Source organism: Pectobacterium peruviense (assembly GCF_002847345.1).
Classification (GTDB): domain Bacteria; phylum Pseudomonadota; class Gammaproteobacteria; order Enterobacterales; family Enterobacteriaceae; genus Pectobacterium; species Pectobacterium peruviense.
The window spans coordinates 1-57,671 of sequence record NZ_LXFV01000034.1; the positions used below are offsets into that span (position 1 = coordinate 1).

The window sequence follows — 57,671 nt, forward strand, 5'->3', positions numbered from 1 at the left end:
AAATCAGTAAATGAAAAAAACAAAAAAGCGCTGGACGTTTTTTCCGTCACAGCGCTTTTTTATACTCAGCGAAGCAGAGAGAATTAAAGCAGTGCAGCGGCATGCGCACGAATGGCACGCAGCATCGCCTCAAGTCCCTGAGAGCGGGATGGCGTCAGGTGTTGATTCAACGCCAGCGATTCAAAGAACGGTCGCACATCCAGCGCAACAATCTCCTGCGCTGTCAGCCCCTGATACAGGCTGAAAACTACCGCGATCAGGCCTTTCACAATGGCAGCATCGCTGTCTCCGTGCAAAGCGATAACGCCCTGCTCGTCAGGCTGTGTCACAATCCACACCTGGCTCTGGCACCCCGAAATCAGGTTATCGGGATTACGCCACTCATCAGGCAGTGGATCAAGACGCTCCCCTAACTCGATGACATACAGATATTTTTCTTCCCAGTCATTACAGCGCGCAAAATTGCGCGCCAGCTTCTGCGGTTCTGGCAGACTCGCCATGGTTTCCTCCCCGAACAGATTCGCGCGCGGCGCTTAACTGCCCAGCAATCGATGGATACGTTGCAATCCGGCAACCAGCCGGTCAATTTCTTCGCGCGTAGTATAAACGGCCAGCGAGGCGCGGCACATACTGGGAACACCATAGTGTTCCATCAGCGGCATCGCGCAATGGTGGCCGGTGCGAATCGCAATACCATATCGATCGAGGAAACTTCCCACATCATAGGCGTGGTGCTGCCCAAGGTTAAACGCAATAACGCCGTGCCGTTCGGCAGGACCGTACAAGGTCAAATCCGGCACTTGCGTTAGCGCCTCCAGCGCGTACTGCATCAGCGAAGATTCATAACGCTGAATCTCTTCACGCCCCAGTGCCGTCACATAATCCAGTGCGGCACCTAAGCCCATAATGCCGCCCGTGTTAGGCGATCCAGCTTCAAAGCGCCACGGTGAATCTGCATAGGTGGTACCCGTACGCAGGCTAACCTGACGGATCATCGCCCCGCCGCCTTCCCACGGTGGCATAGCCTGAAGCAGGTCACGTTTGCCATACAGCACACCAATGCCTGAAGGGCCGTAGATCTTATGTCCTGAAAAGACAAAGAAATCGCAATCCAGATCCTGTACATCGACAGGCTGATGCATAATCGACTGCGCACCATCGACCAACACAACAGCACCTGCCGCTTTTGCCTGTGCAATCATCGCTTTCACTGGGTTCAGCGTGCCCAACACATTGGATATCTGCGTCACCGCCAGCAGACGAGTGCGTTCATCCAACAGCGCGGGAAGCTGTGCCACATCCAGCGAACCATCTTCAGCCAGCGGCAATACGCGAACTTCAACGCCACGCGCTTCTGCCAGCATCTGCCAGGGAACAATATTAGCGTGGTGCTCCATCTCGGTGATAATCAGATTATCGCCCGGCTGGATGAAGGTGCGGCCATAGCTGTTAGCCACCAGATTGATGGCCTCCGTCGTACCACGTACAAAGACAATCTCTTCCACTGAGGCGGCATTGATAAAGGACGCCACCTTTTCGCGTACGGCTTCCATCGAGCTGGTCGCCTGCGCGCTCAGCGTATGAATGCCGCGATGCACAGCGGCGTATTCATGGCGATAGAATTCGGCTTCACGCTCAATAACCGACTGCGGCTTTTGCGCACTCGCGGCGCTATCAAGATAGGCTAACGGCTGGCCGTTAACCTCGCTTGCCAGCAGCGGGAAATCGGCACGAACCCGTTCAATAGGATAACTCATCATACCGCCTTGCCGGCATTCGCCAACGCGTTAGGCAAACGCTGCGCGATACGTTCCAGAACCGCATCTCGCAGAGACTCGTTTTCAATCGCTTCTGTGACTTCCGCTGCGAAGGCGAAGATGATCATCTGTTGCGCATCCTGCTGCGTAATACCGCGAGAACGCAGATAGAACAGCTGTTCTTCGTCCATACGGCCAATGGTCGCGCCGTGGCTGCATTTCACGTCATCCGCATAGATTTCCAACTGCGGCTTGGTGTCTACCTCGGCCAGTCGACCCAGCAGCAGGTTGTTGTTGGTCATCTGTCCGTCGGTTTTCAGCGCATGTGGCGCAACCTTGATCATGCCGTTAAATACCGCTCGGGCGCGATCGTTGACGATGACTTTATGTAACTGACGACTTTCGCCGTTGCCCTGATTGTGTTCAAGATACGTTCGCGTATCACACACTTCGCTGCCGACAGGCAAAATCAGGCTGTTCATGGACAGATTCGTCCCTTCGCCGTTCAACTGAGCACTGGTGTGGTGACGCGTCAGCCCTGCTCCCAGCAGGAAGCTATGGCTGCGAACCCGAGCATCGCGTGCCAGAACCAGATCGTTGTGCGCGAAGTGGTAGCTCGCCGCCGCTTCAAACGCCAGCTTATAGTGGCTAACCTGGCTATTTTCCGCTGCATTCACCGTCAGGCGTGCACCGGTAAAGTGCGCATGCTCGTCCAGACTGACGTAGTGCTCGATAATTTCCGCACTCGCGCCGCGCTCAACGTTCAGATGATGACGATGGTGAACCGTATTCAACGCCGCAGCCTGGCTGCTGCTGATGTGCAGCAAGTAAAGCGGTTTTTCCGCTTGCTGCCCGGCAGCCAGACGAATCAACGTGCTCGTACTCGCCAGACTTTCGGTCAGATGCAGGAACACTTCTGACTGAATCGCCGCAGGCAGCACGCCATGCGCATGAGACGCCTGTACGTTAACCTGATACGGTCCCCAGGCGCTGTCGCTCAGTTCTGCGTTGAATACGCCATCGACAAACACCAGACGCCAGCTATCCACCGCAAGTGCCAGTGCATCCACCGCAGCACGATCGATAGAGGGTGCCTGCGGTGCGACAAATTCATTACTCAGCAAGCCATCCAGAGGCGTGTATTTCCAGTGTTCATGCTTACGATGCGGTAAGCCAAGACGCACCACGTCCTGCCAGTGTTGGTTTGCGTCTTCAGAACGACGCGACGCATCGCGTTCAAACAGGCCATGCCATTGTTGCAGCGCCTGCTCTTGTTTCTGTGCGATGCTGGTTTTACCCGCCACGTTATCGCTCGTCACATTATTGCTCGTCGGTAAGCCAGCCATAGCCTTGCTCCTCCAACTGTTTAACCAGCGAGAAATCACCGGATTTCACAATGCGCCCTTGATACAGAACGTGTACGTGATCCGGTTTGATGTAATCAAGAATACGCTGGTAGTGCGTGACGATGATGAAAGAACGTTTGCCGTCACGCAGAGAATTCACGCCGTTAGAGACGATTTTCAGTGCGTCAATGTCCAAACCAGAGTCAGTCTCATCCAGAATGCACAGATCCGGCTCCAGCGCCGCCATTTGCAGAATATCGTTACGCTTCTTCTCGCCGCCGGAGAAGCCCACGTTGACCGAGCGGGTCAACAAATCTTCCGGCATATTCAGCAGTTTGATCTTTTCTTCGATAAAGTCGGCGAAGTCAAAGCGATCCAGCGGTTCCTGCTCGCGGTATTTACGCACTGCGTTAACGGAGGTCTGTAGGAAGAACTGGTTGCTCACGCCAGGGATCTCTACCGGATACTGAAACGCCATGAAGACGCCTTCACCTGCGCGATCTTCTGGAGACAGCTCCAGCAAATCTTTTCCTTTGAAGCTCACCGATCCGTCGGTGACTTCATATTCTTCGCGTCCAGCCAGCGTCGCGGAGAGCGTACTTTTTCCTGAGCCATTCGGGCCCATAATCGCGTGAACTTCACCCGGCTTAATAGTGAGATTAAGCCCTTTGATGATCTCTTTGCCTTCTACGCTGACTTTTAAATTTTCGATGCTTAACATGCTTATTCCTTCCAACGCTCAATATGGCGAGCGCTTAATGAATTCCGGGACCGATGATTCTCATTATTCGTCTGTGAAAATCCCGGTAACCGCCGAATTAACCCACGCTGTGTTCCAGGCTAATCGCCAGTAACTTTTGTGCTTCTACCGCGAATTCCAACGGCAATTCAGAGAAGACGTCCTTACAGAATCCGTTCACGATCATCGAAATAGCGTCATCTTCGCTGATACCGCGTTGCAGACAGTAGAACAACTGATCATCGCCGATTTTCGAGGTCGTCGCTTCATGCTCCAACTGCGCAGTATTGTTGCGCACTTCCACGTACGGGAAGGTGTGCGCGCCGCACTCGCTGCCGATTAGCATGGAGTCACATTGGGTAAAGTTACGGGCGTTGGTCGCGCTCGGCATAATCTTCACCAAACCACGGTAGGTGTTCTCGCTACGCCCAGCAGAAATCCCTTTGGAGATGATGGTCGAACGGGTGTTTTTGCCGATGTGAATCATCTTGGTGCCGGTATCGGCCTGCTGACGACCGTTGGTCAAGGCAACAGAGAAGAATTCACCCACGGAATAGTCACCGCGCAGAATGACGCTTGGGTATTTCCAGGTGATTGCTGAACCGGTTTCCGATTGCGTCCATGACATTTTTGAATGATCACCCGCACACAGCGCGCGCTTGGTTACGAAGTTCAGAATGCCACCTTCTGTGTCATCTTTACCGGAGAACCAGTTCTGCACCGTGGAATATTTCACTTCGGCATTCTTATTGATGATCACTTCCACCACTGCGGCGTGCAGTTGGTAGGTGTCACGAACAGGTGCGGAGCAGCCCTCAATGTAGCTGACGTAGCTGTCGTCATCGGCGATCAGAATCGTACGCTCGAACTGACCGGTTTTTGCCGCATTGATACGGAAATACGTCGATAGTTCCATCGGGCAGCGCACGCCTTTCGGGATGTAGACAAACGTGCCGTCGGAAGCGACCGCCGAGTTCAGCGCCGCAAAGAAGTTGTCGTTCGCCGGTACAACGGTACCGAGATACTGACGCACCAGATCGGGATGTTCCTGAATCGCCTCGCTGAATGAACAGAAGATAATGCCTTTTTCAGCCAGCTCATGCCGATACGTGGTCGCAACAGATACCGAGTCAAAAATAGCATCGACCGCAACTTTCTGGCCTTCACGGACGGGAACGCCCAGCTGATTAAAGGCATTTTCTACTTCGCTGGTCAGGTAATTATTCACGTCCGTAATCCCGGATTGCTGCTTGGCACCGGGCTCAGAGCCACAGCTGTCGTCGCAGTTACCGCAGGAAGGCGCGGAATAATAGCTATAGTCCTGATAGTCGAGTTTCTCGTAATGGGCTTTCAGCCAATGCGGCTCTTCCATCTCCAGCCACGCTTTATAGGCGTTAAGACGGAATTCCAGCATCCACTCAGGTTCATTACGCTTCGCCGAGATCGCCCGTACGACATCTTCGTTGATGCCGTGCGCCAGCTCATCGGTTTCCAATTGCGTGAAGAAACCTTCTTTATAGCGTCCATCACCCATCCAGATCTGGACATCATCAGGTACATCTACCGTGCTACGTGCCATAATTTTTCATCACTTAAATGCCAAAGCTTTCGCCACATCCACAAGCATGCTGCGCTCTGGGATTATTAAACTTGAATATCTGATTCAGCCCTTCACGGACGAAATCAAGTTCTGTGCCGTCAATGAAAGGCATCGCTTTCAGTGGGACATACAGTTTTGCGCCATCACGTTCGAATACCAGATCGTCGGTTTCAAACTCCTGCACCAAATCCAGCACATAGCCAAACCCAGCACAGCCTGATTGTTTAACGCCAAGCCGCAGTCCTTGCACCGCTTCATCCTGCGTCATCAGATTCTTAATCTGCTTCACGGCGCTATCAGTTAGCGTCAGTCCTTGCCAGACATTTTCATCCAGTGAAAACGTCCCTACATTTTCCGCTTGCATATGGAATACCTCATTGCGTGTGGTACCAGTTTTAGGCTGGTTTCCCCTAATGTTAGTGATAATGAAACTAGCTTCAACCTCTTGTTTTGCAGGGCTATTCGTAACATTTGATTTTTTAGCCTGCCAAGAGTGCTATTTTACATGCCTTAAACGCCCCAGATAACACAGAAAGAAACAACCCAAACCATTGATAACAAATGAATTATTATCATTCCCGCTATCACTTTAGGTCAGATAAAAATCATCATCTCGTTATCATTATTATAACATTTATCGGTGATACCTATTTATAAAACAGGGAAGGTATATGAAGATTTATGTGATTTCCGATCGTAATTTTAACGTTAAAGCACGTTTTGCCCATTGATCATGGCCTTTTTTATTAATATGATAATGATTATCATTTAATATTCAGGATCGATAACCATGCTTTCCGTGAATGCCTGGCTGCACCACCAGATTGACGAATATAAATTTCAGATTCGCGATGCCACTGTTGATTTCTATATGGCGGAAGCTCGCCTGAACCGTCCGGGAAGTAATATTGATCATTTACGTCGCTTTCATAACGCCTGCATGAACATGGTTGAACTGTGTCTGAAAAATGGCGATGACGACAGTTATCTGCACGCACTGGTCAAGTTGCACAATCGGTTGATTAAAGAGATCAATAATGAAGGGCGTTGCCACCTCTTTCGAGTGCAAAGCTACTACTTTGCCCGTAACACGCTGAAGTCGATTTGCCATCAGTTAAGCATGCAAGGCTCATGGGATAAAGCGACCGCGTTTCAGACGGACTTCGTTAAGCGTGTGCCTTTTCTACCCTAAAAATTATCGATTTATCCTAAAGAACTATCCATTTATCTAAAAAACAACCGAACCAGACCCGCCAGCAGTCTGGTTCAGCGTTTCATGCTTACGGCGTAATCACCGACGTCGTCAGACGCGAAATGCAGCACAGGCGATTCTGATTATCAAAAATCTCAATCTGCCACACCTGACTGCGGCGACCAACGTGAAGCGCACGGCATACTCCCCGAACCTCACCTTCACGCACAGCACGTAGGTGATTAGCATTGATTTCCAGCCCCACCACCTGCTGATCGCCCTCAGAACACAGATAGCCAGCGACAGAGCCCAGCGATTCCGCCAGCACGACCGAAGCACCACCGTGCAGTAAGCCAAACGGCTGGCGCGTGCGTGAATCCACTGGCATCACCGCTTCCAGATAATCCTCCGCAAGGCAGGTATAACGAATACCGACATGACCAACCATACACGCTTGACTCTGTTGATTAAGCTGATCAAGCGTAACCTGTCGTTTCCATAGCATCAGAGAATCTCCAGTAGGGCCTGTAGCGGGTGGCGTAATGCACTGCCTTCCATCCGTTTTACTTGGCTACGGCACGAATAGCCAGTGGTCAGGCAGCGTTTCTGCGGCAACTTCTGCAATACCTGTTGCCAGGATAGCGCATAGATTCCCTGCGAGTTGGCGAGATTTTTGGTTTCATGACCGTAGGTTCCCGCCATGCCGCAACACCCAACGCTGACATTTTCCAGTTTTGCGCCAAAGCGCGCGAATATATCAGCCCACTGCTTAGTGCTGATTGGCAGCGCGGTCGTTTCCGTACAGTGGCCGAGCAAATACCAGGACTCGCCAGTAGCAGGCTGAGGCGTGCTGTCTGCCAATGCTGTCACCAGCCATTCATGCACCAATTGCACCTGGAAATCACCACGCTTCTCACCCAGAATTTCACGGTATTCATCGCGGTAGCAAAGCACCAGTGCTGGATCGACACCCACCATCGGCATCCCCAGCTTGGCAACGCGATTCAGGAAATCTGCCGTCTTCGATGCCGTTTTGGCAAAGCGCTGTAAGAAGCCTTTAATGTGCTGTGCCTTTCCGTTTGGCGAGAACGGCAATAGCACCGGTTTCAGGTTCAGTTTTTCGATCAGATGAACGAAATCCGCCACCACCTGCGCATCGTAATAGCTGGTAAACGGATCCTGCACGATTAACACGTACTGCTGACGCGCCTGCTCCGATAGCTGTTCCAGCTGTTCAAGCGTGGTGTTGACTCCGCTATGCCCGGCAAACTGCTGACGAAGCGACGGCGATGACAGCAAAGGCAAATCGACCATGCCAATCTGGCTACGGCTCAGGTTATTCAGCAACGGCATTTTCAGGAAGAAATTAAACGTCTTCGGGCTGCGCGCCATTAGCGGTGCATAGCTTTCGACACCCGCCACCAGATAGTCACGAACCGGACGCAGATAGCGCGTGTGATAAAGCTGTAGGAAACGGGAACGGAAACCGGGCACGTCGATCTTGATCGGGCACTGCGTTGAACAGGCTTTACACGCCAGACAGCCTGACATCGCCTCTTTAACTTCATGCGAGAAGTCATAATCGCCTTGCTTCGCCTGCCAGGTGTTACGAGTTTTCTGGATAAAGGCGCGCAGACTCAACTTCTGCTGCGGTAAAGCGTTTTCCAATGCAACGGGATCGACACCCTGCTCCGCCAGCAGGCGCAACCATTCACGTACCAACGTTGCACGACCTTTCGGGGAGTGAATCCGATTTCCGCTGATTTTCATCGACGGACACATTGGGCTACGCGCATCAAAGTTGAAGCACAATCCGTTGCCGTTACATTCCATCGCTCCACGGAATGCGGTGCGAACCGTCAGCGGGATCGTACGGTCGAATGTGCCGCGCTTGACCGCATCGACTTTCATCATCGGTGCGTCGACATCCAGCGGCGCACAAATCTTCCCAGGATTAAGTCGGTTATCAGGGTCAAACGCCGCCTTGATGCGACGCAGCTCAGCATACAGTTCCGGCCCAAAGAATTCGGGACTGTATTCGGCGCGGAAGCCTTTACCGTGTTCGCCCCACAGCAGGCCACCGTATTTGGCGGTCAGCGCGACAATCTGATCGGAAAGCTGTTTCATCAGCATTTCCTGTTGCGGGTCGCACATGTCCAACGCCGGGCGAACGTGCAGTACCCCGGCATCCACATGGCCGAACATGCCATATGTCAGATTGTGGCTGTCCAGCAGCGCGCGGAACTCCTCAATGTAATCGGCTAGATGCTGAGGCGGCACGCAGGTATCTTCCGCAAACGGGATAGGCTTGGCCTGTCCTTTGCTATTGCCCAGTAGCCCGACAGCTTTCTTGCGCATAGCGTAAATACGTTCGATGCCGGACAGGTCGTTACAGGTTTGATAACCAATCACCCCGCCTTCTCCGGTAGCTAGCAGTGTGTCCAGCCGCTGACATAGCGACTCCACCTGCCCGTTGATGAGCGCTTCATCATCACCGGCGAATTCAACGATATTCAGGCCAAGCATTTCCTGATTAGGCACATCGGTAATCAGCTCACTAACGGAATGCCAAACGATATCTTCCCGAGCAAGATTTAAGACTTTGGAATCCACCGTTTCGACGGATAACGCCTGCGCTTCCACCATAAATGGCGCATTGCGCAATGCTGAATTGAAGGAGTCGTACTTGATATTTACCAGACGACGGCTCTTCGGCAACGGCGTGATATCGAGTTTCGCTTCGGTGATAAAAGCCAGCGTGCCTTCAGCCCCAGTCAGAATGCGCGTCAGGTCAAAGGTACGCAGATCGTCACTGAACACGTGGTGCAGGTCATAACCGGTCAAAAAGCGGTTCAGTTTAGGGAATTTGTCGATAATCAACGCGCGCTGTTCACGACAGCGGTGCAGCACCGTGTGGTAAATACGGCCGACGGGAGAATCTTCTTCTGCCAGTTGTTCTGCCAGTTCTACCGGCATCGCCTGCGTATCCAGCATCTCGCCGCCTAGCAGCACCGCACGCAACCCCAGCACATGGTCTGAGGTTTTACCGTATACCAGCGAGCCTTGCCCTGATGCATCGGTATTGATCATGCCGCCCAGCGTCGCCCGGTTACTGGTCGACAGTTCAGGCGCGAAGAAATAGCCATGAGGCTTAAGATACTGGTTGAGCTGGTCTTTAATGACGCCAGCCTCGACGCGCACCCAACCCTGTTCAGGATTGATCTCGAGAATGCGGTTCATATAACGCGACATATCGACCACGATGCCGCGATTCAGCGCCTGTCCGTTCGTTCCTGTTCCACCACCGCGTGGGGTAAAGGTCAGCCCTGAAAATCGCGACTCACCCGCCAGCCGCGACAGGATCGCGACATCGGCAGTTGAACGGGGGAATACCACCGCATCCGGTAAGAGTTGATAGATGCTGTTATCCGTCGCCATCGTCAGACGATCGGCATAATTGGTCGCCGTATCGCCCGTGAATCCGTTTTTCTTTAATGCTTCCAGAAAATTAAGTACCGGCTGAACCAGCCCGGGAGATTGCGTGATCTGTGGGATCATTATTTTTTGACCCTGTCCGTACATGATGTGTTTGCCAATATGTCGTGATATGCCTGTGAAGAGGGGTATATAGCCTAATGTCGATCGCTTAAGGATCGAGATACCGGGGCTACCACGGGGTGAGGCATCCCTACGGGAACCTCATCACCGTGTTTCCCCTAAAGCCACGTTTAAGTGACGAGCATTGGTATATAGCCGCCCTTTCATCGGGGACATCACGTTTTATCACATTTCGCAATCGTGTGCGCTCCCAGAACGGCAAAAACATACAGCGTGTTGGCTAACCGCTGTTTCACCAACAAAATGTTCAACAGGCTGTCAAAACACCCTGAAATATCTCATGATGACTGGTGATGAGATCACTTCACCCAAACTACCTCACCTTCAGCCTTTTCTTTTGCTATTGAGGAACGATTCGTTGAGCAAATATTCTCAACCACCACGATTTGACCTGGCCAGAATCCTGTTCAGTCTGGTGTTTATTACCATCATGATTATTGCCTGTTTTTGGGTCGTGCAGCCTTTTATTCTGGGATTCGCCTGGGCATGTATGGTGGTCATTGCCACCTGGCCAATGTTGATTAAATTTCAGGCGCTATTATGGGGGCGACGTTCTCTGGCCGTGCTCGTCATGACGCTTCTGCTTATCCTGTTATTTATTGTGCCGATTGCCGTCCTCGTCAGTAGTGTGATCGATAACAGCTCTGCACTAATGAATTGGGGCGCCAGGCAGGAAAACTTTTCGCCGCCGACGCTGGAGTGGCTGACGTCAATTCCCTTAGTCGGGGATAAATTATTCAACAGTTGGCAGGCGCTATTACAAAGCGGCGGCAGCGGCCTGTTCGCCAAGGTACAGCCCTACTTTGGTAAAACCGCAACCTGGCTGGTGGCACAGGCTGCGCATGTCGGTCGCTTTCTGATGCACTGTTCGCTGATGCTTATCTTCAGTGCTCTGCTGTACTACAAAGGTGAAGCGGTTGCAAAAGCCGTGCGACATTTCGCTATACGGCTTGGGCAAGAGCGCGGCGATGCCGCCGTGATTCTGGCAGCGCAGTCAATTCGTGCCGTCGCACTGGGCGTGGTGGTAACGGCCATCGTGCAATCGGTGTTAGGTGGAATCGGTTTGGGGCTGTCTGGGATTCCCTACACCACACTACTAACCGTTCTGATGTTTCTGTGTTGTCTGGCGCAGTTGGGACCACTTCTGGTGCTTATTCCAGCCATTATTTGGCTGTATTGGACGGGCGATAATACCTGGGGCACCATCCTGCTAGTCTGGAGTTGCGTCGTTGGAACGATTGATAACGTGATTCGTCCGATGCTAATCAGAATGGGTGCCGATCTTCCTATGCTACTGATTCTTTCCGGCGTGATTGGCGGATTGCTGGCGTTTGGCATGATTGGGCTGTTTATTGGCCCAGTCGTCCTCGCCGTTTCTTATCGTCTGCTGTTTGCCTGGATGCGCGAAATCCCCGAACCGCAGAACATCATTTCCGTTAATACGACCAAAACACCGAATAAAGATTCATCGCAGTAATCCCCTTCTTTTCTTCCCGTGGGCGGTGCGCCGCTCACGTATTTCTCTCTTTCAGCATCGCGTCCTCCTCACTATCATTCCCTCATTTTTTCAATAGGTAAAAATAGCTAATGATTAACCCTCTATTCTTAGGGATTAGTCCTAAAAATTTTGGTATCATTTCTCTAATGCATCAATATTATTGACAATATAAAAACCCTGAGAGGCCAATCCTTAAAATATAATTAACTATTAGGATGATTCTTAATGACTGAATAGGGCATAATCCATAGGATTAATACCGGAGCTAGTATTAACCTACTGTTTGTCAATGAGGTTTCCTCCTCGTCAGAGTTAGTAACGAATTGCTGTGTGTAGTCTTTGCCCATCCCCTGAGATGGGCCTTTTTTTTCCTTTCATTTCTCTTCCATTCAATTACGCTGCATTCCTTTTTTGCTACTCTCCTGTCTGCCACCCTCGGTTCAGCTTTTTCAGGAGTTTTTCATGACGCCTCTCGCCGCGAAGAGATTACTACTCTGTGGCTTATTCAGCCTTCTGACAGCCTGTGATAACCCGACACCTACCGCACAGCGCCCTTTGTTGACCATTGAAGGCAAAACAATGGGGACGTTCTACAGCGTAAAAATTAGCGGCGACGTCACTGAAGATAAAACACAGTTGCAACGGGAAATTGATGCCCTGCTGGAGCAGGCCAATAACGATATTTCCACCTACCGTGACGATTCAGTGCTATCTCGCTTTAATCAGTATCGGGGAACAGATCCACAGCCTATCAGCAATGGCATGGCGGATATTATTCTGGCCGCACTGCGTATCGGTAAAGCCACTCACGGCGCGATGGATATTACCGTCGGCCCGTTGGTTAACCTCTGGGGATTCGGCCCACAGAAGCAGCCGACACGTATTCCCAGCCAAGAGCAGATCGATTTAGCACGGCAAAATGTCGGGCTACGCCACTTGAAACTGATCGGTGACGAAAAAGGAGAATGGATTCAGAAAGATCTCCCAGATTTGTACGTCGATCTTTCCACGCTGGGCGAAGGTTACGGCGCGGACATTCTCGCGCAGTTGATGACGCGTAAAGGGATAACCAATTATCTGGTTTCCGTCGGTGGTGCGATTTCTAGCCGTGGCATAAATGCCGAAGGAACGCCATGGCGTGTGGCGATTCAGAAACCCACCGATCAGGAAAATGCGGCACAGGCGGCGGTGAATTTGCAGGGTTACGCGATTAGCACGTCCGGCAGCTACCGAAATTATTTTGAGGAGAACAGCAAGCGCTATTCTCACGTTATCGACCCTGAGACGGGCAGACCGATTAATCATCAATTGGTTTCAGCCACTGTGATTGCGCCTACCGCGCTGGAAGCGGATGGCTGGGATACGGGTTTGATGGTGCTGGGAACGGAGAAAGCGTTGAAGCTGGCTGAGCAGCAAGGATTGGCGGTTTATCTGATTACCAAAACGGATAAGGGTTTTAGCGCGGTAATGACGCCACAATTTAAATCATTCCTGATTGCGGCACCGTGATAGATGCCAAGACTACTGGCAACCCATCGTGATAAGAACGAGATACACGGGCGACCACGGAGTGAGGCATCCCTGCAAATTGAGGGTTCCCCACACAAATCCGGGAAATAAATTTCTGTAACCACAGTGAAAATTTCGTGCGCACTAACTTCAGTCAATTTTTTCAACTGTCGCAGCATGCGCCCGACATGGGGCGGTTCAATCGCCACCGCCCCATGACCCCAGGCTTTTCGCGAAATCGTGTCGCTACGCGATACCTTCGGCGTTAGTGACCGCAACTCGGGCCGCCAGTGACGCGCTCCCAGCGCGGCACTGGCTTTCGCGGCGTCCTTGCCGCTCACCAGTCACTCCCACCTCAGCACGATTATTACGCGACTAAAAATTTTAAAAACAATACATTGATATCTAAAAATTCATCGCAGAACTAGTTGTGCTCAGCCAGATTCAGCCAGGTTTGCACCACGGTGTCTGGGTTGAGTGACAGGCTATCGATGCCCTGTTCCATCAGCCAGATCGCGAAATCTTCGTGATCTGATGGGCCCTGACCGCAAATACCGACGTATTTACCCTGTTTCTTCGCCGCTTTAATCGCCATCGATAGCAGCGCTTTTACCGCATCGTTGCGTTCATCAAACAGCGCCGATACCACGCCGGAGTCGCGATCCAGACCCAGAGCCAGCTGTGTCATGTCGTTTGAACCGATGGAGAAGCCATCAAAGTGTTGCAGGAATTCATCAGCCAACAGTGCGTTGGACGGAATCTCGCACATCATGATGATTTTCAGGCCGTCTTCGCCACGGCGCAGCCCCTGATTCGCCAGCTCAGCAATCACCGCTTCCGCTTGCGCCACGGTACGAACAAACGGGATCATAATTTCTACGTTCTTCAGCCCCATCACGTTGCGCACACGTTTAACCGCTTCACATTCCAGCGCGAAACAAGCTTTGAAGTCTGGTGATACGTAGCGACCTGCGCCACGGAAGCCCAGCATCGGGTTTTCTTCTTGCGGCTCATAGCGCTCGCCACCGACCAGATTGGCGTATTCGTTCGATTTAAAATCGGACAGACGGACGATGACGCGCTTCGGCGCGAATGCCGCTGCCAGCGTCGCAATCCCTTCCGTCAGGCGACCTACATAAAACTCGATCGGATCGTCGAAGCCCTGCATCAGCGTTTTAATCTCGCGCTGCAGTTCTGGGGTTTGTTGGTCGAATTCCAGCAACGCACGCGGGTGCACGCCAATCATGCGGTTGATGATGAATTCCAGACGTGCCAGACCGACGCCATCGTTCGGCAGGCAGGCAAAATCAAACGCACGATCAGGGTTGCCTACGTTCATCATGATTTTCAGCGGCAATGCGGGCATTTCGTCAATCTGTGAGCTCTTCACGGAGAAGTCGAGCAGATCCTGATACACATAGCCCGTGTCGCCTTCCGCACAGGACACGGTTACTTTCTGCCCCTTGCGCAAACGCTCGGTCGCATCGCCACAACCCACAACAGCCGGAATGCCCAGCTCGCGCGCGATAATCGCTGCGTGGCAGGTACGTCCGCCGCGATTGGTAACAATCGCAGCCGCTTTCTTCATGATCGGTTCCCAATCTGGGTCGGTCATGTCGGTCACCAGCACATCACCCGCGTTGATCAGGTGCATCTCGCTGATGTCCTGAATCACTTTCACTTCGCCCGCACCGATGCGGTGGCCGATCGCACGGCCTTCCACCAGCACCGTACCGCTGGCAGGTAGATGATAACGCTCCATAACCTGACCGTTGGAACGTACCGTTTCCGGACGTGCCTGCACGATATAGAGTTTGCCGGTGTGACCATCTTTCGCCCATTCGATGTCCATCGGGCGACCGTAGTGTTTCTCAATCAGCAGAGCCTGACGCGCCAGCGCCTGCACTTCGTCATCCGTCAGGCTAAAACGCGCTGTTTGTTCTGCCGGTACATCTTCAATCCGCACTTGCTTGCCATGTTCCTGGCTCGCGGCATACACCATACGGATTTTTTTCGATCCCATGTTACGACGCACAATTGCAGGCTTGTTGCTCTGCAAGGTCGGCTTGTGAACATAGAACTCATCTGGGTTCACCGCCCCCTGCACCACCATTTCGCCCAAACCGTAAGCCGAAGTAATGAACACCACCTGATCAAAACCGGATTCGGTATCAATGGTAAACATCACGCCCGCCGAGGCCAGATCGGAGCGCACCATACGCTGTACACCTGCCGACAGCGCCACGCCACGGTGGTCATACCCCTGATGCACGCGATAGGAGATAGCGCGATCGTTAAACAGCGATGCAAATACGTGCTTCACCGCGACCATTACCGCATCAATGCCTTGCACGTTCAGGAAGGTTTCCTGTTGGCCAGCAAAAGACGCATCCGGCATATCTTCCGCGGTAGCAGAAGAACGCACGGCAAACGAGGCCTCTTTTTCACCATCGGCCAGTTGCTGATAAGCATCACCGATCGCCTGCTCCAGTTCTGGCTGGAACGGCGTATCAATAATCCACTGGCGAATCTGCGCACCGGCGCGGGTCAATTGGCTCAGATCGTCAATATCGGTACGATCGAGCAGCTCATAAATGCGCTGGTTAATCCCGCTTTGATTAAGAAAATCATTAAACGCCTGCGCCGTTGTCGCAAAACCGTTGGGAACGGCTACACCTAAATCTGAAAGGTTGGTGATCATTTCACCCAGAGAGGCATTTTTGCCTCCCACCCTTTCAACGTCGTGCATACCGAGCTGGTTATACCAAAGGACATTACGCAAATCAGGGCCGTTATTGGACATCGAAAATAATCCTTTCTGCATACAATTAGGGTATGAAAGAGTTCGGTTGAGAATCGCCTCAACACAATCAGGTTAGCATAGCGTTTTGATGAACATGGACAGGTGAATCGATCAACCTATGAAAAAAAACTGATTTCATGGCGAATGATTGCTTAACGCAGTAAAAATCCAATATCGTAGAAGATTAGCATTCTTTATCATGAAGATAATGAAATAGCGTTTTAATAAAAGTATTATTTAAATGCATTTTTTGACGAGGTTAACGTGTTCGAGCGGTCGGAAATATCACAAGGGGGTTATGTGGAAAGAAGCGTGTTTTATGTCTCAGACGGTACGGCCATTACGGCAGAAGTATTGGGTCATGCGGTGCTGTCCCAGTTCCCCGTAAACACCGTTAGCTATACCTTACCTTTCGTCGAAAGTGAAGCCCGCGCCAAAGCCGTGTGTGAGCAAATCAATACGTTGTATCAGCAAACGGGCGTACGCCCGCTGGTGTTTTACTCCATCGTCACACCGACCGTTCGTAACATTATTATCAGCAGCGAAGGATTTTGCCAGGATATCGTACAGGCGTTAGTGGCGCCCTTGCAGGAAGAGTTGAACACGCCGCCGACGCCAATTGCTAACCGCACTCACGGTTTGACGGCCAATAACCTGAGTAAATACGACGCCCGTATCGCCGCTATCGACTACACGCTGGCACACGATGACGGTATTTCGCTGCGCAATCTCGATCAGGCTCAGGTTATTTTGCTGGGCGTATCACGCTGTGGCAAAACGCCGACCAGCCTGTATCTGGCAATGCAGTTTGGTATCCGCGCCGCTAACTATCCTTTCATCGCCGATGATATGGACAACCTGCGCCTGCCCGATGCGCTGAAACCCTTCCAGCACAAGCTATTCGGGCTCACCATTGATGCCGAACGACTGGCAGCAATTCGTGAAGAGCGCCGAGGCAATAGTCGCTATGCTTCCCTGCGCCAGTGCCGTATGGAACTTAACGAAGTCGAAGCGCTATTTCGCAAACATCAGATTAAATATCTCAATACCACTAATTATTCCGTTGAGGAAATCTCTGCCAAAATCATCGACATTCTCGGCATGAGCCGAAGAATGTACTAGTACATGATAGATTTTTTGTCCTAATACGGTTGTAATGTGTGTCATTTCGTTTATTGTGTGCACCATCACTTCCCGGCATTTCGCCGCTGCGAAGCAACCTTTTAGTTGAAAACACAGCTTGAAAACAGGGTCTGAAATACTTTCAGGTCAACGCTTTTTCGGTGATGACACGTTTTCAACTTGACCGTATTCAGAGACAAAACATGCTACAAACAGATGAACTGCGGAGCGCGCGCATCGAGAGTCTGGTTACGCCCCAAACGCTACTTTCCAGACTCCCGATTACCCCCGCCATTGCCGAAAATGTCACCTCGTCACGTAAAAAAATTGAAGCCATTCTTTCCGGCCACGATCCACGCTTACTCGTCGTGGTTGGACCCTGCTCGATTCATGATACCGATAGCGCCTTGGATTATGCGCGTCGTCTGGCTGCGCTACGCACGCAGTATCAGGATCGGCTGGAAATTGTCATGCGCACTTATTTTGAAAAACCGCGCACGGTAGTGGGCTGGAAGGGGCTGATTTCCGATCCCGCACTCAATGGCACGTTTCAGGTAAACGAAGGGCTGGAGATCGCTCGCCGTCTGCTGCTGGACATCAATCAACTTGGATTGCCGACCGCAACGGAATTCCTCGATATGGTCACCGGTCAATATATTGCCGACCTGATTAGCTGGGGCGCGATCGGTGCGAGAACCACCGAAAGCCAAATCCACCGCGAGATGGCGTCTGCGCTATCCTGCCCTGTCGGCTTCAAAAACGGGACGGATGGCAATACGCGCATCGCCGTCGATGCGATCCGTGCCGCACGCGCTCAGCACATGTTTCTCTCACCAGACAAACAAGGTTTCATGTCGGTTTACAAAACGCAGGGCAATCCGTTTGGCCACATTATTATGCGCGGCGGGAAAAAACCGAATTACCATGCGGAAGATATTGCTGCCGCCTGCGCGCATCTCAGCGAGTTTTCTCTGCCTGAGCATCTGGTGATCGATTTCAGTCATGCCAACTGTCAGAAACAGCATCGTCGCCAGCTTGATGTTGCCGATGATATCTGCCAGCAAATTCGCGGCGGTTCACGCGCCATCGCGGGCATCATGGCGGAAAGTTTCTTAATCGAAGGGAGTCAGCCCGCAATCAACCCTCTGGCGTTGACGTATGGCCAATCCATTACCGATCCTTGCCTGAGCTGGCAGGATACTGAAACGCTACTGGCGCGTCTGGCAAGCGCCATCGATAGCCGTTTTTAATCCGATACTTGCTGGCACACTCTCCTTCCACAGAGTTGTGCCAGCCGTTTTTCTTCGTTTCTGCCACTTTTCTCGTTATCTCGCAGCACGTAAATCCCTCTCTCGATTTCTCTTATTCCACTTATTAAGAAAACTTCACTTGAGGTTGCGTTTTTGTTACATGAAAATGATTCTCATTCATTGCTATAATCTCTACGACAACGATTAAGGGAACGAACGAGATGCAGACCTCCATTTACCAACAGTACCTCCAGGCTAAAGTTGAACATCCGCGTAAATACGCACGCGATCTGGCTGCGCTGCTCAGCATCAGCGAAGCAGAACTGACTCATGCCCGCGTCGGACACGATGCGCAGCGCCTACAGGGTGACGCCAAAGTTTGGTTAAGTGCGCTGGAGCAGGTTGGTAATACCAAGTCAATCACACGCAACGAGTACGCCGTGCATGAGCATACCGGTTACTACCAAAATCAGACGCTTGATGGGCATGCTGGTCTTATCCTCAACCCCCGCGAGTTGGATCTGCGTTTGTTCCTTTCTCAATGGGCTTCCGCCTTTGCGCTGCGTGAGAACACCGCGCGCGGTGAGCGTCAGAGTATTCAATTTTTCGATCATCAGGGTGATGCCATTCTGAAGATCTACACGACCGACACCACGGACATGGCCGCCTGGCAGCTATTCGTTGAGAAATTTACCAGCAGCGAAAACCCGGCGTTGGCGTTTCGTCCAGTAGGTAACAATGCAGCCGCCGAGCAGGCCATTGACCATAATCCTCAGTTTGAAGCAGACTGGCGTGCGATGACGGATGTGCATGATTTCTTCATTCTGCTGAGACGCTATAACCTGACGCGTCAGCAGGCGTTTAACTCGGTCGCTGACGATTTAGCCTACCGCGTAGAAAACAATGCGCTGTCACAAATTCTGTTTGCCGCGCGTGAAGATCAGAATGAGATCATGGTATTCGTCGGTAACCGTGGCTGTGTGCAAATCTTCACCGGCACGCTTGAACGTGTAGAACGCATGGAGCAACACGCAGAATGGATTAATATCTTTAATAAAGATTTTACTCTGCACCTGATCGAAGGTGCGATTGCCGAAAGCTGGATCACACGTAAACCGACGGCCGACGGTATCGTGACCAGTCTCGAACTCTATGCCGCAGACGGTTCTCAAATTGCACAGCTCTTCGGGCAACGTACCGAAGGGACGCCGGAACAACAACAGTGGCGCGACCAGATCGACGCCCTGAAACCGCGTAAGGATCTTGCCGCATGAAAAACTGGCTATTCCCCCTGTTATTGACACTCCCGCTAGGGGTGTCCGCTGCCGAACGTGTCGTTTCTATCGGTGGCGACGTTACGGAAATCATCTACGCGTTGGGTGCAGAGAAAGATCTGGTTGCACGCGACAGCACCAGTCTGCACCCAGAAGCCGTGAAAAAGCTGCCTGATGTGGGCTACATGCGTCAGCTCAACACCGAAGGCATTCTGGCAATGAAACCTTCTCTGGTTGTCGCCAGCGATCTGTCTCAGCCATCGCTCACTTTGCAGCAGGTTGCGGAGAGCGGTACCAAAGTGGTTCATGTGACCGCCGAGCCATCGCTGGATGCCGTGCCGAAGAAAATCGGTGCTATCGCTCAGACGCTAGGAAAAGAGGAAGAAGGTAAAAAACTGGCGGAAGCCTATCAGCAGAAATTAGCGGCAGTAAAAACATCACCGCTGCCGGTTAACGTGCTCTTCATTCTCAGCCACGGCGGCATGACCGCGCTGGCAGCGGGTAAAAATACCCCGCCAGACACCATTATCCGCAGTGCAGGCTTGAAAAATGCCATGCAAAACGTTGAGCGCTATCAGCCGCTGTCGCAGGAAGGCGTGATTGCTAGTGCGCCGGATCTGATTCTGATCTCCAGTCAGGGGCTGAAAACACTGGGTGGTGAAGCACAGGTCTGGAAATTACCCGGTCTGGAACTGACCCCTGCCGGTAAAAACAAGCGTCTGTTAGTCGTCGATGACATGGCGATGCTCGGCTTTACGCTCGAAACCCCAGCGCTGATGGCAACGCTGCGTCAGACAGCCGAAGCGATAAAATGACATCACGGTTTCACCCGCGCTCTTGGTTGATCGCACTACTGTTACTGATGGTGGCACTGATGGTGGGTGCCGCCAACATGGGCGCACTGAGTCTATCGCTCAACCTGCTCTGGCACACGCCGTTTGACGATCCGATCTGGCATATTTGGCTGAATATCCGCGTTCCCCGCGTGCTGCTGGCGATACTCGTCGGCGGTGCGCTGGCCTGTTCCGGCGCGATTATGCAAGGGCTGTTTCGTAATCCGCTCGCTGACCCCGGCCTGCTGGGTATCAGCAGCGGTGCCGCCCTCTGCGTAGCGCTGACTATCGTGCTACCGCTCGGCCTGCCTCCGCTGTTGGCGCTTTATGGTCCGATGTTCGCCGCCTTCGCGGGGAGTCTGGCGATTACGGCCATCATCTTTATTCTCAGCCGTTCAGAACAGGGTGGATTAACACGACTGCTGCTAGCAGGCATCGCGCTCAATGCCCTGTGCCTTGCCCTCATCGGCGTCTTGACCTACCTCAGTACCGATCAGCAGTTGCGCCAGTTCTCGCTGTGGGGCATGGGGAGTCTCGGACAAGCACAGTGGCCCATGTTGCTCGTCGCCAGCACGTTGGTCATTCCTGCGATGATCGCCACCTTATATTACGCGCGCCGTCTGAACCTATTGCAGTTAGGGGATGAAGAAGCACACTACCTCGGCGTTAACGTGAAACGCACCAAATACACGCTACTGTTGCTGAGTTCGCTACTGGTTGGCGTGGCGGTGGCGGTTAGCGGCGTAATCGGGTTTATCGGACTTATCATCCCACACCTGATGCGCATGCATCTGGGTGCCGATCACCGCTGGCTCCTTCCTAGCTCTATCCTCGGCGGAGCCTGCCTGTTGTTGTTTGCCGATACGCTGGCACGCACGCTGCTCTCTCCGGCAGAAATGCCCGTTGGTCTGTTAAGCAGCCTGATTGGTGGCCCCTACTTCTTATGGCTGATCGTTCAGCATAAAGGACGCGGCAATGACTGACTTAGCGCTCGACCGGACCTTAGCTGCCCGCAATCTGCGCTTTCAGACCAACGGCCGCTATCTGACCGATGATGTCTCTCTGGAGCTGAATTGTGGGGAGATCGTTGCGATTATTGGCCCTAACGGCGCGGGGAAATCTACCCTGCTCCGTTTACTGACCGGTTATTTGACGCCCGATGAAGGTGAATGCCTGTTAGCCGGACAACCTTTTTCGCACTGGCAGCCCGGCGCACTGGCAAAAACGCGAGCGGTGATGCGTCAGTATAGTGGCATGGCGTTTGCGTTTAGCGTGAAGGATGTCGTCGCGATGGGGCGTTCTCCGCATGGGCGCTACCCGAAAAATGATGACGTGGTTCAACAGGTCATGGCGCAAACGGGCTGCCTGGAACTGGCGACGCGCGACTATCGCCATCTTTCAGGTGGGGAGCAACAGCGGGTACAATTGGCTCGTGTGCTGGCGCAGCTGTGGCATCCCGAACCGACGCCGGGCTGGTTATTTCTCGATGAACCGACCTCGGCGCTGGATCTGTACCATCAGCAGCACCTGTTACGGCTGCTCAAGCAACTCACGCGTGAACAGCCCCTAGCCGTATGCTGTGTCCTGCACGATCTGAATCTGGCGGCGCTGTATGCCGACCGCATTCTGCTGCTGCACGAAGGCAAACTGGTCGCACAAGGCTCGCCTGCGGACGTGCTACAGGCAGAGACGCTGGCACACTGGTATCGTGCCGATCTTAGCGTGGGTTCGCATCCTGACTACGCCATCCCACAGGTTTATCTGCGCCAATAGTCTGTCCCCCTGCTCCGGCTTAGCTGGAGCAGGATATCTCCAGATGCTTGCCCCACTCTGGCGGTAACGCCGCCAAATCGTTGCTATCCGGCTGTTCGTCAAATGGCCGACACAGTGCCTGATGCAGACGTGCCAGCACGCTGATGTCATCACTTTCCGCGCGTTCAATCGCCATTTGCGCCAGATAATTACGCAGAATATATTTCGGGTTCGTCGCATTCATCAGACGACGACGTTCCTCATCACCCTGATCTTCCTTCATCAATCTCTGGCGATAGGTCAAAAACCAGCTATCGAATACCGCTCTGTCAATAAACTCATCACGGAGCGGGGAGCGCGATGCCTGCTTTTCGCTGTCTGCCAGTAGACGGAATGTGCGGGTGTAATCGCTGCCTTCCTGCTGCATCAGGCGCAACAGCCCAACCAGCACGTCATTGTCTTCAGAACTGGCGCTAAATAAACCCAGTTTGGCGCGCATCAGCGTGCCATAGTGCTGCATCAGTGCCGGTTCATAGCACGCAAGCGCACGTTCCAACGTGTCGGTATCCATCAGTCCCGACAACGCCTGTGCCAACCGATGCAAATTCCACAATCCCACGGCAGGCTGATTATCAAACGCGTAGCGCCCACGGTGGTCAGAGTGATTGCAAATAAAGCCCGGCTGATAAGCATCTAAAAAACCATAAGGGCCGTAGTCGATAGTCAGCCCCAGAATCGACATGTTGTCCGTATTCATTACACCGTGCGAAAAACCAACCGCCTGCCAATGCGTAATCAGCCGTGCGGTACGCTCTACCACATCGCCAAACCACAGCTCATAACGATGTTCATCGTTTTCCCACTGCGGCCAATGACGGGCAATCACATATTCCGCCAGCTGACGCACTTTTTCCGGTTCACGACGATAGTAGAAGTGTTCAAAATGACCGAAGCGCACATGGCTTTCCGCCACGCGCAGCAGCATTGCGCCCTTCTCTTCCTGCTCACGCTGCACCGGATGTTCGCTGGTGACAATCGTCAGCGCCCGTGTAGTGGGAATCCCCAGATGGTGCATCGCTTCCGAGGCCAGAAATTCGCGTATTGCCGAACGCAGCACAGCACGGCCATCGCCCATACGCGAATATGGCGTTAGCCCCGCACCTTTCAGGTGCCAGTCCATGCTGCGGCCATCCGCCAGTTGTTGTTCCCCCAGCAAGATGCCACGCCCGTCACCTAATTGACCGGCCCACGCGCCAAACTGATGGCCGCTATACACCTGCGCCAACGGCTCCATTCCCGGCAGCAAACGCGCACCGCTCCAGACGTCATCCTGTTCTGGCGTAAACCAGTCGGAAGATAAACCAAGCTCTGCGGCCAATCCTTCGCTGTGATAAAGCAGACGAGCACCATGCAACGGCGTTGGCTGTAGCGCGGTATAGAACCCCAGTAGTTGATGAAAGTAGTGATTTTTGAATAACGGTATTTGCTGCATTCTGTCTCCCTAGGACCACCCTGTTCAGGTGAAGAGAGCCATACGCTCACTACACAACGACTAACGGGTATGTAGAAAGTGTAGAGGGATGGCAATGAAATTAACACGGAGGAAACACAGGGGTATTATTTTCATAACGTATACTCAGGAGGAACCATCTCCCTGAACACGATGAGTCTATTGAATTAGCCGATAAGCACCGTACGCGGCTCAAGCTGTTCGAAATGCACGGCAGGCCACATTTGCCCTTGAACGGCATCAATATTCAGTTGCCCGATTTTATTCAAGATCGCCACATTATTAATCTCCTTGGCGATAATACTGATGCCTGAATAACTGTTTTTAATCGTCCGTAATAACGGCTCCATCATCAGCGTATTCGTTGGCCGCAATAAAAGCTGCCCGATAAACTGACGATCCAGCTTCACACCGCGAACTAATCCGTCGTGCAGCGGTTTAAGCGTGGCCTTTCCAGAACCAAAATTATCCAGCCATAAAGGAATGGATTGACTCAAGTTCAGCAGAGCCGCGTTTTCTTTTCCCTGCGATAATTGCGGAAAAAGCTCATTAATCTCCAAAAAAACAAAATTGAGGTGTTTGATCTCGCCGCGCAGTACGTCGGATTTAATCAACATCTCGGTTATCTGACGTCCAACCTTCAACACCAACTGAATGTGGTTATCGATAAACCATGCGGACTTCTCTTTGATAAAAACAAGCTGTTCATGAATAAAATCATATTGTTGTTGCGGACTTAACTGCATGAAGAGAATATCGGCAGGCATGCTCAACTTACCCGCAAGACCGTTAAAATGGCTGATCATTTCAACGGCCAACAGCGTTCCATCCAACCTGAATATCGGCCAAAAAACGTAGTCACTGGTGTAATCAACAGCAAGATGGATGCGCATGATCCTGTACTACACAGAATGAATAATAATCACATTACGTTATTATTATAGGCGAATCCACCACGCTTGCTCGCACTAAGCACGAAAAGTGCCTTTCTGTCATGCTGCCAGTTTATTCAGAGCCCTACCTCACGATCTAACGCAAACTTTGCTCCAACCAATCAGCTAGTTCCTGTAGTTCGTTTTGCTGTTACGATTTTTGTAAGTGCTGAGATCACCCAAATTCTAGTACTTAGCCCTATCAACCTTCCAAGTCTGTACTGGTACGCAGTTTGTATAACTCAATGGCTTTATCGCGTGTCACTCGTAACTTGGCATGTGACATGACGATCCCCCAGATTGTACCATCTTGCTGCATATAGAAGCTCTGCATGGCTTCAAGGTATGAATCACGGTACTTGATCCATGCAACCTGTGATTTCTTCAAGTTGGCTTTGAAATCTTCTGATTGGTCGGCTAAGAGTAACTTGTATTGCTTGTTTAACTCGGTGTCCCATGCCTTCAAGCCGATGTTGAAACAGTCATTTGTGGCTAAGGTGTTTTCAGCTTTGTTAGTACAGGCCGTTAGTTGGTCATCTAAGGCCTTGCCGAAATCATCGTTGGCATAGGTAGCGGTCGTAACGGCTAATAGCAACGCGGTAACGAGTGTTTTCTTCAATCCATATCCCCTTATTCGACTAGTTGTGGTTTATCTTCAGAAAAACACCGCTCTATCGCATTAACGCAGACTCTGCTCCAGCCAATCCGCCAGTTCCTGCAATTCGTTTTGCTGTTCGGGGAAAGCCGTTATCAGTGCCTGACACGCGGCCGCCAAGGCTTCCGGACGATATGCCGTTCCCTGTAATGCGGACGCCAGCGCTTCTAACGGCGCGGGGTTCAGGCTATCAGTATAAATTTGCGCACGAACAATGACGCCGCGTTCCACATCGAAATGTAATTCAACGCCGCCCCAAGTAAATCGGTTATCCAGTAAATGAGTGAAATCCGGTGCCTGACCGAAGTTCCATTCCCAGCTACTTTGACGTGCAAACTGTTCGCTGAATCCCGGTAAATCTGGGTAGGCGGAAGGCGAGATGATTTCCGGTTCGCACTGTTCGCCGAAATAATCAAAGAAAGCCTGCGTTACGGCCTGACAAATCACCCGATGATCGACAGAAGGCAGTAATTCCACCAGATTGGCGACGCGAGAACGCACGGACGTAATCCCTTTCGCCTGTAACTTTTTAATATCCGGGTTCAAATAATCCGCTAAACGATTGAGATCTGCGTTCAGCAGCAGCGTGCCGTGATGGAAACCGCGATCTTTCGTTTCACGATAGGCAGAGCCGGACACCTTGCGCACGCCGTCAGCAGTTTCCACCACCAGATCGTTACGACCAGACGCACTGGCCTTTAATCCGAGCGAGTTGAGTGCATCCAAAACAATCTGCGTAGAAACGCTTTTATCGTATTCCGGCTTACCCACCATGAAAGTAAAACAGGTATTGCCGAGATCGTGAAAGACCGCCCCGCCCCCGCTGCTGCGACGCGCCAGCTTGATGCCATCCTCTTCCATCCGCCGCGTATTACACTCTTTCCACGGATTCTGGGCGCGGCCAATGACTACGGTTTCTGCATTGCGCCATAAAAACAGCACCCGCTGCGTGGTGGGCATCTGGCGAAAGATGCACTCCTCAACGGCTAGATTAAACCAGGGGTCGTAAGAGTCGGAGATGAGTAAACGCAAAGAGGACGAGGACATGAGCAGCTCCAATGCTATCCCCGTCATACTTCGAACTGCTTGTGCGTTGGCTTCCTTTACTCACCCCAGTCACTTACCTGAGTAAGCTCCTGGGGATTCGTGCAGTTGCCGCCTTCACGCAATTCGAATTATCTAGGGTATATAAGTAAAATAAGGAAGGCGTTAGATTCGGCGGGCCTGCCAGTAAGCCCGTTTCCAATATACGTTATCCAGCGACGAGCGGATGACGCCCTGACTGGTAGACGCGTGAATGAACTGGTCGTCTTTATCATAAATACCGACATGCAGCCCACTGCTGCCGCTGCCCGTTTTGAAAAAGACCAAATCACCCGGCAGCAGATTATCGCGGTCAATACGTTCACCCAGCTCGGTTTGTTCTTCCGTCGTACGCGGCAACTGCATGCCAAACTTATCGCGAAACGTCAGATAGACGAAACCAGAGCAATCGACGCCGTTACGATCCAGACCGCCATAGCGATAAGGCGTTCGATACCATTGTCCCAGTTGATCGTTTAGCTGCACCATCACCATGATCGAATCGCTCAGACGCGCATTCGGCGGCGGATTATTATGCCGACTACTGCTACAGCCGACCAAAATCAGGCTGGCGAGGAGCAAACTGTATCGTAGGATCAAACTAGATCGTAAACGTATCATGCGCGATTACCATAAAACCGCTGAGGCCATAAACCTCTCGCGTTTGAAAATGCTAGGTATTGGATTAATTTAGCGTTTAATCGGGGTGACTGGCAAGTAAAGGCGATTTTTCCTATTTTCTGACAGCACCTATTTCTAACGAGAAGGGTTAGGCGCTGCGAGTGATGATCCAATTTCTGCCATCAACCACGTGCCGCTGAAACGCGACGCCGAACACAGGCGATAACACCTCCGGCAGCATGACATCCTCCGTTGCGCCCTGTGCCACCAGCATGCCTGCCGACAGCAGCCACACACGATCGGCATGGTGGGCGCTATGGTTGAGATCGTGTGCGCAAACCACGACGGCAATCCCCAAGCGACAGAGTTCGCTCAGTAACGAATCCAGCGCCACCTGCTGGGCCACATCCAGACTGTTGGTCGGTTCGTCCAGCAGCAACAGACGTGCGTGCGGGTTGAACGTCGGCCAAATCTGCAATAGCGCCGCCACCAGCCGAACACGCTGCCACTCGCCTCCCGATAGCTGCGTGAGCGGGCGCGCCAGCTTGTCGGTTAACATCAGGCGTTCCGCCAGAAAATGCACCACCTTTTCAACCGCGTATTCCTGCGCCAGCGGCGGTTGATGCAGTTGCCAATACTGAAACACTGGCATGAGCGCCAGCGGCGGTTGCTGCTGTGCCAAATAGGCGCGCCGCACGGCTAAATCCGCTGCCGTATACTGCGACAGCGGCGTGCCCGCCAAACAGACTTCCCCTTCTCCTGCCAATAAGCCAGCCGCTCTTGCCAGCAAGGTGCTCTTTCCCGCACCATTCGGGCCAATGATGTGTAGCAGTTCACCGCGACGGCATTCTGCATTCGTTGGCAACAAACGCGGCAAGACGCTGGCCTGCCGCAGTTGCAATACCGAGGAAGTTTGCTGCGTCAATTATTTTGCCAACGCCGCTTCTATCGCTTTCACGATGGTGTCATGGTCAGGCGACATATCTGGCGCAAAGCGCTCAATTACGCGCCCTTCGCGATCGACCAGAAACTTCTCGAAGTTCCACAGGATATCTTCCGGGTTCTTGGGCTTACGGCCTTTATTGACCAAACGTGCAAAAAAATCACTTTTCCAGGTGCCGTTGGCCTCCGGCTGCTGGCGAATCAACAGTTGGTACAGCGGGTGACGGTTCTCACCGTTCACTTCAATCTTGCTGAACATCGGGAACTGAACGCCAAATGTCCCACGGCAGAATGCCTGGATCTCTTCTTCCGAGCCCGGTTCTTGACCTGCAAATTCATTTGATGGGAATCCCAGTACGACTAAGCCTTTGTCACGATAGGTTTCGTAGAGTTTTTCCAATGCGTCATATTGTTTAGTCAGGCCGCATTGAGAAGCGACATTGACGACTAAAGCAACCTGCCCTTTAAACGCTTCGAACGTTGTCGCTTTCCCATCGATAGTGGTCAGTGGAATAGCATAGATTTCAGTGCTCATCGTTTTGCTCCCTTCAGTGATAAAACAGCGTTGATCAAACAAGAGTGGGTAACACAAGACGTATCGCTACAGTCGATTACGTAATAATAGCCAGATAAACCATGGCGATCCCAGCGTAGCGGTAACCACGCCTATCGGCAACTCGGCAGAACTCAGCGCAATGCGCGCGACCGTATCTGCTAGCAACAGAACACCGCCACCGGCTAACGCACATCCGGTCAATAAATAACGCTGATCGGTCAGTCCGCACAATCGCAACATGTGCGGAATCACCAAGCCAATAAACGCGATGATACCGGCCAGTGCCACGCTCAGCCCAACCTGTACACCCATGACCAGCACGAGAACCGTCCGCCAGCGGTAAACTGGGATGCCCAATTGACGCGCCTGAATTTCGCCCAGCGCCAGTCCATTCAACACCGCGCCCTGACGACTTAGCCACAGCAACAGCGGCAAGAGCGTCAACATCAACCAGCCGTGCCGCCAGTCAATACCGCTGAAGCCACCCATCATCCAGTACATTAACTGGCGTAAATCGAGACTGGTACTGAAATAGACCGCCCAGGTCATCACCGCGCTACAGATAATCCCGAGCGCAATGCCGATGAGTAGTAAACGAGTATTGGAAATATGACGACGGGCAAAATGGAGTAACAGAAAGGTAATCAACAGCGCACCGGCAATGGCGCTCAGGCTTAACACCCAGACAGGTAAGAGCCCTTGCCCCAGCAGTACCGTTAGCACCAAGGCTACGCCTGCGCCGTTCGCGACACCCAGCAGCCCCGGTTCAGCCAACGGATTATCAAAGACGGCTTGCATGACAGTGCCAGACATGGCCAGACTGGCACCCACCAGCATCACGGCTAACGTTCTGGGTAATCGCAGTTGCCAGACAAAGAGTTGCTGCGCATCATCCAGCCAGGCTGTCGGCCAAATCCAGCGTTCCCCGGCGCACAGGCTTACAACCAGCGTGAGCACGAGAAACGCTAACAGCAGTGCCAGACTCCGACGATCGCGTCTGCATTGCTGTTGTTTTAGCTGGCTGTAATGGGGCAATGGCGTCGCGTGTTTTAGCGTGGTATCGCCCAGCGGTAATGGCTGCATTGTTCACCGTAACAAGGAGTTCTGCGCAAGAAAAAGAGCGCAATAAGAGCATGTGCCATAACGGTTCACCGCATGAAACATCTCTAAACGTTGTCACGTATGTTAAACGATTTCACCTACCTTACACGCTTTTTCCTTTCTACCGCGACGCATTCAAAATGCATACAGCTATTACTTGGTGCTGCATACCGCAATATAGTTAAGCTGGTTTCGATTACGGCGGAAGGTATGAAACATGTTGAAGAACATGCTGCGGTTTTCTTTTTTCAGCGCATTTTTTACGATACGCGCCGCACCGGCCACGCCTTCATCATAAATCAGCCCTTGGGGCGTCAGCAGCGTCATCGCGCCGTTATCATAGTTGACCTTGCTAAAGCCAGACTCCTGAAACAGCGTAACCCAGCGCTCACGCAGCATCGGCTGAGCGTGTACGTTGATAGCCTTATGCATCTGTTCCACCGCCTGCAATGCTCCGGTGTCCTTCTCGGAAAGCAGCATGATATCGTGGGTAATCAGGCGGCCGCCCGGTTTCAGCACGCGATAATATTCGGCAATAATGCGGCTCTTGGCCTTGTCAGCGTACATCGTCAGCATGGCTTCATTAATCACCACGTCAAAGTGATTATCGGGAAACGGCAGTTCCAGCGCATTCGCCTGCATAATCGTGACCTGCGACGCCAGACCGTTCGCTGCGACATTTTCCTGCGCCTTCTGTAGCGCCGCTTTATCCATATCCGCGCCAATGACCTGACAGCCAAAACGCCGCGCGATTTCCATCGCCGTGGTGCCCATATTGCAGGCAACTTCCAGCACCACGCTGTCCGGCCGGAATCCCGCCTGACTGAGGAGCCACTCCGTTGCCTTTCTGCCACCGGGACGCAGACGTTTTTTCCCCAATCGGGCTAGAAATTTATGTCCTGCTTCATGATCGCTCATACTGTCACTCCTTAATTCTGTGTTATCGCCGTAGCCGTTTACTGAGCTTTCAGCGTCTTCAACATGGTCAGCAACATACGTGATGACTGCTGCGCATCAACGGCATGAGGGATATTGGCAGGCATACGCACCAGCGTGCCGGGCTGTGCGACAACGGGTTCACCCCCGATCGTAAGCAATAATTCACCTTCAAGTACCATAACCAGTGCATCATAAGGCGCACTGTGTTCGCTCAACCCCTGCCCTTGATCGAAGGCAAACAGCGTAACATTGCCGCCGTCGGTACGTGCCAATACGCGGCTGGCAATACCGTGTTCGGTTGGGGTAATCAATTCGTGGAGAACCAGCGCCTGTGCCGCCGGAAGAGTATTGTCTTTCATGGAAACGCTCCGCTATTTTCGATTCAGCGTGCCGTGATTTTGCTTGCTGAATTCATGCAAGTGATTATTATTTTCATTTACTAGCTTGATGGTAATACCAGCCTCTGGGAGGGCAAATGACATTTGTCAAAAAGGCGCTATCGCCCGATGAATACGGCGACGTGCTGTTTCAGCATGACTGGATGCGCGGCGAACCCAGCGACGTGGTGTGTGAACTATTAGCCAAAAGCGAGCGTCTGTTTTTCCGGCAGGATGACGTCCTGTTTCGCGAAGGCGACAAAATGCAGCACTGTTTGCTGGTTGAAACGGGGAAATTGCAGGCTTTTCGCCATACCTATGGCGGAGACGAGAAAATTTTCGGGCAGTTTGAACGTGGAGAATTTGTCGCCATCGCCGCCGTATTTATGGATCACGGCCGCTTCCCGATGAATATCCGTGCGCTGAGCGACGGGCACACGCTGATGATTCCGCGACAGGATATTCATCAGTTTTGTTTGCAACGCCCAGAGCTAGCGCTGCGTCTGCTCAACTATCTGGGCAAAAAGCTCTACTCGACGATCAACCAAATCGACTGGCTGACCTCCAGCTCCGCGCCACAGCGTCTGGCAGATTACCTGCTGCGGCAGCATCACATTCAGCAAACTCAACACCTGACATTGCCGGTGAGCCGCGGCCAGCTCGCTACATCATTGGGGATGCGCGGTGAAACATTGAGTCGATTAATGTCAGACTGGAAGCGGCAAGGCCACATTACCTATCGGGGCCATCAGGTAGAATTGTGCGATCTGAATTATCTGAAAGCGTTGGCTGCCGAGGCCAGACGGACATTCTGACCGTTCAGACTGACTATGATAAGGCTTTGTAAGATGAGGCATAGCGGTGCTATAGAACAATTTTGGATATGTATTTTGACAATTGTCATTCCCCCATCATCGAATTATCAACTACGCTTAGCTTACATTGATGAGAATAACTCTCATTAGCATAATTATCTCATTAACATCGTAATGAGATACCGTGAGGGTAACGCTATGCTGGGCTTTTTCCGACGAACCTTATCTCTTCATGGAGCACAGTCACGCCATGACAGCCAACAGCCGCCGCAGACGGTCTCGCCGACAGAAACCGCTGCGCATACTCGCTGTAGCGAGAGTGAATATTGTTTCTTTAATCACGCCGCCATGTTGCCTTTCGATCAGCTTGACGAATGTTGCTGCGGCAACGATCGGCAAGAGAAAACGCCATCTTCATACGATTCATGACGTTTTCACGTTTTGCTGATGGTTAAAATTTGATGCTTTTGCCACGCGTCAGCCAGGCACCGACAAACTCGGGCACGACGGTGCTCGCGGGGCCGTAAATTTTTTCATCAAACTGGCTTTCTACCTGGCTAGGTTCGAGATTCAGCTCTAGCGTGTAGGCTCCATGCGAGTGAGCTTCATGAACAAAACCTGCGGCGGGATAGACATGCCCCGACGTACCAATCGCAATAAAGTAGTCCGCCTGCGACAGCGCATGGTAAATCTTGTCCATGTGCAGCGGCATTTCGCCAAACCACACGACATGCGGGCGTAACGGCGCGGGAAATTGACAGCAGTGGCAGCGTTCACCGACGGCGAGATCGTCCGTCCACTCAAAAATCTGTCCACTCTGGCTACAGCGTATTTTCAGTAACTCACCATGCATATGAATCACCCGCTGGCTACCAGCTCGCTCATGCAGGTTATCGATGTTCTGTGTGATCAGTTGGAAATTGTCTTCCAGCATCGCTTCCAGATTCGCCAAGGCCAGATGCGCGGCATTCGGCACAATTTCCGGCTGCTGTAATTGACGACGACGGGCGTTATAAAATTCCTGCACCAGTTCGGGATTACGTTGAAAGCCTTCAGGCGTCGCGACATCCTCAACTCGGTGCTCTTCCCACAGACCATCGGCTGCGCGAAAAGTACGAATACCCGATTCCGCTGAAATGCCTGCGCCCGTCAGTACCACAACGCGCGGCTTTTTCACTTCGCTTGCAGCCAGATAATCACGATGGAAAATACGCGCCCGAAGACGCTGTTGCCGCATACGCTTTCCCTTATGAAAACGCCCTAATCGTTGACGCGTATACATACTTTCTCCAGCTAGTTATCCATTAAGTGTAGCAATGCCGCGCCACGTACGCCGCCCGCATCGCCATGACGCGCTTTCTCTATACGTGGCAGTTTCGCAATCGGTAAAAGTCGCGAAGGGAGACGCGTCGGCAGAATTTGATAAATTTCGTCAAAATTCGACAAGCCGCCGCCCAATACCAACAAGTGCGGATCGAACAAGGTTAGTAAATTGCCCAAACAGGCCGCCAGCAAATCCATAAAACGGTCGACAAATTCCAGCGCTTTTTCTTCTCCGCCACGATAGTGCCGAATGATAGTTACCGCTGGCAGGGCTTCGCCATACAGATGTTCGTATAACCATTCAAAACCGCGACCGGAAATATAGTTTTCGATACAGCCGAATTGCCCACAGCCGCATTTCACACGGGGAATATCCACGCCGATGATATCTAATGCGTCTGACGGCAGGCGGAAATGGCCAAACTCACCTGCGATGCCGTTGCGCCCCTCCACCGGCCGCCCGTTAATCACCAGTCCCCCCCCCAGTCCCGTGCCCAGAATCAATCCTAACACGACAGGATAGGAACGAAATTCCGCGTCCCAAGCCTCCGACAGCACAAAACAGTTGGCGTCGTTGCTAATGCGAACGTCGCGCTGCAAGCGCTGTGACAAGTCAATCCGCAGCGGTTTTCCCATCGTCGCAGGCAGGTTAGCGGTGAATAACGCCCCGCTTTCATTCTGGATGCCCGGCACGCCGATACCCACGCTCCCCAGCACGTCAACCTGTGCGTCGGCTTCATGCACCAGATCGACCAGCGTAGTGAGCAAATCATCATAATTATTGCGCGGAGTCGGCACCCGCTTTTGCCACACCTTATTCAACTCAGCGTCGAACACGCCCAGCTCGATTTTCGTACCGCCCATGTCAAAACCGTAGTACATGACTGCTCCTTAGGGTGTGTTCGCATTGCCACACGATAGGGAATATCCCCGTCATCTCTCAAGCCGCATGTGCGTTGGCTTGTCTTACTGTCCGCTCAACACGCGGGCTGGGTCAATCCGACTGGCGCGCCGCGCCGGATACCAGCTGGCAATCAGGCTTAGCACCAGCGACGTACCCAATACGATAAACACATCCATCAGATGTAATTCCGACGGCAAGAAATCAATAAAATAGATATCGCCGGACAGCAGTTTATGGCCGATGAGTGCTTCAATACCGCGAATAATCGGCGTCAGTTGCAAGGTGGCGATCACGCCAACCACAGCGCCTATCACACTGCCCAACAGCCCGGCCAATAGCCCGTACCAAATAAAGATAGCCCGAATCAGCCCATCTGACGCACCCAGCGTACGCAGGACGGCGATATCGCCACTTTTATCCTTCACCGCCATCACCAGCGTTGAAACAATATTAAAACAGGCCACGCCGATCACCAGGATCATCGCCAGATACATGATGGTTCTCACCATCTGGATGTCCCGATACATATAACCATAGGTACCAATCCAACTGCGAATGTGGACATAGAGATTCGAGGCTTTGCCTGCATCGCGCACCAGTTTATTGGCAGAGAACACGTCGTTGGCCTTGATAGCGATCCCCGTCACGCTCTGCCCCATATCCAGATACTGCTGGGCATCCGCAAGCGGAATCAACGCTAAGCTATGATCGAGCTGACCACTCAGCTGCAAAATACCGCTGACGTGGAGCCGGATGCGTTTAGGCTGCATCAACTTCATTTCCGGGTCGCTGTTCGGGATCATCACCGTGACCCAATCCCCTTGGGAAACATTCAGCGTTTTTGCCACGCCTTGACCGATAATGACCTGCTGCTCACCTGGGCGAAACTGCTGCCAGGCATCATTGAGAACGTACTTAGGTAACGCACTGAGGTGTATTTCTTGTTGCGGATCGACGCCTTTTACCTGAATTGCCTGAAGTTTAGCGCCGTTCTCTAACAACCCGGTGAAATTGATATAAGGCGCGGCGGCAGCGACACCGGGCACCTGCTCGATGGTAGGCAGGATGTCCTGCCAACCATCAAAAGGCTGATTAACTGGCTCGATCTCGCCATGTGGCACCACCGCAAGAATGCGGTTATTCAGTTCACGCTCAAACCCATTCATCGCACTCAGGCCGAGAATCAACACCGCCACGCCGAGGGCGATACCCAGCGTCGAAATGACTGAAATCAGCGAAACCATGCCGCCACGCCGACGGCCACGGCTAAATCGCAGGCCAATCTGCAACGAGAGCGGAGGAAAGGTCATTGCCGCGCTCCCATCAGGGTCAGTTCCTGCTGCAATTGACCGTCACGCATTTCCAGTTGGCGGTTCAGTCGACCAGCCAATTGCAGGTCATGCGTCACCACTAGAAAGGCGGTGCCTTGACGAACGTTCAGTTCCCCCAGCAGTTCAAAGATGGTATCTGCTGTACGCTGATCGAGGTTACCGGTCGGTTCATCCGCCAGTACCAGCGACGGGCTGTTAACCAACGCTCTGGCAATAGCGACACGCTGCCGTTCACCGCCGGACAGCTCCGATGAACGGTGGTGACTACGCGCTTCCAGTCCGACAGCCGCCAGCATTTCGCGTGCTTTATCCTGCGCCTGTGAAGTCGGTACTTTGCCAATCAGCAACGGCATCGCCACGTTTTCCAGCGCGGTGAAATCCGGCAGAAGGTGATGGAATTGATAAATAAAACCCAGTTCACGATTGCGCAAATCTGCTTTTGCTGCCGCTGAGAGCGTGCTCAACGGTTGACCTTTAAAGATAACCTCACCCGACGTCGGCGTATCTAATCCGCCCAGCACATGCAGCAGCGTACTTTTGCCCGAGCCAGAACTCCCGACTATCGCCATCATCTCACCGCTGCTCATCTCAAAAGATACATCGCGCAGCACATCGGTAGACAGCTTGCCGTCCTGATAACGCTTGGACAAATTAGTACACTGCAATAATGATAAATCACTCATAACGTAAAGCCTCAGCGGGTTGAACGGTGGCAGCGCGCCATGATGGATAAAGTGTCGATAAGAGGGCAATCACCATCGCAGAAATGGCGATCGTCACCACCTGCATGGGATCAATATCCACTGGCAACGCGGCACCATCCAGTAATACGCCCAGCACTGGCATCAGCGTATTCAGTTGGCTGGCCAATAATGCCCCCAGCAATGCCCCTAACAACGCGCCAACAATGCCAGCGCTGCCCCCCTGCACCATAAACACCGCCATCACCTGACGTTGAGTCAGCCCCTGCGTTTGCAGAATGGCGACCTCTCCCTGTTTTTCCATCACCAGTAAGCCCAGCGAGGTAATAATATTGAACGCGGCCACGGCCACGATCAGACTGAGCAACAGCCCCATCATGTTTTTCTCCATGCGCACGGCCTGAAATAGCTCACCTTTACGCTCGCGCCAGTCTTTCCAGACCGTGCCTTCCGGCAGCGTTTGCGTACTCAACGTATCGACCGACAGCGGCTTTTCCAGCCACAAACGCCAACCGGTAATGTGGTTCGCCGGGTAGCGCATCAGCCGTGAGGCATCCTGTTGGTTCACCAACAGTTGGTAGCTATCTACTTCACTGTTGGCAGCAAAGGTTCCAGCAACGATGAAGATACGCTGGCTGGGAATACGCCCCATCGGCGTCAGTTGGCTAGCACTCGTCACCATCATGCGGATTTGATCGCCAGCGTTAACACCCAGTTGATCGGCCAGTTTCTCACCCAAAATGGCTTGATACTGACCAGGTTGAAGCTGCTGCTGTTTGACGTTGACCAGATAGCGTGACAGCGGTTCCTTCTCGTCAGGGTCGATCCCCAACATCACGCCGACCGCAACGCTGCGGGCGCTTTGCAGCACCACATCGCCCGTCGTCAGCGGCGCAACACGCGTTACGCCGTCCAGCGAGTCTAAAGAGGAAGCAGGAATTAAGGCCGGGTTCAGCGAACCTTGCGGCGTAGAGATCACCGCTTGAGGCATCACGCCCAGAATATTGCCTTCCAGTTCGCGCTCGAAGCCGTTCATGACGGAAAGCACGGTGACCAGCGCCATCACGCCCAGCGTGATGCCAATGGCGGATAACCAGGAGACAAACCGGCCAAAGCGGTCTGATGCACGCCCACGCATATAACGCAGGCCAATAAATAAAGCGACAGGTTGATACATGAAATCCGTCTGGATAAGGTTGCCAAAGCAAAGTGATCAAGGATAATAAAGGGTAGTACTGCTTTATGGAACCCTAACACCCTCACTCTACGGCTTTTTCTTGGCTGGATGCAGGGAGGCGAGACCCGATAATCAGATGATGCCTGAAAATTACCGTTATTCGTTGCCACCCAAAGCGGGCGAGCAACGCCTGTTGGGCGAGTTAACCGGCGCAGCCTGCGCCGTTGAATGTGCAGAGATCGTTGAACGCCACACCGGGCTGGTGGTGCTTATCGCGCCCGATATGCAAAACGCCCTGCGATTGCGCGATGAAATTCAGCAATTTACCGACCAGCACGTCACCACCCTATCTGACTGGGAAACGCTGCCTTACGATAGTTTTTCTCCGCATCAGGAAATTATTTCGACTCGCCTTTCCACGCTCTATCAATTGCCCAACATGACGCGTGGCGTCTTGATTCTGCCGGTCAATACGCTGATGCAACGTGTTTGTCCGCACAGTTTCCTGCATGGCCATGCGCTGGTGTTGAAGAAAGGCCAGCGCCTCTCGCGCGATAAGTTGCGTTCGCAGTTGGAACAGGCGGGCTACCGTAGCGTCGATCAGGTGATGGAGCACGGCGAATATGCCACGCGCGGCGCATTGTTGGACCTGTTCCCAATGGGGAGCGAAGAGCCCTATCGTATCGATTTCTTTGACGATGAGATCGACAGCCTGCGTCTGTTCGATGTGGATACACAGCGAACGCTGAATGAAGTGCCGCACATTAATCTGCTGCCCGCACATGAATTTCCGACCGACAAAACCGCAATCGAACTTTTCCGCAGCCAATGGCGTGAACAGTTCGAGGTACGGCGCGATGCTGAGCACATTTATCAGCAGGTCAGCAAAGGCGTCTGGCCCGCAGGGATCGAATACTGGCAGCCGCTATTCTTCAGTGAGCCGCTGCCGTCGCTGTTCAGCTACTTCCCGAACAACACGCTGATCGTTAACACGGGCGATATCGAGCAAAGCGCCGAGCGTTTCTGGCAGGATATTCAGCAGCGTTTTGAAAGCCGCCGCGTCGATCCGATGCGACCACTGTTGCCATCGGACTCACTCTGGCTGCGTGTAGACGGTCTGTTCTCGGAGCTAAAAGCGTGGCCGCGTGTACAGTTGAAAACCGATACGCTGCCGGAAAAAGCCGCCAACGTGAATCTGGCCTATCTGCCGTTGCCGGATCTGGCGATTCAGCATCAGCAAAAATCACCGCTGGATGCACTGCGCCGTTTTATCGAACAGTTCGACGGTCAGATCATTTTCTCCGTCGAGAGCGAAGGCCGTCGCGAAACGCTACAAGAACTGCTGGCACGCATCAAACTGAACCCTAAGCTCATCAATACGCTAGAGCAGGCACAGGGGCGTGGCACTTATCTGATCATCGGTGCCAGCGAACACGGCTTTATCGACACCCTACGCCAACGCGCCTTAATCTGTGAAAGCGATCTGCTGGGTGAGCGGGTCAGCCGTCGCCGTCAGGATAGTCGCCGCACGATTAATACCGATACGCTGATCCGCAATCTAGCAGAGCTGCGTCCGGGACAGCCCGTCGTTCACCTCGAACACGGCGTTGGACGCTATGTCGGGCTGACCACGCTGGAAGCGGGTGGCATCAAAGCCGAATACCTGATTTTGACCTATGCGGGTGAAGACAAGCTGTACGTCCCTGTTTCTTCGCTGCATTTGATCAGCCGCTACGCGGGCGGTGCCGATGAGAATGCGCCGCTGCACAAGCTGGGTGGTGAAGCCTGGTCGCGCGCACGGCAAAAAGCGGCGGAAAGAGTGCGTGATGTCGCCGCCGAACTGCTGGATATTTATGCCCAGCGTGCGGCGAAGAGCGGTTTTGCCTTTAAGCATGACAAAACGCAGTACCAGCTTTTCTGCGAAAGTTTCCCTTTCGAAACCACGCCCGATCAGGCGCAGGCCATCAACGCCGTACTGAGCGACATGTGCCAACCTCTGGCGATGGATCGTTTGGTGTGTGGCGATGTCGGCTTTGGTAAAACCGAAGTGGCAATGCGCGCCGCGTTTTTAGCGGTTGAAAACCATAAACAGGTTGCCGTTCTGGTACCGACGACGCTATTGGCACAGCAGCATTTTGACAACTTCCGCGATCGCTTTGCCAACTGGCCGGTGAAGATTGAGATGATCTCCCGCTTCCGCAGCGCGCGTGAACAAACCCAGATTCTTGAGGAAACGCAGGAAGGCAAAGTCGATATTCTGATCGGCACCCATAAACTGTTGCAGAGCGACGTGCGCTGGCGTGATTTAGGGCTACTGATTGTCGACGAAGAACACCGCTTCGGCGTGCGTCACAAAGAGCGCATCAAAGCGATGCGAGCGGATGTCGATATCCTGACGCTGACCGCTACGCCGATTCCACGAACGCTCAATATGGCAATGAGTGGGATGCGCGATCTGTCGATCATCGCCACGCCTCCAGCCCGCCGCTTAGCCGTGAAAACGTTCGTGCGCGAGTATGACAATCTGATGGTGCGTGAAGCCATCCTGCGTGAAATTCTGCGCGGTGGACAAGTGTACTATTTGTATAACGACGTGGAAAATATCGAGAAAGCCACCCAGCGATTGGCAGAACTGGTGCCGGAAGCACGCATCGCTATCGGTCACGGCCAAATGCGCGAACGCGAACTGGAACGGGTGATGAACGACTTCCACCACCAGCGTTTTAACGTGCTGGTGTGTACCACCATCATCGAAACGGGGATCGACATACCGAGTGCCAACACGATTATCATTGAGCGTGCCGACCATTTCGGTCTGGCACAGCTTCACCAGTTGCGTGGTCGCGTGGGGCGTTCCCACCATCAGGCTTACGCCTATCTACTGACACCGAACCCTAAAGCGATGAGCACCGATGCGCAGAAACGTCTGGAAGCGATCGCGTCATTGGAAGACCTCGGCGCAGGTTTTGCGCTGGCAACGCACGATCTGGAAATTCGCGGCGCGGGCGAGTTGCTCGGAGACGATCAGAGTGGACAAATGACCAGCGTCGGTTTCTCACTGTATATGGAACTGTTAGAAAGTGCCGTAGACGCCCTGAAAGCAGGCCGAGAACCGTCACTAGAGGATTTGATCAACAGCCAGACTGACGTCGAGCTGCGGTTACCCGCTCTACTGCCTGACGATTTCATCCCCGACGTCAATACGCGCCTGTCGCTCTATAAACGTATTGCCAGTGCGAAAAACACGGCCGAACTGGATGAGTTGAAAGTCGAGCTGATCGATCGCTTCGGTCTCCTTCCTGATGCAAGCCGCCATCTGTTGCAGATAGCGGCCCTGCGCCAGCAAGCGCAAGCGCTGGGCATTCGCCGTATTGAAGGCAACGAAAAAGGCGGGTTTATCGAATTCGGCGAGCAAAATCGCGTCGATCCGTCCCACCTTATCGGCCTGTTGCAGCGCGATCCGAGCACTTATCGTCTGGATGGTCCGACTCGTCTGAAATTTATGAAGGATTTAAGCGACCGTCCGCAACGCATCGAGTTTATCGGTTCACTGCTGGGGAACATGGCGCAGCATACGCTGGCGGCGTAATCCGCTTTCACGATAAAAAACGGGAACCTTCGGGTTCCCGTGAGGTTGCTGACAAAGGCCGCCGTTCAGGAAATAGGTTTGTCATCAGTCTTCCGTTGCATCCACCTTTACAAGCACTGCCGCAACGCAGTAAAGTCGCCAACCTTTTTTATGGCTCGCCATCCTTGGCGGCCCCCCTTCCGGGCCGTCGCTAGTGCGACGTTAAAAGTTTCTCCCGGAAATTTTCATGGCATGGGGCCTAACTATGTTTATCGGTTTTGACTACGGTACCGCCAACTGTTCCGTGGCAGTTATGGATGCAGGGACACCACGGCTCCTGTCGCTGGAAAATGGCTCGCCTTATCTTTCTTCCCTGCTGTGCGCGCCCGTGCGTGAAGCGGTGAGCGAGTGGTTATGGCGACATCATCAGGTCAATGCCGAGGGCGAGAACGCACTGCTGCTGAAGCGAGCAATCAGCTACAACCGCGAAGAAGATATTCGCGTACAGCCCGATAGCGTGAAATTTGGGCGCGATGCGTTACGCCACTATATGGATGACCCAGAAGAGACATGGTTCGTTAAATCGCCGAAGTCCTTCCTCGGTGCCGTCGGGCTGAAAGCACAGCAGATCGCGCTGTTTGAGGATCTGGTTTGCTCCATGATGCTGCATATCCGCACACAAGCAGAAACCCAGCTTGACCAGCCTATTCGTCAGGCCGTTATCGGTCGCCCGATTAACTTTCAAAGTATCGGCGGCGAAGAAGCCAACCAGCAGGCACAAGGGATTTTAGATCGTGCCGCACACCGTGCTGGGTTTGAAGACGTCGTCTTCCAGTTTGAACCCGTGGCTGCCGGGCTGGATTTTGAATCTACGCTGACGAAAGAAACGCGCGTGCTAGTTGTAGATATCGGCGGCGGAACCACCGACTGCTCCATGCTACTGATGGGGCCGAAGTGGCATAAGCAGCATGAACGTTCGCAAAGTTTGCTAGGACACAGCGGCTGCCGTATTGGCGGTAACGATCTGGACATCATGCTCGCGTTCAAACAGCTAATGCCGCTGCTTGGCATGAATAGCGAGTCGGAAAAAGGCATCGCCCTACCGATCATGACCTGGTGGAATGCGGTCGCGATTAACGATATTCCGGCGCAAAAAGAGTTCCATAGCACCGCCAGTCGCGCGTTAATCAACGAAATGATCCGCGATGCTCGCCAGCCCGAATTAGTGAAAAGATTGCTGACCGTGTGGCAGCAGCGCCTGAGCTACCGTCTGATTCAACTGGCGGAAGAGAGCAAAATCGCGCTTTCCAACCAATCGGAAACGGCAGCCGATTTGCACTTTATCGAATCAGGTCTGGCAACACGCATTCATGCTGATGAACTTAATGCCGCGATTGATAATCCGCTCACGCGCATTCAACAGCAGGTAACGCTGGCACTAGAAACCAGCCAGACCCGGCCAGAAGTGATCTACCTGACTGGCGGTAGCGCAAAATCGCCTCTGCTGCGTCAGGCCATTCAGCAGTTGCTGCCTGATATTCCTATCGCCAGCGGTAACGATTTTGGCTCCGTTACCGCCGGACTGGCTCGCTGGGCAGAGATAGTTTTCCGCCGTTAAGTCAAATACGGGACGTAAGCCATGCGTCCCGTCAGACTATGGCCTTATTAACTGCGGTGGATTGACCAACAACCCACGCAGCAGCAACTCCAGCGCGGCAACGCCTTGTGCCAGCCGCGCAGTACCATCCTCTCCCTCCGCGATCCAAAACGCCGCTTCGGCCAGACTGCCGTAGATCAACGATGCCAGCGCCTGTGGTTCGGCTTCAGCCACCACGCCTTGGCGTATGAGGTTGTCGATCAGCCGCTGCATCGACTCCACGCAATGCCGTTGTGAATCCGGCGATGCACCACCTAGTGCAGCCCGCGCATCACGCAACACGATACGCTGAATCTCAGGCTCCAGCGCCATTTCCAGATAAGCGCGACAGCGACAACGGAAACCTTCCCAGTCATCTTCGGCGGCATCGGAGATCGCTTGCAGTCGCTCATCCATCTCAGCATCGATCTGCTCTACCACCGCCGCCAACAATCCTTTCTTGTCACCGAAGTGATGATAAAGCGCCCCACGGGTCAGGCTCGCCTGCGCAGTGAGATCGTCCATTGAGGTATCGGCATAGCCGCGTTCGCTGAAGACCTTACGAGCGGTCGCCAGCAGTATAGAGCGAGTTTCTTCCATTTCAGCACGGGTACGACGAACCATCGACACATCCTTACATACACATCGTATGATTATTTACATTCACTCCGTATGAATATATGCTTTTATTCATACGCTCTGTATGTATTGTCGCTGTGCCGCGAGAAGGTGGCAAGTGGATTCACTTTGGAGAACAAGATGATCAATCCTTATCGAGAACTTTTCGCCGCCCCTGGTAGCAGAGGCTTTGCGTTGGCCGGCCTGTTGGCACGGGTTCCGCTGCCCATGACGGGCATCGGCATTATCACCATGCTGTCGCAACTGCGCGGCAGCTATGCGCTGGCGGGAGCGGTATCGGCCACTTTTGTACTGACCTACGCCCTGCTATCACCACAGATCTCCCGTCTGGTTGATCGACATGGACAAGGTCGCGTACTGCCACTGGCAACGCTAATCAGCGCGATCGGCATGCTACTTCTGCTTGCTAGTGCATGGTGGCAGGCACCTGACTGGACCTTATTCATCGGTGCTTTGCTGGCCGGTTTCATGCCCAGCATGTCAGCGATGGTGAGAGCACGCTGGACGGCCATCTATCGCGGGCAGCCTCGCTTGCAAACTGCCTACTCGCTGGAGACGGTACTCGATGAAGTCACCTTTATTGCCGGACCTCCGCTGGCTGTTGGACTGTCCGTAGCCGTGTTTCCTCAGGCTGGCCCACTGGCAGCGGCACTCTTGCTGATTATTGGTGTGTTTGCACTGGTTACACAACGCGGCACCGAACCACCGGTAGAAAAACAGGATGTCAGTACGGGTCGCTCAAGAGCGGTGATCAAACAGGCGAACGTGCGCCTGCTGGCGCTGTTGATGGTAGCGATGGGCGTCATCGTTGGCACCGTTGATATCGTGAGTGTGGCCTTCGCCGAACAACGTGGCCAACCGGCAGCGGCCAGCCTGATCTTGTCAGTTTATGCGGTCGGTTCCTGTCTGGCTGGCCTGCTGTTCGGGGCCCTCAAGCTACGTACTGCACTGCATCACCTGCTATTGCTAGGCGGTGTGGCAACGGCAGCAACCACACTACCTCTGCTGCTGGTTGGCAGCATTCCCACATTGGCTGCGGCCGTACTGATCGCGGGACTGTTCTTCGCTCCCACCATGATCGTGGCAATGTCGCTGGTCGAACGTTTGGTGCCTGAACACCGCTTAACCGAAGGCATGACCTGGTTGTTGGCAGGGCTAAACATCGGTGTGGCGCTGGGCGCTACGGTATCGGGTCACATCGTGGATGAGGGTGGCGCGCGTGCCGGGTTCGCCGTTGCGCTGTGCGCTGGCGTTTTGGTGCTGCTGGTCGCGATTTGGGTACATCAGTATTTGCGAACACATGCTTCCTCTCTTCCCCATGCCGCTTGACGGTCACACAATCGACTTCCTATGCTAAGGATTGAACCATGAATACATCTTCATCTATCGCTATAGGCAAGACTGCACAGCATCCTTGGCTGGCCGTCGTCGTCGTCGGTCTTGCAACCTTCTCTGTTGTCACAACGGAAATGCTTCCGGTCGGTCTGCTGACCCCTATTGCTGACACGCTACATACCTCTACCGGAACCGCAGGGCTGATGATTTCACTCCCTGCACTCTTAGCCGCGTTATTCGCTCCACTGGTGGTGATCGCATCCGGCGGTATGGATAGACGCAGGATTTTATGCGGCCTGCTGGCGTTGCTGGTTATCGCCAACATTGCCTCGGCACTGGCACCAGACATCGGCTGGATGCTGGGTGCTCGCGTGCTTGTCGGTTTTTGTATGGGCGGCATCTGGGCGATTGCCGGTGGTCTGGCTGCACGACTCGTTCCCGAACCCTCCATTGGTCTGGCGACATCGATTATCTTCGGTGGCGTCGCGGCGGCGTCCGTACTAGGTGTACCGTTCGGTGCCCTGATCGGCGACATCGCCGGATGGCGCTGGGCGTTTGGCTGCATGGCAATGTTTAGCGGACTGGTACTGATGCTTCACCTCGCGGTGATTCCGGCACTGCCCGTTGCCCGCTCAACCACCGTGCGCCAGTTCGGTGAGCAACTGACCAACCGTAAGCTGCAAGTCGGACTGATTCTGACGCTATTACTGGTGGCAGGGCATTTCATGGCCTTTACGTTCGTCCGCTGCTGCTATCCGTGTCGGGATTCGACACACCGTGGATTAGCGCATTGCTGTTCGCCTAGGGCATGGCAGGCATCGTTGGCAATTTTCTGGCAGGCATCCTCGCGGCGCAGCGTACGACGCTAACCTTGACGGCAATTGCTCTCGGGCTGCTGTTAACCCCGCTCCTGTTCCTCACCATCGGAGGGTCGCATGTAGGCGGCGGCGTGGCGCTACTGGTTTGGGGGCTGGCCTACGGCGGTGTATCCGTTGGTTTGATGACATGGATGATGAAAGCCGCATCGCGCGCCGTGGAGATCGCTTCCGCACTGTATGTTGGCGTTTTCAATGTTGGTATCGCGCTTGGGTCCTGGGTAGGCGGCCAAATAGTGGATAATTCAGGCCTGAACGCAACGCTTTGGCTGGCAGGTGGATTCGCCGCGGTCGCCTTACTGTTATCCCTGAGCATTGGGTTGACTGAACGCCGGAAGATCATCGAATGAAAAAAGCCGCGAGCACCTTATTCAGGCGTCTCGCGGCTTTTAGAGATGGTGTCAGCGCAAAAAACGTAGACGTTGAGGTAAATCAGCTCTGTTGATTCAAGACTAATTGACCGTTTCTGTCCACTGGAATCTGTGTACCCGGATCGCGATCCATGCGGATTTTGCCCTGCTGGTCGCCGATTTTATAGGTGACATCATAACCTAGAACTTTTTGTGATTTATCGTACACCGTCTGACAACGCTGCTGCTGTGTCGTGTACGTATCATTTTCCTGCATGCCACTTTGTACACGGTTACCCGCGTAGCCGCCTGCCAGTGCACCCGCTACCGTCGCGACATCTTTACCGCGTCCGCCACCGAACTGATGTCCCAGAACACCACCCGCCACGGCACCCAGTACCGATCCGGCTATCTGGTTTTCATCCTGCACCGGACGACGGTGAGTCACGTTTACGTTACGGCACTCTTGGCGAGGCGTTTTGACCGTTTCTTTAATAGGTGTTGCCGTTAGCACCTGTGCATACTGAGGTTTAGAGGAAAAAACGTCCATACTCGCCACCGCCGCCACACCCAATGCCGCAGCCACACCAATACCTACACCCGCTAACATTGATTTGTTCACAGGATACCTCCCGAATCTATTCTCACGCATTCCCCATCTGCAATTCTGCCGTAATCTTGTTTTACGTCAGCTCGCGTTTAACGCGATGAATCCGATGGTTCCTTCTGAATAATCGCATTCAGAATTTTCGGCGTGCGTGCTACGCCTTCTGTAAACAGTGGAAAGTCTGCACAATGTTTCACACTCTCGCAATAAGACTAACTAACCAAAAGTGTCAGATTCGTAACATAAAACTGTCATTTGGGAATTATCTTAACCGGAATTGCTAATAGGACGATATTTTATACTGTTATTTCAGGGCGATGCTCAGTGGCATGACGAACGGAGGTGCGGCTTAGGGGGGAATATTGTCAATACATTGACGGGAAGGCACGTCTTTTCCAGAGAACCAGAGCAGACCGATAAGAAAAAGAATACGGGCGCGAAATTGCGTTCACGCCCGTATCAGAAGGATGTCAGTCGTTGCGGATTAATGCAGTTTGAGACGCGGGCGTATCACCCGGTTGATGCCACCGACCAGCATCATCAAGCCCGTTTTAACATAGCCGTGCAGCGCAACCTGGTGCATACGATAGAGGGAGATGTAAACGAAGCGAGCAATCCGCCCTTCTACCATCACTGAACCCCGCATCAGGTTCCCCATCAGGCTACCTACCGTACTGAATTTAGACAGCGAAACTAGCGAGCCGTGATCTTTGTAGACGTAAGACTTCAGCGCCTGTCCGTTCAACAACGCGATGATGTTGCTGTGACAGCGTGATGCCATCTGGTGAGCCGCCTGCGCACGCGGTGGCACGAAACCGCCGCCTTCCTGCGGGCAGGATGCACAGTCGCCGATGGCGAAAATGTTAGGATCGCGTGTCGTCTGCAACGTAGGTTCAACGACAAGCTGATTGATCCGGTTGGTTTCCAGACCGGCAATGTCTTTCATTGCATCCGGCGCTTTGATTCCTGCCGCCCAAACCATCAGGTCGGCTTCGATAAATTCGCCGTCCTTCGTATTCAGACCGCCGCTTTCCGCGCTGGTTACCATGGTTTTCGTCAGCACGCGGACGCCAATATTATTCAGCTCATGGTGTGCTGCCGCTGAAATGCGCGGCGGAAGCGCTGGCAAAATACGTTCGCCCGCTTCAACCAGCGTCACATTCAGTGTTTGGTTATCCAGTCCGTCAAAACCATAGCTGTGCAGCTGTTTCACCGCGTTATGCAATTCCGCAGACAGCTCGACGCCAGTCGCTCCACCGCCCACAATCGCAATATTTACTCGCTCTTTTTCGTCCTGATTTGCTGTGAATTTCAGGAACAAATTCAGCATTTCATTATGGAAGCGACGGGCTTGTTTTGGATTATCCAGGAAAATACAGTGATCTTTCACGCCCGGCGTGCCGAAGTCATTTGAAGCGCTGCCTAAGGCAACTACCAAAATGTCATACGGAATGCGGCGCGCCGCAACCAGTACGTCGCCTTGATCATCACACACTTCGGCCAGTTGAATCTGCTGCTGTTCACGATCGATATCCGTCAGCATCCCCAGTTGGAACTGGAAATGGTGATTGCGGGCGTGCGCCAGGTAGCTCAGCGCATCCATATCGTCGTCCAGCGAACCGGTCGCGACTTCGTGCAGCAATGGTTTCCACAGGTGGCTGTGGTTACGATCCACCAGCGTAATGTCCGCTTTTTTCTTGCGTCCTAACTTGTGGCCCAAACTCGTTGCGAGTTCAAGTCCGCCAGCTCCCCCGCCGACAATGACAATTTTTTTGGTTGGTGATGTCAAAATGACCCCCTAAAATGTGAACCAATCGTTAATAAAGAGTAAAAAATAATATCCTTATATAACATAGGGTTCGCGTAAGTTAAGCCTGATATCTGCTGCAAGAATAGCACGCTAGGTTATTTGGTCATACCAAAATTGATATATATCAATTTATTTTGCGGCGCGGGTTTTTACCGAGAAAATTCCATCTTTATTTCAGTGAATTAGCGGAAGTCTGTCTGAAGGGAAAATGCTGAATCGTGCGCCTATGCGCGTCTGTACGAACTAAGGAAAGTAAATAAATAACGTCACTCCTCCTGATATCCCTCTCAAACAGGGACATCAGAAGAAACATCCGCAGCCATTAACACCGCACGCTAACCGAGCGTTTTGAAGGCTTTTATGCGCTGTAAATGGGGGGAGATACTTTTGAATTTATGCGTCTGGATATCGTCCCAAACAATCTCATAATATTCTCCCAGCGCTTGCGCACTGCGCTGGCTGTCGAGCATCTCATCCTGACGGGAAAGCATAACCATGCAGCGATCGCGGTTTTTTTCACGAAAATTCGCGACACACTTCGTGGCGATATCCAGATATTCTTCCGGTCGATCAATTTTCCCGCTCATATTTTCCTGCGGGAAAAGGTTCGGATTGACGATAACTTGTCGTATATCACACAGAAAACCGACCCGTTCAGCCCAAAAACAGCCCAACCCCACGCCACAAATCAGCGGACGATCGTCATTAGAATGCTGAATCATCTTATCCACCTGCTTTAGCAGATGTTGCATATCATGACGCGGATGCAGCGTGCTGTAGCTAATCAGCCGTACATCTTCATCGATAAACTGAAGCTGCAAGACTTTTTCATGGTTACCGGGGCTGGTCGAGTCAAAACCGTGTAAATAGATAATCATCTTTTATCCTCACCACTGACTAGGTTGCCTATTTCTCACCATTTTTATATCCGTCATACTTCAAGCTGCTTGTGCGTTGGCAATACTCGGCTCATCTCTGAGCCTCGCCCTGAAGGGCCGCCGCAAGCGGCGTTCAAATTGGCTAAGCCAATTTGTCCTTACTCACCCCAGTCACTTACCTAAGTAAGCTCCAGGGGATTCGCGCAGTTGCCGCGTTACAAGGCCCATAAATGAGCCTCGCCCTAGAGGGCCAACGCTTTGGCGTTGTTCAAAACGCTAGCGTTTTGTCACGCAACTCGAATTATTTAGGATATATGCGCCTGCCAGCGCTCACTGAGTGAGGTGAGCGCCTGATTTGCCTGCTTCCAACGCGACGAATCCAGCAGTTCCCGACGAGAAAACGAACCCTGATGATATAAGCGCGTTAGTTGCTCCGCTTTGACCGGGGACAGGTTATCCAGCACGCTGACCGCTCCTTCACGATGATTGCAAACCAGAATCATGTCACATCCCGCCTGCAACGCGGCCTGCGCCCGCTCTGGGTAACTTCCCATTACAGCCGCACCTTCCATCGACAGATCGTCGGAGAAAATGATGCCATCAAAGCCTAACTCTTCACGCAGTACTGTTTTAAGCCAGTAGGGAGAACCGCTGGCGGGACGCGGATCGGCCTCGGTGTAAATCACATGGGCAGGCATGATCGCATCCAACTGTTGACGTTGGATCAGCTCTTTAAAAATCAGCATATCGTGTGCGCGAATCTCCGCAAGCGGACGCGGATCGCGCGGTGTTTCTTTATGTGAATCGGCGCTGACCGCACCGTGACCGGGGAAATGCTTACCCGTGACTTTCATGCCTGCACTGTGCATACCGCGAATAAAGCTCTGCGCTACAGCCAACGCAGTGTCTGGCTGTTCGTGAAACGAACGCTCGCCAATCGCCGCACTCTGGTGACCGATATCCAGCACGGGTGCAAAGCTAATGTCGATATCCATCGCGATCATTTCTGCCGCCATCAACCAGCCGCCCTCTTCCGCCAACCGTTGGGCTTCTGGCATGCTATTTAATGCAGCAAACGCCTGCGCGGCAGGCAAACGGGTAAATCCATCACGAAAACGCTGAACGCGCCCGCCTTCCTGATCCACAGAAACCACGAGACGCTCGCGCGACGCCGCGCGGATTTGGCGCACTAATTCACGTAACTGCGCCGCATCATGAAAATTACGTGTGAACAGAATAACGCCGCCAACGAGCGGGTGTTCCAGCACTTCACGATCTTCTGCATCCAGCTCATAGCTGGCGACATCTAACATTACCGGACCCACAAAAACCTCATTCTTTAATAGTACTACTGAGTAAAATGACCACGACCACAAAAATCATACCGTCAGCCTGACTGTAGCCCATGGCCCAGTTGTAGCCGATGATAGAGTGCGGGAATTTCCGCTAAAAATTCTGGGTTCTTCGTTTGCTGCCAGCGTATTTCAAACCACATCAATACCAGATAATCGATCCAGGGGAACCACTGCATCATCTGTTGCTGAAGACGGCTCACGGAAAACCCTCGCCGATGCTGCTGGTAGCTCTGTAGAAAGTGCGTTTGCGCCATGCTTTCCATCTGACTGGCTCGGACAATGAACGCTAGCTCAAAAGCGATATCGCCATCTGAGGCATATTCCCAGTCGATCAGCATGGTTCCTTGCGGCGTAATCAGTAGATTCTCAGCATGTACATCCAGATGGAGGGGACCTAACGCCAAAGGCGTGGGTAACGCAGCACGTTGAAAATGATGGTGGGCACGCAACAATGCAGGCGAACGGCGGCACGGATCCATCAGTTGCCAATGTTGAGCGAATAATATTTTGAGATTGAGGGGATGACCGCTACGCGGCTGACGATGGAGCTGAGACAATACACGCGTCACTTCGCCATTAGCCAGCATCATCAGGAACTCATCTGAGGTGGCAATGCGCCCCGGCACCCACTCAACAATTAACCAGCCGTCACGCCACAGCAGCGGCCGTGGCGCGAGCCCTATCGCCGACGTCTGTCGCAGCAGAGCGAACTCTCGCTGACGGTCGACGCCCATTTTTCGCTCAACTGGCGACTGCCGGCGTGCAAGCCACTCAATGCCCGGCCCACGAATACGCCAGCTTTTACTACTTAGCCCCCCCACCAGCTCAAAGCGAATATCCGCCATCTCCACAGCAGGGAAATGTTTCTGGATCGTCGCCGTCAGCTGTTGCCGGATGCCCGCCTGTTTAATGCTGAACGGCGCCATTGCCTGACCAAACAATTTCGCCAGTCTGCACCAGCATCAATTGCATGTCGATTTGCGGTGATTTCACATCACCACTGACGTCGCTATATAGCACATACTGCGCGCTGACATAACGCGCCAGACCAATAGCCTTGCTGCGCGATCCTAAGCTGTCATCAACCGACAGACCTAACGTTTGTTTCGCAGCAGCCAATTGCTCACGTGGCACCAGCGTAAAGGCCTTGCCGGAAGATAGTGCGTTGTACAACGCACTTGTCGCTTTCGCTATCGGCAATGAACCATTGGTGTTGTTTTTCACGCTATCCACTAGCAGTATGCTGCCCGGTGTAACGCCATCGGCTTGCAGCATCTGTGCCACCAACGGATTGATGCTGGCTTCCCAGTTCAACGTCTGGATTTTAGGCGGTTGTGGTACAGATTCCCCCGGCGGCGGCGTTGGCGTGGTTGGCACTTGAGGCTCAACCGGCTCAATGGTCGCAGGCGGTTCAGTCGGTTCCGGCGGACGGCTTGGGCACCCTGTCAGTACCAACGCTGCCAGTATCACCCCTAGATACTTTTTCATATTTTCTCTCTCAGCACACCATTACAAAAACAGATGAAGACGAACCTGACGCGCATTAGGATTGCTACGCGTTGAAAAAACCGTCATTTCCGTCTGTGGCGGGATTTCAATGGACTGCACCTCTTCAAAAGGCAGCACGTCCAACCCGTTTTCATCATACCAATAGAAACGGTAATGCACGGTCACCGCATGTGAAGCATCGTTGCTGACAGCGGAAGAAGCCCGCAGTCTGCCATTTTCCGAATCCAGCGACGGATTCCCCGCCGTAATGCCAGCGGATAGCACGGGAGCATCCAATACCAGCGTTTGTCGCTCATTGATAGTCAGCACCTTTGGCGAACTACAGCCCGCTATCAGTCCCAGCATCAGACACGAAAACAGAAAAATCGTCGGGTTACGCATGGTTTACTCGCATGATGGTTTTCTCACCTGATTGTCTAACCATGGCCATCGAACTTAGCTCTACAGGATCTAGTTCGCCAGCAAAGGCCCTAATGCACGGCCACCAAGTAGATGCATATGGATGTGATAAACTTCCTGCCCACCGTGTCGGTTGCAGTTAATAATCAGGCGATAGCCGTCTTCTGCAATGCCTTCCTGCTGCGCAATTTTACCCGCGACCGTCACCATACGTCCCAGCGCCGCTTCATGCTCTGGCGCCGTGTCGTTAACGGTTGGGATTAATACATTCGGGATAATCAGAATATGGGTTGGCGTGCGGGGCGCGATATCACGGAAAGCGGTGACCAGTTCATCCTGATACACGATATCGGCAGGAATTTCCCGGCGGATGATTTTACTAAAGATGGTTTCTTCAGCCATGATTGATTTCCTTGTTAAAGCTGGCGTTGAACGACGTCATGTAGGCAGTATGAGTGACATATTCCATTTCTTTCAACCTTCTTCGTCTATTTCTGGTGCAGGTGGTCAAAATACGACACGCAGAAAAAATCTGTCTGTACCGAACACTGCCACGCTATCACCACGGCGGCAAGGGTTTGACGCCGCTTAGCGAATGCCCATCGCGTCCCTTCCTTTGTCAGTTAACCGACTGCGGCGTTCTCACCAACATTAACAACAGGATGCAAACCAGCAAAGCCGCGCCTAAGTTGTAGAGCATTCCCACGACAAAGGCAGAAATGTATTGATCCGCTTGTGTAACAGCGTCATCGCCTGTCGCCAGCGCGGTGCCAAACAAGATGCCAACCACTGCCACACCCAACGCCGCCCCAACCTGCTGAACCGTCGAGATCACGCCCGATGCCATACCGGCCTTAGCTTCATTTACAAAGCCCAAAACCAGATTCAGTAGCGGCGTCATGATAAAACCTTGACCTGCACCAAGCACCACCAGCACAGGAATCAGCCATGCGGCCACCAGATTCGCTCCCGCTAGCTGCACTTGCATAATCAACAGCCCGATGGAAACGGCATAAACTAACGCCCCCGCGACGATGGCTGGCATACCCCAGCGGGCAACCAGGCGCGGTGCAGCCAGCGATGCCAGAACGAAGCCCACGCTACAAGGTGCGAAAATACTACCGGCGAGAAAGGGATCGAGCCCCAACCCAACTTGCACCAGCAGAGCAAAACACAAGAAAAATGAGCTGGATGTGGAATACACCAGCAGCACCAGCAACACGCCCAACAGGAACCGACGCTGCACGAGCAGACGCATATCAACCAACGGAAGATGCCCCGCCAGTTGTCGCCGTTCCTGCTGGTGATAAAAAACTGTCAGAAGGATAGTCGCAGCAGCCAGCATCCACAGACTCCATGCAGGCCAGCCTTGTCCCGGTCCTTCGATCAGCAGCACCAGCAGCAACGTCAACCCAATGCTAACCAGCGCCACACCCGCCCAATCCAGCGAAGGGCGCAGCGGCGTACGGGATTCAGGAATAAATCGTGCTACCGCGATAGCTAACAGACCAATAGGAACATTGATAAGGAAGATGCTACGCCAGCTCAATCCGAATAGGTTGGCATGCACCAGCCATCCACCCAGTACCTGACCCGCGATAGCGGCTAGCCCCAGCGTCATCCCCAGCAGACCGAAGGCACGGCGACTATCGTTCCCATCGAAATTGACGCGGATAGAGGCATAAACCTGTGGGAATAGTAGCGCGGCCGCGAGTCCCTGCAAGATGCGTGCGCTAATCAGAAATTCTGCGTTGGGCGCTAAGCCACACAACGCAGAAGCAATCGTAAATCCAGCCATGCCCACAACAAACAGGCGACGTCGCCCAAATATATCTCCCAATCGGCCACCCGTAATCAGCAGCACACCGAAAGCCAGTTCGTAACCCGCAACGATAAAGCCGATCTGCGCGAAGCTGGCACCCAAGTCGGCCTGCATGCTGGGGATGGCAACATTGACCACGAACAGATCGAAGATCGTAACAAAGCCCGCCATGAGCAGCACAGACAGACCGAGCCAAGGCGGACTATTGGCCGTCGTCGTTACAGCCGAAGCACGATAAGTTGAGTTCATGTTGTCTATCCTTGTGTATCGCGAATTTATGTATCAAGAGTCATCACGCCATCATTCTCAAACCTCTTTTAAACGATTACAATTTAACAACTTATGCTATTACTAAAAGTAACTCGGTAAACGATGAGAACATTGGAGAGAACTCGCCACGATCTGGCGGCCTTTTTGCGCGCGCACCGCGAACGGGTGTCACCCGCTGATGTAGGTTTGCCCAGTGGTGGAAGACGGCGCACGCCGGGGCTGCGACGCGAAGAAGTGGCCGCACTGGCCGGGGTCGGCCTGACCTGGTATACCTGGCTCGAACAAGGACGCGACATTGGTGTGTCAGCAGCCTTTTTGGACAGCCTGGCACGGGTGCTCAAACTTGATGCGGCCGAACGTCGCCATCTGTACCTGCTGGCACATGAACGGCCACCTGTCGAGCCGGGTAAGACGTGGTGCGTGGTTCCACCACTGGTACGGCGTCTAATGCACGATCTGGCCCCGCATTCAGCTTACATACTCAATCTGCGCTGGGACGTACTGGCCTTTAATGAACCGGCGAACCAGTTTTTCGGCTTTGACGCGCATCCCTCCGAGAGACGTAACCTGCTCTGGCTCTTGTTTACCGATCCGTTCGATTTGTCGGCTGGGAGAAACAAGCACCACAAATGTTGTCGAGTTTTCGCCGCGATTTCGCTCGCGCAACGCAGGAGGCTGATATTCATGAGCTAGTGGATGAACTGGAACAAGTGTCGCCAGACTTCAAAATGTGGTGGCGTCAGCATGATGTGCATGCGCCGTGCAGTGGGGTTCGCCAACTGATGATTGAGGGCAAGCCTGAAGCCTTCGAGCACACGTCGCTGACCATCGATGAAGATCGGCATCTGCGCCTGGTGGTTTATGCTCGGCAATCTCAAGGAGAGGAATGATGTGACACTGGTGCGACACCAGTAAACCAGTTATGCGGCAGGATTACTCACGTTACAGAAGCAGATTAAAGCCCGTCGTTCAGCGCAAGTTTTCTTGAAAATGACTCAACACTGACCATAAAAAAAGGGGCTTTCGCCCCTTTCTGCAACTCCCCAACAACGCATCAGTGATTACGGATGTAGTCGTCCATATCGGTTTTCAGGTTATCGGATTTCGTACCGAAAATTGCCTGAACGCCGGAACCTGCCACAACCACACCTGCTGCACCCAGTTTTTTCAGGCCAGCCTGATCAACTTTAGCCACATCGCCTACGCTAACGCGCAGACGGGTGATGCATGCATCCAGGTTAGTGATGTTTTCTTTACCACCAAACGCGCTAACCAGAGCGGCAGCCATTTCGGTGCTGTCCTGCGACGTTTGCTCAGATGAACTATCTTCACGACCCGGCGTTTTCAGGTTCAGCTTGGCAATCAGAACGCGGAAGATGGTGTAGTAAATCAACGCATAGCACAGACCCACAATCGGGAACAGCCACAGGTTGCTACCGTTGCCGCTCAGTACCACGAAGTCGATCAGACCGTGAGAGAAGCTTGTACCATCACGCATACCCAACAGGATACAGATTGGGAACGCCAGACCCGCCAGAATCGCATGGATCACATACAGGATTGGCGCAACAAACATGAATGAGAACTCAATTGGCTCAGTGATACCCGTCAGGAACGAGGTCAACGCCGCAGAGATCATGATACCGCCCACTTTCGCGCGGTTTTCTGGTTTAGCCGAATGCCAGATAGCAATAGCAGCAGCTGGCAGACCGTACATTTTAAACAGGAAGCCGCCAGACAATTTACCCGCAGTCGGGTCACCAGCAATGTAACGCGGGATATCGCCGTGGAAAATCTGACCAGCAGCATTGGTGAACTCACCCACTTGCATCTGGAAAGGTACGTTCCAAATATGGTGCAGACCAAACGGCACCAGAGAACGTTCAACAACCCCGTAGATACCGAATGCCAACATCGGGTTCTCATTCGCTGCCCAGTGAGAGAATACCTGGATAGCGCTACCAACCGGTGGCCATATGAAAGACAACACCGTACCGATAATGATTGCCGTCAGGCCGGAAATAATCGGCACAAAGCGTTTACCAGCAAAGAAGCCCAGATACTCAGGCAGTTGAATGCGGTAGAAGCGGTTAAACATATACGCGGCAATCGAACCGGCAATGATCCCGCCCAGAACACCAGTATCCGCCAGATGCTTCGCAGTAATCTCGGCAGCCGGTAGATTAAGAACCAGCGGCGCAATTGCGGCCATGGTTTTCACCATGATGCCATAAGCCACTACCGCCGCCAGTGCGGAAACACCGTCGTTATTAGTGAAGCCCAGGGCAACACCGATAGCAAAAATCAGCGGCATGTTGGCAAACACCGAATCACCGGCCTGTGCCATGACGCTTGAGACAATTGTAGGCAACCAGCTAAAATTGGCCGAACCGACACCCAGCAGAATACCTGCGATAGGGAGTACGGATACGGGCAGCATTAGCGACTTACCTACTTTTTGCAGGTTTGCGAATGCATTCTTGAACATAATTGAGTGTGCTCCTGAGTAATAGTGCTTTTACTTCTGATACTTCATCTATAAGCAAAGGTGGGGAGGATGGCCTTTGCGAGTTGGGGTGTCTTAGCCCCCTTTAATTTTTACGCAGAGTAAAATAAATAGCGTTCACAATGTTTGATTGCTATCACGTTTCCACAAGCCAACAGGCTGAGAACGAACAGATATTGCACTTTTTTGTGATATATCGCTAAAAAACACGTCCCCCTGAAGAGGAAAAACCTGATCAAGGGGATTGTCGGGCGCTATTAATTACACGGGTAAAAAAAACTCGGCTATTCTCAGCCACTATTGTGCTGCGGTCAACCGAGCCGGATCGATGTGAAACAGGCGGGAAAAGTTTTCTGTTGTGGCAGCTGCGAGGGTTTCCAACGATGTACCTTTCACTACGGCAAGGTATTCCGCGACATCACGCACATACGCAGGCTGGTTTTCCTGACCTCTGAACGGGACAGGCGCTAGCCAAGGGGAATCTGTCTCAATCAACATCCGATCCAGCGGCACATAACGTGCTACGTCACGTAATTCCTCTGCATTACGAAACGTCACGATCCCAGAAAACGAGATGTAGAATCCCATATCCAGCAAGGCTTTTGCCGTGATCAAATCTTCCGTAAAGCAGTGCAGAACACCACTGCATTTCTCCGCATGTTCGTCACGCAAAATCGCCAGCGTATCTTCACGAGCAGAACGCGTATGCACGATAACGGGCTTGTTCAGGTCATTGCCAATACGAATATGTTCGCAAAACGATTCCTGCTGCTGGGCTTTCGTCTCCTGCTGATAGAAATAATCCAGCCCCGTTTCCCCCATCGCCACCACACGGCTAGCACAGGCTAACTC

50 protein-coding genes, 1 other RNA gene and 2 pseudogenes (1 of these 53 running past the window's edge) are annotated in these 57,671 nt (G+C 52.9%); 17 read left to right on the forward strand and 36 right to left on the reverse strand.

All coding sequences use genetic code 11. The features are described 5' to 3' along the window. Positions 1-83: 83 nt before the first annotated feature. The 6 genes from sufE to sufA all read right to left on the reverse strand — a co-directional run bounded on the left by sufE (position 84) and on the right by sufA (position 5,806). A complete protein-coding gene (gene sufE, locus A0G03_RS19315) occupies positions 84-500 on the reverse strand; it encodes a cysteine desulfuration protein SufE (protein ID WP_048259731.1) in 417 nt (138 codons plus the stop codon). A 33-nt stretch (positions 501-533) separates the two neighbouring features. After that, a complete protein-coding gene (gene sufS, locus A0G03_RS19320) occupies positions 534-1,757 on the reverse strand; it encodes a cysteine desulfurase SufS (RefSeq protein ID WP_048259730.1) in 1,224 nt (407 codons plus the stop codon). Next, on the reverse strand, positions 1,757-3,103 hold the full coding sequence (sufD, locus tag A0G03_RS19325) for a Fe-S cluster assembly protein SufD (protein ID WP_048259729.1): 1,347 nt from the start codon (positions 3,101-3,103) through the stop codon (positions 1,757-1,759). The genes sufS and sufD overlap by 1 nt, the downstream gene beginning before the upstream one ends. After that, on the reverse strand, positions 3,078-3,824 hold the full coding sequence (gene sufC, locus A0G03_RS19330; protein WP_005970394.1) for a Fe-S cluster assembly ATPase SufC: 747 nt from the start codon (positions 3,822-3,824) through the stop codon (positions 3,078-3,080). The genes sufD and sufC overlap by 26 nt, the downstream gene beginning before the upstream one ends. Before the next feature lie 97 nt (positions 3,825-3,921). Further along, the gene (sufB, locus tag A0G03_RS19335) at positions 3,922-5,421 is read right to left on the reverse strand and encodes a Fe-S cluster assembly protein SufB (RefSeq protein WP_011093431.1); all 1,500 of its coding nucleotides are present in this window, start codon (positions 5,419-5,421) and stop codon (positions 3,922-3,924) included. A 13-nt stretch (positions 5,422-5,434) separates the two neighbouring features. Continuing rightward, positions 5,435-5,806: a Fe-S cluster assembly scaffold SufA gene (sufA, locus tag A0G03_RS19340; RefSeq protein WP_039299022.1), complete on the reverse strand. Its 372-nt coding sequence runs from the start codon at positions 5,804-5,806 to the stop codon at positions 5,435-5,437. Between the two features lie 426 nt (positions 5,807-6,232). Here sufA and A0G03_RS19345 point away from each other — a divergent pair, with 426 nt between their 5' ends. Then, entirely contained in the window at positions 6,233-6,634 is a 402-nt protein-coding gene (locus A0G03_RS19345; RefSeq protein WP_048259728.1) for a hypothetical protein, read from the forward strand. 88 nt (positions 6,635-6,722) lie between these two features. Here the strand turns inward: A0G03_RS19345 and A0G03_RS19350 are convergent, their stop codons facing one another. Continuing rightward, the gene (locus tag A0G03_RS19350; RefSeq protein WP_048259727.1) at positions 6,723-7,139 is read right to left on the reverse strand and encodes a hotdog fold thioesterase; all 417 of its coding nucleotides are present in this window, start codon (positions 7,137-7,139) and stop codon (positions 6,723-6,725) included. Then, positions 7,139-10,192, reverse strand: a complete 3,054-nt coding sequence (gene ydiJ / locus A0G03_RS19355) for a D-2-hydroxyglutarate dehydrogenase YdiJ (protein ID WP_048259840.1) — start codon at positions 10,190-10,192, stop codon at positions 7,139-7,141. Before ydiJ ends, A0G03_RS19350 begins: the two co-directional genes overlap by 1 nt. 418 nt (positions 10,193-10,610) lie before the next feature. Between ydiJ and ydiK the strand changes: the two genes are divergently transcribed. The 3 genes from ydiK to apbE all read left to right on the forward strand — a co-directional run bounded on the left by ydiK (position 10,611) and on the right by apbE (position 13,259). Beyond that, complete coding sequence (gene ydiK / locus A0G03_RS19360; protein ID WP_048259726.1) at positions 10,611-11,729, forward strand: AI-2E family transporter YdiK; 1,119 nt, start codon at positions 10,611-10,613, stop codon at positions 11,727-11,729. Between the two features lie 280 nt (positions 11,730-12,009). Beyond that, positions 12,010-12,121: antisense sRNA RprA (rprA, locus tag A0G03_RS19365), an RNA gene on the forward strand. 91 nt (positions 12,122-12,212) lie between these two features. Further along, entirely contained in the window at positions 12,213-13,259 is a 1,047-nt protein-coding gene (apbE, locus tag A0G03_RS19370; RefSeq protein ID WP_048259725.1) for an FAD:protein FMN transferase ApbE, read from the forward strand. Between the two features lie 424 nt (positions 13,260-13,683). Here the strand turns inward: apbE and ppsA are convergent, their stop codons facing one another. Continuing rightward, on the reverse strand, positions 13,684-16,062 hold the full coding sequence (gene ppsA / locus A0G03_RS19380) for a phosphoenolpyruvate synthase (RefSeq protein ID WP_048259724.1): 2,379 nt from the start codon (positions 16,060-16,062) through the stop codon (positions 13,684-13,686). A gap of 300 nt (positions 16,063-16,362) precedes the next feature. Here ppsA and ppsR point away from each other — a divergent pair, with 300 nt between their 5' ends. The 6 genes from ppsR to A0G03_RS19410 all read left to right on the forward strand — a co-directional run bounded on the left by ppsR (position 16,363) and on the right by A0G03_RS19410 (position 22,314). Further along, positions 16,363-17,184, forward strand: a complete 822-nt coding sequence (gene ppsR, locus A0G03_RS19385) for a posphoenolpyruvate synthetase regulatory kinase/phosphorylase PpsR (RefSeq protein ID WP_048259723.1) — start codon at positions 16,363-16,365, stop codon at positions 17,182-17,184. A 203-nt stretch (positions 17,185-17,387) separates the two neighbouring features. Further along, on the forward strand, positions 17,388-18,434 hold the full coding sequence (locus A0G03_RS19390) for a 3-deoxy-7-phosphoheptulonate synthase (protein WP_048259722.1): 1,047 nt from the start codon (positions 17,388-17,390) through the stop codon (positions 18,432-18,434). 221 nt (positions 18,435-18,655) lie between these two features. Then, the gene (locus A0G03_RS19395) at positions 18,656-19,708 is read left to right on the forward strand and encodes a hemin-degrading factor (protein ID WP_048259721.1); all 1,053 of its coding nucleotides are present in this window, start codon (positions 18,656-18,658) and stop codon (positions 19,706-19,708) included. Further along, positions 19,705-20,523, forward strand: coding sequence for a heme/hemin ABC transporter substrate-binding protein (locus tag A0G03_RS19400; protein WP_048259720.1), 819 nt, complete (start codon positions 19,705-19,707; stop codon positions 20,521-20,523). Before A0G03_RS19395 ends, A0G03_RS19400 begins: the two co-directional genes overlap by 4 nt. Continuing rightward, a complete protein-coding gene (locus A0G03_RS19405; RefSeq protein WP_048259719.1) occupies positions 20,520-21,524 on the forward strand; it encodes a FecCD family ABC transporter permease in 1,005 nt (334 codons plus the stop codon). The genes A0G03_RS19400 and A0G03_RS19405 overlap by 4 nt, the downstream gene beginning before the upstream one ends. Further along, a complete protein-coding gene (locus A0G03_RS19410; protein WP_048259718.1) occupies positions 21,517-22,314 on the forward strand; it encodes a heme ABC transporter ATP-binding protein in 798 nt (265 codons plus the stop codon). The genes A0G03_RS19405 and A0G03_RS19410 overlap by 8 nt, the downstream gene beginning before the upstream one ends. A 19-nt stretch (positions 22,315-22,333) precedes the next feature. Here the strand turns inward: A0G03_RS19410 and A0G03_RS19415 are convergent, their stop codons facing one another. The 10 genes from A0G03_RS19415 to A0G03_RS19460 all read right to left on the reverse strand — a co-directional run bounded on the left by A0G03_RS19415 (position 22,334) and on the right by A0G03_RS19460 (position 30,991). After that, a complete protein-coding gene (locus A0G03_RS19415) occupies positions 22,334-23,785 on the reverse strand; it encodes a protein adenylyltransferase SelO (RefSeq protein WP_048259717.1) in 1,452 nt (483 codons plus the stop codon). A gap of 185 nt (positions 23,786-23,970) precedes the next feature. After that, positions 23,971-24,696 carry an EAL domain-containing protein gene (locus A0G03_RS19420; RefSeq protein ID WP_048259716.1) on the reverse strand — a complete coding sequence of 242 codons (726 nt, stop codon included), beginning with the start codon at positions 24,694-24,696 and terminating at the stop codon, positions 23,971-23,973. 241 nt (positions 24,697-24,937) lie between these two features. Beyond that, positions 24,938-25,354, reverse strand: coding sequence for a lysozyme inhibitor LprI family protein (locus A0G03_RS19425; protein WP_048259715.1), 417 nt, complete (start codon positions 25,352-25,354; stop codon positions 24,938-24,940). A gap of 60 nt (positions 25,355-25,414) precedes the next feature. After that, positions 25,415-26,437, reverse strand: coding sequence for a lipoate--protein ligase (gene lplA / locus A0G03_RS19430; protein ID WP_048259839.1), 1,023 nt, complete (start codon positions 26,435-26,437; stop codon positions 25,415-25,417). Positions 26,438-26,599: 162 nt separating this feature from the next. After that, a complete protein-coding gene (locus tag A0G03_RS19435; RefSeq protein ID WP_080965229.1) occupies positions 26,600-27,094 on the reverse strand; it encodes an NlpC/P60 family protein in 495 nt (164 codons plus the stop codon). A gap of 148 nt (positions 27,095-27,242) precedes the next feature. After that, the gene (gene btuD / locus A0G03_RS19440) at positions 27,243-28,019 is read right to left on the reverse strand and encodes a vitamin B12 ABC transporter ATP-binding protein BtuD (protein ID WP_048259714.1); all 777 of its coding nucleotides are present in this window, start codon (positions 28,017-28,019) and stop codon (positions 27,243-27,245) included. Then, positions 28,020-28,571, reverse strand: coding sequence for a glutathione peroxidase (locus tag A0G03_RS19445; protein WP_048259713.1), 552 nt, complete (start codon positions 28,569-28,571; stop codon positions 28,020-28,022). A gap of 66 nt (positions 28,572-28,637) precedes the next feature. Continuing rightward, the gene (btuC, locus tag A0G03_RS19450) at positions 28,638-29,675 is read right to left on the reverse strand and encodes a vitamin B12 ABC transporter permease BtuC (RefSeq protein ID WP_048259712.1); all 1,038 of its coding nucleotides are present in this window, start codon (positions 29,673-29,675) and stop codon (positions 28,638-28,640) included. 171 nt (positions 29,676-29,846) lie between these two features. Then, positions 29,847-30,611, reverse strand: coding sequence for a class I SAM-dependent methyltransferase (locus A0G03_RS19455; protein WP_048259711.1), 765 nt, complete (start codon positions 30,609-30,611; stop codon positions 29,847-29,849). A 38-nt stretch (positions 30,612-30,649) separates the two neighbouring features. Next, positions 30,650-30,991, reverse strand: a complete 342-nt coding sequence (locus tag A0G03_RS19460) for a cupin domain-containing protein (RefSeq protein WP_048259710.1) — start codon at positions 30,989-30,991, stop codon at positions 30,650-30,652. Between the two features lie 116 nt (positions 30,992-31,107). On the opposite strand from A0G03_RS19460, the gene A0G03_RS19465 reads away from it, so the two are divergent. Together A0G03_RS19465 and A0G03_RS19470 are read left to right on the forward strand one after the other, a co-directional pair. Next, on the forward strand, positions 31,108-31,824 hold the full coding sequence (locus A0G03_RS19465) for a Crp/Fnr family transcriptional regulator (protein ID WP_048259709.1): 717 nt from the start codon (positions 31,108-31,110) through the stop codon (positions 31,822-31,824). Between the two features lie 198 nt (positions 31,825-32,022). Further along, entirely contained in the window at positions 32,023-32,253 is a 231-nt protein-coding gene (locus tag A0G03_RS19470; protein ID WP_072062015.1) for a hypothetical protein, read from the forward strand. A gap of 22 nt (positions 32,254-32,275) precedes the next feature. On the opposite strand, the gene cobB is transcribed toward A0G03_RS19470, so the two are convergent. From cobB to lolC, 5 genes are all read right to left on the reverse strand, one after another. Beyond that, on the reverse strand, positions 32,276-33,106 hold the full coding sequence (cobB, locus tag A0G03_RS19475) for a Sir2 family NAD+-dependent deacetylase (protein WP_048259708.1): 831 nt from the start codon (positions 33,104-33,106) through the stop codon (positions 32,276-32,278). 11 nt (positions 33,107-33,117) lie between these two features. Beyond that, positions 33,118-34,029, reverse strand: a complete 912-nt coding sequence (gene nagK, locus A0G03_RS19480; RefSeq protein ID WP_048259707.1) for an N-acetylglucosamine kinase — start codon at positions 34,027-34,029, stop codon at positions 33,118-33,120. An 84-nt stretch (positions 34,030-34,113) separates the two neighbouring features. Then, positions 34,114-35,361, reverse strand: a complete 1,248-nt coding sequence (lolE, locus tag A0G03_RS19485; RefSeq protein WP_048259706.1) for a lipoprotein-releasing ABC transporter permease subunit LolE — start codon at positions 35,359-35,361, stop codon at positions 34,114-34,116. After that, positions 35,358-36,065, reverse strand: coding sequence for a lipoprotein-releasing ABC transporter ATP-binding protein LolD (lolD, locus tag A0G03_RS19490; RefSeq protein ID WP_005970460.1), 708 nt, complete (start codon positions 36,063-36,065; stop codon positions 35,358-35,360). Before lolD ends, lolE begins: the two co-directional genes overlap by 4 nt. After that, on the reverse strand, positions 36,058-37,260 hold the full coding sequence (gene lolC / locus A0G03_RS19495; protein WP_048259705.1) for a lipoprotein-releasing ABC transporter permease subunit LolC: 1,203 nt from the start codon (positions 37,258-37,260) through the stop codon (positions 36,058-36,060). Before lolC ends, lolD begins: the two co-directional genes overlap by 8 nt. A gap of 136 nt (positions 37,261-37,396) precedes the next feature. Here lolC and mfd point away from each other — a divergent pair, with 136 nt between their 5' ends. Then, positions 37,397-40,849: a transcription-repair coupling factor gene (gene mfd / locus A0G03_RS19500; protein WP_189339466.1), complete on the forward strand. Its 3,453-nt coding sequence runs from the start codon at positions 37,397-37,399 to the stop codon at positions 40,847-40,849. Between the two features lie 244 nt (positions 40,850-41,093). Next, positions 41,094-42,446 carry a molecular chaperone gene (yegD, locus tag A0G03_RS19505; protein WP_048259836.1) on the forward strand — a complete coding sequence of 451 codons (1,353 nt, stop codon included), beginning with the start codon at positions 41,094-41,096 and terminating at the stop codon, positions 42,444-42,446. Positions 42,447-42,482: 36 nt separating this feature from the next. Here yegD and A0G03_RS19510 read toward each other — a convergent pair whose 3' ends face one another. Then, positions 42,483-43,088 (reverse strand): TetR/AcrR family transcriptional regulator, encoded by a 606-nt coding sequence (locus A0G03_RS19510; protein ID WP_048259704.1) that lies wholly within the window; start codon positions 43,086-43,088, stop codon positions 42,483-42,485. 135 nt (positions 43,089-43,223) lie between these two features. Between A0G03_RS19510 and A0G03_RS19515 the strand changes: the two genes are divergently transcribed. Both A0G03_RS19515 and A0G03_RS19520 read left to right on the forward strand, forming a co-directional pair. Further along, positions 43,224-44,432, forward strand: a complete 1,209-nt coding sequence (locus tag A0G03_RS19515; protein WP_048259703.1) for an MFS transporter — start codon at positions 43,224-43,226, stop codon at positions 44,430-44,432. Positions 44,433-44,470: 38 nt separating this feature from the next. Continuing rightward, a pseudogene (locus tag A0G03_RS19520) lies at positions 44,471-45,663 on the forward strand (MFS transporter). Between the two features lie 82 nt (positions 45,664-45,745). Here A0G03_RS19520 and A0G03_RS19525 read toward each other — a convergent pair. From A0G03_RS19525 to A0G03_RS19565, 9 genes are all read right to left on the reverse strand, one after another. After that, positions 45,746-46,285, reverse strand: a complete 540-nt coding sequence (locus A0G03_RS19525) for a glycine zipper 2TM domain-containing protein (protein WP_005970476.1) — start codon at positions 46,283-46,285, stop codon at positions 45,746-45,748. A 469-nt stretch (positions 46,286-46,754) separates the two neighbouring features. Beyond that, positions 46,755-48,059 carry an NAD(P)/FAD-dependent oxidoreductase gene (locus A0G03_RS19530; protein ID WP_048259702.1) on the reverse strand — a complete coding sequence of 435 codons (1,305 nt, stop codon included), beginning with the start codon at positions 48,057-48,059 and terminating at the stop codon, positions 46,755-46,757. A gap of 356 nt (positions 48,060-48,415) precedes the next feature. Continuing rightward, positions 48,416-48,958 (reverse strand): alpha/beta hydrolase YcfP, encoded by a 543-nt coding sequence (gene ycfP, locus A0G03_RS19535; protein ID WP_048259701.1) that lies wholly within the window; start codon positions 48,956-48,958, stop codon positions 48,416-48,418. Between the two features lie 305 nt (positions 48,959-49,263). Continuing rightward, positions 49,264-50,283, reverse strand: a complete 1,020-nt coding sequence (gene nagZ / locus A0G03_RS19540; RefSeq protein WP_072062014.1) for a beta-N-acetylhexosaminidase — start codon at positions 50,281-50,283, stop codon at positions 49,264-49,266. Positions 50,284-50,345: 62 nt separating this feature from the next. Next, positions 50,346-51,239 (reverse strand): thiamine kinase, encoded by an 894-nt coding sequence (gene thiK, locus A0G03_RS19545; RefSeq protein WP_048259699.1) that lies wholly within the window; start codon positions 51,237-51,239, stop codon positions 50,346-50,348. Next, positions 51,220-51,801 (reverse strand): penicillin-binding protein activator LpoB, encoded by a 582-nt coding sequence (gene lpoB, locus A0G03_RS19550; protein ID WP_048259698.1) that lies wholly within the window; start codon positions 51,799-51,801, stop codon positions 51,220-51,222. The genes thiK and lpoB overlap by 20 nt, the downstream gene beginning before the upstream one ends. A 21-nt stretch (positions 51,802-51,822) precedes the next feature. After that, positions 51,823-52,203 (reverse strand): YcfL family putative periplasmic lipoprotein, encoded by a 381-nt coding sequence (locus tag A0G03_RS19555; protein WP_048259697.1) that lies wholly within the window; start codon positions 52,201-52,203, stop codon positions 51,823-51,825. 69 nt (positions 52,204-52,272) lie between these two features. After that, on the reverse strand, positions 52,273-52,623 hold the full coding sequence (gene hinT / locus A0G03_RS19560) for a purine nucleoside phosphoramidase (RefSeq protein WP_010276226.1): 351 nt from the start codon (positions 52,621-52,623) through the stop codon (positions 52,273-52,275). A 217-nt stretch (positions 52,624-52,840) separates the two neighbouring features. Further along, on the reverse strand, positions 52,841-54,292 hold the full coding sequence (locus A0G03_RS19565; RefSeq protein WP_048259696.1) for an MFS transporter: 1,452 nt from the start codon (positions 54,290-54,292) through the stop codon (positions 52,841-52,843). Between the two features lie 123 nt (positions 54,293-54,415). Here A0G03_RS19565 and A0G03_RS19570 point away from each other — a divergent pair. Continuing rightward, positions 54,416-55,203: pseudogene (locus A0G03_RS19570) on the forward strand (helix-turn-helix transcriptional regulator). 164 nt (positions 55,204-55,367) lie between these two features. Here the strand turns inward: A0G03_RS19570 and ptsG are convergent. Next, on the reverse strand, positions 55,368-56,801 hold the full coding sequence (gene ptsG, locus A0G03_RS19575) for a PTS glucose transporter subunit IIBC (RefSeq protein WP_048259695.1): 1,434 nt from the start codon (positions 56,799-56,801) through the stop codon (positions 55,368-55,370). 315 nt (positions 56,802-57,116) lie between these two features. Continuing rightward, on the reverse strand, positions 57,117-57,671 hold the 3' portion of the coding sequence (locus tag A0G03_RS19580; RefSeq protein WP_048259694.1) for a metal-dependent hydrolase. It continues 243 nt past the right edge of the window; the window shows 555 of its 798 coding nt (coding positions 244-798); its start codon lies beyond the right edge, outside the window — the gene reads right to left on this strand; it ends in the stop codon at positions 57,117-57,119.

What these genes read in the sequence shown, in the direction of transcription:
- hinT (WP_010276226.1), bottom strand. Translation starts at nt 52,623, where the DNA reads ATGGCTGAAGAAACCATCTTTAGTAAAATCATCCGCCGGGAAATTCCT.
- A0G03_RS19515 (WP_048259703.1), top strand. Translation starts at nt 43,224, where the DNA reads ATGATCAATCCTTATCGAGAACTTTTCGCCGCCCCTGGTAGCAGAGGC.
- sufA (WP_039299022.1), bottom strand. Translation starts at nt 5,806, where the DNA reads ATGCAAGCGGAAAATGTAGGGACGTTTTCACTGGATGAAAATGTCTGG.
- ydiJ (WP_048259840.1), bottom strand. Translation starts at nt 10,192, where the DNA reads ATGATCCCACAGATCACGCAATCTCCCGGGCTGGTTCAGCCGGTACTT.
- lplA (WP_048259839.1), bottom strand. Translation starts at nt 26,437, where the DNA reads ATGTCCTCGTCCTCTTTGCGTTTACTCATCTCCGACTCTTACGACCCC.
- lpoB (WP_048259698.1), bottom strand. Translation starts at nt 51,801, where the DNA reads ATGAAAAAGTATCTAGGGGTGATACTGGCAGCGTTGGTACTGACAGGG.
- A0G03_RS19455 (WP_048259711.1), bottom strand. Translation starts at nt 30,611, where the DNA reads ATGAGCGATCATGAAGCAGGACATAAATTTCTAGCCCGATTGGGGAAA.
- A0G03_RS19435 (WP_080965229.1), bottom strand. Translation starts at nt 27,094, where the DNA reads ATGATACGTTTACGATCTAGTTTGATCCTACGATACAGTTTGCTCCTC.
- A0G03_RS19350 (WP_048259727.1), bottom strand. Translation starts at nt 7,139, where the DNA reads ATGCTATGGAAACGACAGGTTACGCTTGATCAGCTTAATCAACAGAGT.
- A0G03_RS19445 (WP_048259713.1), bottom strand. Translation starts at nt 28,571, where the DNA reads ATGAGCACTGAAATCTATGCTATTCCACTGACCACTATCGATGGGAAA.
- A0G03_RS19420 (WP_048259716.1), bottom strand. Translation starts at nt 24,696, where the DNA reads ATGCGCATCCATCTTGCTGTTGATTACACCAGTGACTACGTTTTTTGG.
- ycfP (WP_048259701.1), bottom strand. Translation starts at nt 48,958, where the DNA reads ATGATTATCTATTTACACGGTTTTGACTCGACCAGCCCCGGTAACCAT.
- lolC (WP_048259705.1), bottom strand. Translation starts at nt 37,260, where the DNA reads ATGTATCAACCTGTCGCTTTATTTATTGGCCTGCGTTATATGCGTGGG.
- thiK (WP_048259699.1), bottom strand. Translation starts at nt 51,239, where the DNA reads ATGGCGCCGTTCAGCATTAAACAGGCGGGCATCCGGCAACAGCTGACG.
- A0G03_RS19465 (WP_048259709.1), top strand. Translation starts at nt 31,108, where the DNA reads ATGACATTTGTCAAAAAGGCGCTATCGCCCGATGAATACGGCGACGTG.
- mfd (WP_189339466.1), top strand. Translation starts at nt 37,397, where the DNA reads ATGATGCCTGAAAATTACCGTTATTCGTTGCCACCCAAAGCGGGCGAG.
- sufC (WP_005970394.1), bottom strand. Translation starts at nt 3,824, where the DNA reads ATGTTAAGCATCGAAAATTTAAAAGTCAGCGTAGAAGGCAAAGAGATC.
- A0G03_RS19470 (WP_072062015.1), top strand. Translation starts at nt 32,023, where the DNA reads ATGCTGGGCTTTTTCCGACGAACCTTATCTCTTCATGGAGCACAGTCA.
- lolE (WP_048259706.1), bottom strand. Translation starts at nt 35,361, where the DNA reads ATGACCTTTCCTCCGCTCTCGTTGCAGATTGGCCTGCGATTTAGCCGT.
- sufS (WP_048259730.1), bottom strand. Translation starts at nt 1,757, where the DNA reads ATGAGTTATCCTATTGAACGGGTTCGTGCCGATTTCCCGCTGCTGGCA.
- A0G03_RS19510 (WP_048259704.1), bottom strand. Translation starts at nt 43,088, where the DNA reads ATGGTTCGTCGTACCCGTGCTGAAATGGAAGAAACTCGCTCTATACTG.
- cobB (WP_048259708.1), bottom strand. Translation starts at nt 33,106, where the DNA reads ATGTATACGCGTCAACGATTAGGGCGTTTTCATAAGGGAAAGCGTATG.
- A0G03_RS19410 (WP_048259718.1), top strand. Translation starts at nt 21,517, where the DNA reads ATGACTGACTTAGCGCTCGACCGGACCTTAGCTGCCCGCAATCTGCGC.
- sufD (WP_048259729.1), bottom strand. Translation starts at nt 3,103, where the DNA reads ATGGCTGGCTTACCGACGAGCAATAATGTGACGAGCGATAACGTGGCG.
- ptsG (WP_048259695.1), bottom strand. Translation starts at nt 56,801, where the DNA reads ATGTTCAAGAATGCATTCGCAAACCTGCAAAAAGTAGGTAAGTCGCTA.
- A0G03_RS19415 (WP_048259717.1), bottom strand. Translation starts at nt 23,785, where the DNA reads ATGCAGCAAATACCGTTATTCAAAAATCACTACTTTCATCAACTACTG.
- A0G03_RS19345 (WP_048259728.1), top strand. Translation starts at nt 6,233, where the DNA reads ATGCTTTCCGTGAATGCCTGGCTGCACCACCAGATTGACGAATATAAA.
- A0G03_RS19395 (WP_048259721.1), top strand. Translation starts at nt 18,656, where the DNA reads ATGCAGACCTCCATTTACCAACAGTACCTCCAGGCTAAAGTTGAACAT.
- ppsA (WP_048259724.1), bottom strand. Translation starts at nt 16,062, where the DNA reads ATGTCCAATAACGGCCCTGATTTGCGTAATGTCCTTTGGTATAACCAG.
- A0G03_RS19400 (WP_048259720.1), top strand. Translation starts at nt 19,705, where the DNA reads ATGAAAAACTGGCTATTCCCCCTGTTATTGACACTCCCGCTAGGGGTG.
- A0G03_RS19405 (WP_048259719.1), top strand. Translation starts at nt 20,520, where the DNA reads ATGACATCACGGTTTCACCCGCGCTCTTGGTTGATCGCACTACTGTTA.
- sufB (WP_011093431.1), bottom strand. Translation starts at nt 5,421, where the DNA reads ATGGCACGTAGCACGGTAGATGTACCTGATGATGTCCAGATCTGGATG.
- sufE (WP_048259731.1), bottom strand. Translation starts at nt 500, where the DNA reads ATGGCGAGTCTGCCAGAACCGCAGAAGCTGGCGCGCAATTTTGCGCGC.
- lolD (WP_005970460.1), bottom strand. Translation starts at nt 36,065, where the DNA reads ATGAGTGATTTATCATTATTGCAGTGTACTAATTTGTCCAAGCGTTAT.
- apbE (WP_048259725.1), top strand. Translation starts at nt 12,213, where the DNA reads ATGACGCCTCTCGCCGCGAAGAGATTACTACTCTGTGGCTTATTCAGC.
- nagK (WP_048259707.1), bottom strand. Translation starts at nt 34,029, where the DNA reads ATGTACTACGGTTTTGACATGGGCGGTACGAAAATCGAGCTGGGCGTG.
- A0G03_RS19460 (WP_048259710.1), bottom strand. Translation starts at nt 30,991, where the DNA reads ATGAAAGACAATACTCTTCCGGCGGCACAGGCGCTGGTTCTCCACGAA.
- A0G03_RS19565 (WP_048259696.1), bottom strand. Translation starts at nt 54,292, where the DNA reads ATGAACTCAACTTATCGTGCTTCGGCTGTAACGACGACGGCCAATAGT.
- yegD (WP_048259836.1), top strand. Translation starts at nt 41,094, where the DNA reads ATGTTTATCGGTTTTGACTACGGTACCGCCAACTGTTCCGTGGCAGTT.
- A0G03_RS19390 (WP_048259722.1), top strand. Translation starts at nt 17,388, where the DNA reads ATGCTACAAACAGATGAACTGCGGAGCGCGCGCATCGAGAGTCTGGTT.
- A0G03_RS19555 (WP_048259697.1), bottom strand. Translation starts at nt 52,203, where the DNA reads ATGCGTAACCCGACGATTTTTCTGTTTTCGTGTCTGATGCTGGGACTG.
- btuC (WP_048259712.1), bottom strand. Translation starts at nt 29,675, where the DNA reads ATGCAGCCATTACCGCTGGGCGATACCACGCTAAAACACGCGACGCCA.